This is a genomic window from Neorhizobium sp. P12A, assembly GCF_008365395.1.
Lineage (GTDB): Bacteria > Pseudomonadota > Alphaproteobacteria > Rhizobiales > Rhizobiaceae > Rhizobium.
Genome location: NZ_QOVX01000008.1, coordinates 171,469 through 228,135 on the forward strand (window position 1 = coordinate 171,469; position 56,667 = coordinate 228,135).

Genomic DNA, 56,667 nt, shown 5'->3' on the forward strand with positions numbered 1-56,667 from the left:
GCCGACGTCATATTCCAGATAGGGGAATGGCTGGCTCCCGCCGGAGCGATGGCGCGGCAGTGTCGAGATGAAATGCAGAGCTGCATGGAAATTGACGGTGCTTCCCCAGACGTGCGGGATAACAGGACGATTGTACATATCGGCCAATGTCGCGACTTGCCCGACCCCGGTAAGACCGCCGCAGATGGCGATATCAGGCTGCAGGATATCCATACAGCCCTCCGACAGGAACGGACGGAAGGCAGCGGGAGTCATCAGGGCCTCACCACCGGCGATCGCCGCTTTGATGTGATTTGCGGCCAGGCGGTAGCCCTGGATATCCGTCGGCGTCACCGGTTCCTCAATCCAGAGCGGAGCCGCTTCTTCCATCAAGGCCGCGGTCGCAATTGAACGCCGCGCCGTACAGGATTGATTGAAATCGATCATGAGGTCGGCATCCGCGCCGATCTGCCTGCGCGCGCCAAGTGCGGCGGCGACATCGTCTCCCGGATTGAAGCCGCTTCGCAGTTTCAGCGCGCGAAAACCTTCCTTCAAATAGCCATCGATCTCTCGCTCGAAATCCCGATAGGGATGACCGTTCGGCTTGAAGAACGGGCCGCTGGCATAGGCAAGCACCTTGTCGCGTCGTGCGCCGCCGAGCAGGCTCGATAGCGGTATGCCATAGGCGCGTGCCGTCAGGTCGTGCAAAGCCATGTCGACGGCAGCAATGGCCACCATGATGCCATCGCCTTCGTTCGCTTCACGCATTGTCTGCCATAGCGCCTTGATATGGGTGGGGTCGCCTCCAATCAGATGGCGGGCGAGTTGCTGTTCGACCATCGCCGCGGCAGTGCCAGGAGAAACCCACGCCTCGCCCCAACCGGAAAGCCCTCCTGCTACGATCTCCACCAGAAGTGTCTGGCGGCTCGGAAAGAAGATGAGGGCATTTCCAATCGGCTCCGATAACGGAGCCGAAAGATGGTAGAGGCGAAGTTCGGATATTCTCATGATTGTGTCCTTGCGGATAGCGGGCGGGCAATCCTGGGACGGATCATGTCCCTCATGCTGTACCCGAGAAGGAAGATGGCAGCGGCAGTGATTGCCATTACCGCTGCCAGAAACAGAAGAGCGCCCTGGAAGCCGCCGGTCGCGTCGCGAACCCAGCCGATGATCGTCGGACCAAAGAAGCCGCCCGTGCTGCCGACGGAATTGATAAGGGCGATACCGGCGGCCGCGGCAGTTCCTGTCAAAAGCGTCGAGGGGAAGATCCAGATCGTCGGCGAAGCGCCGCCGATACCGGCCGCGCCGATCGTCAGGCCAATAAGGCCGATGATCGGATTCGTCGCGAAAGCGGCCATCACGAAACCCACTGCGCTTGCGAGAAATGGTCCGGCCGTATGCCAGACGCGCTCTCCGGTTTTATCGGAATGGCGACCGACAACGATCATTGCGACAGCCATGAAGGCGGGCGGGATGGCGGAGACGAAACTGGTCTGGATGTTGGAGAGGCCGAATTGCTTGATGAACTGCGGCATCCAGATCGCGATCCCCGTCGTACCGATGACGAGGCCGACCGCAATCAAGCACATCAGCAGAACGCGCGGATCAACCAGGGCACGTCCAACGGAAAAACGCTCCACGGTTTCCTGCGCCTCGCGTTCGTTATCCAGGCGATTGGTCAGCCACTGCCGTTCCTCGTCATTCAGGAAGGAGGCCGTCTTGGGCTCCTCCGGAAGAGCAAAGAGCACCACCAGACCCATGATGAGAGCGGGCACTCCTTCGATCAGGAACATCCACTGCCAGCCGTGGAGGCCGGCCACACCATTGAGATTTTCCAGAATGAGCCCCGATATCGGCGCTCCTATGACTGAGGCGAGGGGAACCGCCACGTTGAATGAGGCAAACATTCCGCCCCTGTATGCGCGGGGAAACCACAAGGTCATGTAGAAGATCATGCCTGGAAAGAAGCCTGCTTCGGCAGCGCCCAACAGGATGCGAACGATATAGAAGCTCGCCGGGCTCCAGACGAACGCCGTCGCGGCGGAAAGAATGCTCCAGGTAATGAGGATGCGGGCAATCCAGCGACGCGCACCGACGCGCGCCAGCATCAGGTTGCTCGGCAATTCGCACAGGACGTAGCCCAGGAAAAAGATGCCGGCGCCGAACCCAAAGGCCGAAGCGGAAAAGCCAAGATCCTGGTTCATGGTCAATGCTGCGAAACCGATATTCACGCGATCGAGAAACGCCGCCAGATAGCAAAGCATAAGGATCGGCAATATTCGCTTTGCAGCCTTGGATATGATGTCTGGTCTGTCTGTCATTATTCTTTCCTCCCACAGTACGGCGGCCAGCCGCTTGTGTAGCTTCTATCGAATATTGACATTTCCAATCAAATGAGTTTTTCAAAGATAGGGATATAGGATTATTCAATATGCGGATAACGCTTGCCCAGGTCGAAGCCTTTTACTGGACGGTTCAACTTGGCTCGGCGCAAAAGGCCGCACAGCACCTTAATCTCGCGCAGCCAACGGTCTCGTTGCGCTTGAAGGATCTCGGCGAAGCGCTAGGCGTCGAATTGCTGGAGCGCTCGAGCCGGGGCCTTGTCATGACGGCGGAGGGCCGCCTGCTGCTGCCCCGCGTCAAGGCGATCATGACGGAAGTGCAAGGTATCCAGCAACAGGATCCGGCCCGCGCTGTGGTGGGCGCCATTCGTGTCGGTTTGGCAGAGGGTTTCGCGGTCAATTGTCTGGCGCCGCTGCTGGCGGGCCTCCTGGAGGATCATCCGGCACTACAGCCGGAATGGGTTGTCTCGACCAGCACGACGCTGGAATCCTCGCTTCTGGACGACAAGCTCGATGTTGCGGTCCTGCTCAATCCGACCGGGCACGAAAAACTGGCGCTGAAGCCGCTAGGCCCGCAACCGACACATTGGGTTGCTCCAGCCTCGTGGAAGATGGGCAGCTCGGTTGAACCCAAGGACCTGTGGGACAAGCCGATCATCTCGAATCCGCCGCCTTCCGCCATGTATCGCCAGATCACCCACTGGTTTGCGCTTGCCGGAATACAGCCGGAGAAGGTCAGTATCTGCAACAGCGTTGCAGTAATCCCCGAGCTGGTAGCAGCAGGCCTGGGCGCGGGCATTCTGCCGACGCGGATGGCTGATCGCTATGTCGCGGAAGGGAGCATACAGCTGCTGCCTTCCAGCCCCAGGATCGAGAACGGCAGGCTCTTCCTCGGATCGAGAGCCGGCGTGACCGAACCGAAGACGGTGGCTGTCGAGCGGACAACCAGTCGGGTACTGGAGAAGATGCGCTACCTGGAAGTCGATGAAAAGATGCCGTAAGGCAGCATGATTTCACGGTTTGTCGAGGCTCTGCTTGCCTTTCAGACCTTCGCCATTGCATCCATAGCAACAACGATGCAGCATATACTTCGCTTGGCGCGGCAGCAGGATAATAAACAGGGCAGTCTCGACGAAATAGTATTTATTGTTTGGCTTCCGGCAAAGAGGGACCGGCACCATAATGGTGACACGCGCACAACAGGTTGGCGTCATTGTCGGTCTTGCCATTGTCGCAGTGCTGACGATCTTGCGGGCGAGCGACCCGCAGTTGCTGCAACTGGCCCGTGATTTGACGTTTGACCAATATCAGCGCCTGGTCCCGAGGAAATTCGAGAATGTGCCCGTCCGCGTCATAGACATCGACGAAGCGTCTCTTCGGGAATTCGGGCAGTGGCCATGGCCGAGAAATCGGGTCGCCGCGCTGGTAGACAGGCTTTCCGATATGGGAGCCTCGGCAATTGCGTTCGATGTTCTGTTCGCGGAGCCCGATCGCCTGTCGCCACGCAATGTCGTTCGCGATGTCAGCGGCATCGATCCGTCGCTTCTCAGCCAATTGCCGGACAATGACGAGATTTTCGCGAAATCGCTGACCGGAAAACCGGTGGTGCTGGGCTTTGGTCTTTCGAACGAGGGCAATTATCTGCCCCCCGTGCTGGCCGGCTTTGCCTTCACCGGCGAAAGCCCTGTCGGGGCACCTCCCGCCATCAAGGCCGCCACGCCACTAAGGCCACAGCTGCAGGCCAATGCCACGGGCATCGGACATATCAGCCTCAATCCGGGCGCATCCTCCGCTGTGGTGCGAGCCGTCCCGCTATTTCTCAGCGACGGCAAGCAGCTCTATCCCAGCCTTGCGCTCGAGGCGCTGCGCGTAGCACAGGGCTCGTCCACCTACGTGCTGGCCGGTGCCCCGGACACGCCAAACACGATGACCCGCGCGAAGATCGGGGATTTCGTCGTCCCGGTAACGGCTTCGGGCGAGCTTTGGCTCTATGTCAGCCCAGACACATCTGAAAGATATATTTCCGCGAGCAAGGTCTTGGCTCCGGAGGGGCCTTCTGCTGATGTCAGATCGGCCATCGAAGGCAGCATCGTTTTTGTCGGCACTTCCGCCGCCGGTCTTCAGGACGTCCGCACCACGGCGCTGGGTGAAAATGTCCCGGGCGTTTCCATCCATGCGCAGATCGTCGAGCAGATCCTTTCCGGGCATTTCCTTTCCCGGCCGGATTGGGCAAATGGAATGGAGATTTTGTCTATTGCCGTGCTGGGTAGCTTGTTGGTTATCCTGACCACTTTCGTTACTCCAGCGGTCGCGCTCGCTTGCGGGCTGTTGATAACATTGCTCGCGCTTGCTGCATCATGGGCAGCGTTCCTCTATGCTGGTCTCCTCTTCGACCCCTTGGCGCCGATCGTCGCCGGCTCCATCACCCATTTCGCCGCCACGGCATTCCGCTTCCTCGTGACCGATCGAGAGCGGCGCGACGTACGGCGGGCTTTCGGCCACTATCTCTCGCCGTCTCTGCTCTATCGCGTCGAGCATACGCGAGACGCCTTGCGTCTCGGGGGCGACGATCGCGAGCTGACCGTCATGTTCGTCGATGTGCGAAACTTCACCCAGATCAGCGAAGCGATGACGCCGGCAGCCGTCGTCAATTTCCTCAACACGTTGCTCGATGCGCTGAGCCACCACGTCATCGCAAACGAGGGCACGCTCGACAAGTTCATCGGCGACTCCATCATGGCTTTCTGGAACGCTCCCGTGGATGTCGTCGATCATGCCGGCAAGGCTGTCCATGCCGCGCTTGGCATGCGGGAAACGCTCACGCGTCTCAATGACAGCGATGCGTTCGGCTTCGGCCCCGAACGAAAGGTCGGCATAGGCATCGGCATACACACGGGACTTGCCTGCGTTGGAAACATGGGGGCGCAGACACGCTTCAACTACTCGGCTGTCGGTGACGCGGTCAACATCGCCGCGCGCATCGAATCCACTTGCAAGGATATCAACTTCGATATCCTGGTGTCCGACACGACAGCGCGCTTACTGCCTGCGTCGGCACTGCTTGAGGCGGGCGCGCTCACGCTCAAGGGAAAAAGCACCCGGACCACGCTTTTTGCTGTCGTGGGTGACGCCGGCATGGCGAAATCTGCCGCATTTGTCGAGCTTCAGGCTCTTCACCGACAGCTCGTCGATGTCTTGCGAACGCGGTCGACGAGCAGTCGCAAGCTTCTCGGCGCCGCAAAACGCAAGGCGGCGATCTTGGCAACGGGCCTGCCCGGATTTTACGAGCGGATCTCGCGCCGGTCCGATCACTTTCTCTCCGACCCGGCAGTCAGGACGGATCACGCCGAGACATGATTGGATCCCTGATCGATGCCTGGCGGGGGCGAGGCGTTATCGATGGTGATCTCCACCATTATTTCGACCCCCGTCATGATCCCCTCGCCCACGTCCGTGGTTGTCCCGGCCCCAGCCGTGGTCGTGTCTACCGTCACGGTCATGATCATGATCGTGGTCGTGGTCGCGATCGTGATGCCTGCCCCGGCCGTCGTGATCCTTGTCCGGACCGCTGGGCTTACCCGGCGTGCTCGGAGGGTCGGGGGTATTCGGTGTGCTCGGCGCTTGCGGCGCTGCAGGTGCGCTGGGCGCTGCCGGCGAGCTTGGAGCCGTGGGAGTATCGGGTGCCCTCTGGGGAGCCGGTGCGGATGGCGGCGCGGCTCGGGGAGAAATCCCATTCGGCCGCTCTCTTGTCGCGGTGGCCAGACCGCATCCTCCTGAGCCGGCAAAACCCAATTGCCCGGCGAGCTGTTGGTCGCCAGACAGGAACGGCAGAGCCTGCTGATTGCCGAGCGTCCTTAAGACGTCGCGATTGACCCGGCGGGCATCGCTCACGCCGCCACTCGGTGAGGCGACGACCACATCGCATTTTTGCTTCAACTGTTTGCAACCGCCCGCGCCGCAGAACTGGACGGCACCATTCAAGAGAACGACCGCCGTCCGGCCATTACGATCGACATAGAAATCAAACGCAGTTCCGCGCACCCCGATCGTCCCCGCAGGTGTCACGATCTGGTAGGCGGAGGAGTTCGAATTTCCGCTGATCCAGCGAAACGTTCCCTTCGCGGCCTTTATGGTGAGCTTCTTTACCGAGCCGGAATCATCGAAAACGAACTTGTCGATGACCACGGAAGAGCCCCAGCCGACCGCGAGCTTGGTACCGTCACGAAAGGTGAACTGACCCAGGCCGGATTGCGAGGTGCGGATTCGCTCGTCGCGATGCACGCGATCGTCGACGGCTAGGGGACCGCCGTCACCCGAAACCTCGGTTTTGATCAAGACGGCTTGGCCAACCTCCTCGGCGGCTTTCGACTGCAACGGGGCGAGTAGGATAACGCTGAACAACACGAATGCGGCGGCCCGCAGATGCAACATCGAACCCTCCCCAAGTGATCAGGTTTTACCATGGGATAAGGGCTCACGTCCCATCATCCTTTCTGGGTAAAAAGGATGCCGTTGGAGTTCCGTGCGGGTGAGTTTTCGCCTTCGCGATGCCGTTTCAGCTGGAGATGATATCGAGGGCGATCAGGCCGACGATGGGGCGATCTGACGCTGGTCAGTCCGCCAAAGGCCAACTGTTCCGGAAGATACGGATATGAGGTATTGAGATCTTGGCTGGCGAACCGGACAGTCCAGCCCAATATCCAGAGATCCAAGGCCGTCGCCAGCGCTCATCTTAATACCGGCGACGGCCACGCCTGCGTCCCCCTGCAGGCTTGTGATAACTAGCATCCGCTAATTTTCTCGAAATTTAAAAAAGACATGAGGTTGAAAACAATCAGCCTTACGTAAGGTAAACTCCTACAACCCCATGTCCCAGCATACGTATAATATTGGGAGAGCCGACAACGCGACTGTTACAAGTAAAGCAGTACAGAATTTCAACGTTTGGCTTCTGCGATCGTGTCGCTCATCCGAATCAATTCTCACCACGCTCGCCTGCCTCGCTCTATTAACGCAGAACCTGTCTAACTAAAGCAGCGTTGCTCGGGGGAGTCGAGTCGGCGCAATTCAATCATCATTGCGGGAGTCATCAATACGTGATCCCGCCGATTGAATGAACGTTTCCTACCGATGCGGCGGTGATTGCCGGGAAATGAAAGCGGTCGCTGGGCTGCGGGAATCCTTAATACCAGCCGTCAGCCATCGACGCTTTGCGTCTGTTCATAAAGTCGCCGAGGGCCTCGTCGATCGCGATGTCGAGGGGCGGCTCTTCGTAGCTTTCGAGCGTCCGCTTCCACTGCCTGTTGGCGCGGGTTGCGATATCGGTCGAACCGCCTTCCTCGCTCCATTTCTCAAAGGGCTCATTGTCTGAAAGCGTAGAATCCCAGAATGCGGTCTGGTAGTTCCGCATCGTGTGAGCCGAGCCTAAGAAATGGCTGCCTGGCCCGACCTCTTCGAAGGCATCGAAGGCGAGCGTATTGTCATCGACGGTGACGCCGGCAAGATAGGAGTGCAGCGCGCCGCAGAGGTCTGTGTCCATCACGAATTTCTCGTAGGACATGGCGAGAAGCCCATCCAGGAAGCCGGCTGAGTGGAGGATGAAGTTCGCTCCGCAGTGAATTGCCGATAGCATCGACATCAGGCCCTCCTGCATGGCCTGACCGTCCGGGAGCTTGGAATTTGAGAAGTTGCCGGCGCAGCGCAGGGGGAGCTTCAGCCGCCGTGCGAGTTGACCGATGACCATCGAGCCGATGGCCGGCTCCGGTGTGCCGAAGGTAGGCGACCCTGAGCGAAGCGACATGGACGAGAGGAAGTTTCCGAAGATGACCGGCGCGCCCTTACGCTCGAGCTGGGTCAGGGCACAGCCCGCCAGGGTCTCGGCGTAGGATTGCGCAATGGCTCCGGCATTGGTGACCGGACCCATCGCGCCGCCGAGAATGAAGGGCACGATGACGGCGGCCTGATTAGCACGGGCATAGGCTCGCAGCGATTTCGTCATGGTGCCGTCCCAGACGAGCGGCGAGTTGACGTTGACATTGCCCAGGATAACGCAGTTCCGGTCGACAAAATCGGTACCGAAAAGAATGCGCGTCATCTCGATCGAATCTTCAGCACGATCTTCTGCCGTCACCGAACCCATGAAGGCGCGATCGGAATATTTGATGTGGCTGTAGACCATGTCGAGGTGGCGCTTGTTGACGGGCACGTCGACCGGCTCGCAGATGGTGCCGCCGGAATGGTGCAGCCACGGGCTTGCTTGGGCGAGTTTTATGAAATTCCGAAAATCCTCGATCGTGCCGTAACGGCGTCCTTTATCGAGATCCATGACGAAAGGTGAACCATAGGCCGGGGAGAAGACGACCTTGTCGCCCCCGATCTGAACGCTGTTGGCCGGATTTCTGGCGTGCTGCGTAAACTCCCAAGGCGCCGATGCAACGATCTCATGGAGCATCCCCGGCTCGAATTTGACCCGGACACCGTCGACCTTCGCTCCGGCTCGCTTCCAGTGATCGACCGCCGCGGGATCGTCGCGGAACTCGATGCCGATCTCTGCGAGGATACGATCCGCGGTCCGCTCGATCTTCTGAAGATTTTCTTCCGACAAGATGTCATAGGTCGGAATATTGCGAACAATATACGGGGCGCCGTGCGGCTTCGCGCTTCCATCCCGACGCGCGGCTCTTCCACTGCGTCCCCGTCTGACAGTCCCTTCCTCGATTGCCGCCTCGGTCATATCCGCCTCCGTAATTTGGACAGAGGCTAGGACGACCTCGACGCTTTGTGACGCTGGAAAAAACTTGGTCTTAGTATAAGCTCTATTTATGGAAACGTTTCGAAGACTGCTTCCTTCCGCATCGAGCCTGATCATCTTCGAGGCAGCGGGGCGTCACCAGAATTTCAGCCGGGCGGCCGAAGAACTCGGCATGACCCAGGCGGCCGTCTCTTATGCCGTCAGAAAACTCGAGGACCAGCTTGGCGTGCCGCTCTTCCATCGCGAGCACCGCAGTGTCGAGTTGACCGATGCTGGCGAGAGGTTCCACGTGGACGTCACCGTTGGCCTGTCGCGTATCCAGAAGTCGGCGGAAGATATTCGCATGAAAGGACGGGAATCGAATGTCACGCTTGCTGCATCGACTGCCTTCGGCTCGATGTGGATGCTGCCACGGCTCGCCCGGCTGCGTGCCGACCTCCCGGATATCGACCTACGCATCCAGACGAGCGTCCGGGACCTCGATCTGGACGATGAGCCGATCCCGCTCGGCGTGCGAGGTGGCGATCCGGCAAAATGGCCGCGATATTATTCCGTGATGCTGGCACCGGAGATCGTCTTTCCGGTCGCCAGTTCGAGCTTCGTTGAAAAACGCGGACGTCCCGAGCGTCCCGAAGATTTGCTGCAACTGCCGTTGATCCATCTGGAAGAGCCTGTGAGGGCGGCCTGCGACTGGTCCGAATGGTTCGCGAGCGCGGGGGTTCGCTACTCCGCCCAGCCCCGGCGGCTGGCAATCAATGACTACGTCCTCGTTATTCAGGCCGTCCTGGCAGGCGAAGGCGTGGCGCTCGGATGGCAGCACCTGGTCGAAGAACAGCTTCGATCGGGTGCGCTTGTCGCTGTTGGCAGCCACGTCCTCGATACAAATCTTGCCTTCCATGTGGTTTGGCCCCGATCACGTGAACTGAACGCTCAGGCACGGCGTGTGCGTGATTGGCTGGTCGAAGAGGGAAGACGCAGCCATTCGAAGGACGAGCTGCATCTCGGTTCCACGTAATTGCCCTTGGAGCCCTGAGATACCGGGTTCATCTCGCGTAGGTTTCTACCATGGAGACAATCCGCTTGGCGGCGGCGACCGCGGCGGCGCGATCCTGAGAGTAATTTAGACGCACGCTTGTCAGCGTTCGCGGACTGAATTCCGACCCTGGTGTCACGATCACGTTCGCCTGCTGACGCAACAGCGCGACGAATTCCTTTGGCGCAACGCGCAGCTCGGGCAACTTCGGGAACAGGTAGCTTCCTGCCTTGGGTATCGCGACCGGAAGGTTGGCGCTGCGGAATATCGTGACGAGGTCGTCGCGAATTGCCTGATGCAAGCGGATTCGCTCCTCCATCCATCCAGCGGGTTCCGCAAACCAGGTGTGCAAAACGGCCTGATTGTAGCCTGGGGCGCGAAGCGAAACGATGGCCTGCAGCTTCTCCATCCGCTGAATGATCTTCTCAGAGCCGAACGCGACGCCTAGCCGATATCCGCTCAGGGATTCGGTCTTCGACGGCCCCATGATCGTAATGAGATTGTCGTCGCCGGCCTTGGCCCGCAGATGCGTATAGGTGTTGCCGCTATAGAGAAGGCGGGAATAAAGCTGATCGGCGATGACCGTGGCGCCGAACCGTTTTGCGAGAGCCGCGATCTGTTCGATCTCATCTGCTGAGTAGACGGCTCCTGTGGGATTGTTCGGATTCGAGAAGATGAAGAGCCGGGCGTCTGCCTCGAAGGCAGCCTCCAGCGCGGCAAGGTCGAGTCCCTTCAGCTCGTCTTCATCGAGATAGCCGAGTTGAACGGGAACGATCTCGCCGCCAAAGAACTGGACGAGCTTTCTGTTGGCGAAATAGTCCGGCTGAACAATCGCGACCTTGTCGCCGGCAGCCACTGTGGACGCGACGGCCAGAAACAGCGCGCCTTGCGTACCGGGCGTCAGAATAACCTGCTGATCGCCTGAGATCGGCGCCCCTGTGAAAGCTGCCAGCCGCTCGGCCACCACCTCACGAATGTCGCGCGAGCCGCGATACTCCGTATATGCCTGTTTGCCACCATCCCGGACACCCTGTTCGAACGCTTCGAAGGAGTTCGGTGCGGGCAGGAAGGCATCGACATCGCCGTGGGAAAAATCCACCAACCGACCATCGAATTTCTCACCGATCATCTTCCCGGTCAGGTCTGCGGCGACCTGTCGCACCTCTTGCCCCGGCGCATTATCCGTCGCCAAGGCTGCGAACTTCCGGTCGATTGCGTCCAGCATTTGCATAGTCCTCCACAAAAGTTATTTGCCAAGCCCCCGGAACTGCTCCGCCGCAAAGCCTGAATTCAACGCACAGACAATTTTGCCGGTGATGTCGCCGTGGATGATTGGCTTGCTTGCGCAAAAGACGAGGTCGCGAAGCGAATAGTCGTTCGCCGGAGTATATGCAGCTCTACCCGCATTTCGCAAAGGGCCGCGACGTTTTCGCCAACAACTCGTTCCGGCTTGCCTTGCGGACTTATCCCTGTTTATCACCATCGGGTACTGCGGTTTTTCGGAGGGAAAAGTGTCCGGGCAGAAGATCAAGATAGCCATCAACGGGTTCGGGCGCATCGGCCGTTCGCTCCTGCGGATATTGCTGAATGACGATCGAAACTTTGAGCTGGTCCTCATCAACGACGTCGCTCCGCTCGCCAGCTGCGCCTACCTGTTTCAATACGACAGCGTGTTTGGGCCATGGCGTGAAGAAGTAACCGCTCTGGACCAGGTACTGCAGATTGGGAAACGGAATATCCGCTTCTTCAACGAGAACGATGTCAGGCGACTGGATCTTCAGGGAGTGGATGTCCTACTAGAATGCACCGGACAGCCCTACACCCGCGAATATGCCTCTCGGGGCCTGGAGGCTGGAGCCAAACGGGTGCTGATCTCCGGCCCAGCCGAGGCTGCCGATGCCACGATGATTCTTGGCGCCAACGAAGAGGTCTTCACCGGACAAACCATCATCTCAAACGGCTCCTGCACGACAAACGCCCTGGTGCCGCTCTTGAAAGTGATCGACGACGCCTATGGGATCATCGGTGGGCAGATGACGACGGTTCACTGCTATACCGGAAGTCAGCCGACCGTCGATCAACCGCGGGATGATTTTGCCCGCAGCAGAGCTGCCGCTCTTTCGATGGTTCCGACGAGCACGAGTGCACACAAGCTTTTAAGCAAGGTACTTCCACATCTTGCTGGAAAAATCGAGGCGCGTGCGATCCGTGTTCCAACGGCAAGCGTTTCTGCAATCGACTTGACCGTGGTGCTGAAGCAGGCACCCACTCGTGATGAGGCGATCGAGCGCCTGAAACAGATTGCGGCAGGTTCACCCGTCCTCGGCTGGATCGAAAAGCCACTGGTTTCGGTCGACATGCGCGCGCGGCCGGAATCGCTTGTCATTTCCGGCCCAGAGATCTCCGTATCTCCCGGAGGGCTGCTACGCGTCTTCGGCTGGTATGACAACGAATGGGGCTTTGCAAACAGGATGCTTGATGTTGCCGACCTAATTGGCCTGAAACCCTAGACCAACGGGCGCCGCAGCGCCCGTCACCCGATTGACGTTCTCCTAAATGACGACATCATGCGTAGCTTCGCGTCGTCCGATTGTCCGTTACCTCCTTGAGGATATCGGCCGCCTTTTCCGCAATCATGATCGTCGCGGCGTTCGTATTGGAAGAGATTAGTCGCGGCATTACCGAGCTGTCGCATACCCTCAGTCGGTCGATGCCGCGGACCTTCAGCTCGGGATCGACGACGGAATCGCTGCCGCCGCCCATCCGGCAGGTGCCGACGGGATGATAGGCAGAACGCGCATATTGTCTGGCGAACTCCCGGTATTCCGCCTGGCTGCGGATCGTTCCATCCGGCAAATGCAGCCGTTTCACGAAGGGCCTGAAGGCCGGCTGCGACAGGATTTCCTGGCTGATCTTGATGCCGTCGACGGCGCGCTCGAGATCGTAGGGCTCGGCAAAGGCGTTGGGATCGATATCGGGGGCGATAGCCGGATCTTTCGAGCGGAGCTTTACGTGACCGCGCGAACGCGGACGCACGTGATAGGAGTTGAGCGTGCAGCCGTTTCCGCCAGGGACGCCGCCGATACCCTCTTCCACGCCGGCGCCGGGAAGGAAATGAAACTGGATATCCGGCGTCTTCTCCTCGTTGTCGCCCCACCAGAAGCCGCCGCCCTCGACGATATTCGAAGCGACCGGTCCTTTGCCGAACAAGGCATATTCGATGCCAGCAGCAATCTGCCAGTGGCGCTTCTTGTAGCGATCGATACCGTGGGGACCGGAAAGTTCCGCAAGCACGTCGACATCCATGTGATCCTGCAGGTTCTTGCCCACCTGCGGCAGATCTCTGATAACGTCGATGTCGAGCGCGCGCAGCTCGTCCGCAGGCCCCAGCCCGGACAACATCAGCATTTTTGGGGAGCCGATTGCTCCGGCCGTCAGGATGACTTCGCGGTCGGCGCGCAGGACGACCGGGCGGCCATTTTCGACGATCTCGATGCCGACGGCACAACCGTTCTCGATGACGATACGGTTGACCATCGCGTCTGTGCGGACGGTGAGGTTCTTTCGCCCTGTAGCGGGCCTGAGATAGCCCACGGCGGTGCTGCTGCGACGGCCACCGCGTGTCGTCGTCTGGTAGAAGCCGGCACCCGCCTGAGATCCGGCGTTGAAGTCGGGATTGAAGGGAAGGCCTGCCTCCTGCGCCGCGCGCACGAACACGCGTGTCAGCGGGTGCGGGACCTGCGAACTGACGCCGAGCGGACCTTCGGTACCATGGTGAAGACCGCCGAACGTATCGTTGCCTTCGGATTTGCGGAAATAAGGCCTTACATCCTCGTAACCCCAGCCGGCGCATCCTTCGAGGTCGCGCCACCCGTCGTAATCCTCGGGGCATCCGCGGGTGAAGACCTGGGCATTGATCGAACTGCCGCCGCCGAGCACGCGCGCCTGCGGATAGACCATTTTCCGTCCTGCCAGTTCACGGCCCGCCACCGTTTCATATCCCCAGATGAGGGGGCCGGCTGTCATCTTGAAGAAGCCGACCGGCAGATGAATATACATGTTGGTGTCACGCGGGCCGGCCTCGAGCAAGGTCACGGTAACATCCGGATCCTCGCTCAGGCGCGCAGCAAGGACACACCCCGCCGAGCCGCCCCCGACGATGATGTAATCAGGCATTCTCTCCTCCGATAAATTTATGCGGGCGCCGGGATCTCATTGTCCGGGCAATAAATCGCAGTCACCATCTCAAGTCTCTTGCTCCGCGTCAAGAGAAAGGGTACGGTTATCGTCTTGAAGGGTTGTCGTACAAATGCTATGACCAACTCGCTCTTGGATCCGGATGTCGTAGGAGAAGGACGACACCCGATCTTCGTCATTCAACGGGAGGTTTTCGAATGACTGACAGGACTAATTCGCGTTTTGCTGCCATGAATCGCCGGTCGTTTCTCGCCACCGTCGCGGCAGGCGCGACCGTGGCCGCATTGCCCCGGCAACTCTTCGCGGCCGACAAGCCGACGCTCGTAACGTCGATCCGTTCGCTGTCCAATCCTTACCATGCGGTATGGAAGACCGGTGCCGAAGCCTTTGCACAGTCGATCGGGCTGGACCACGTCACGCTGGTGTCGGAGGGCAACAGCGAGAAGGGTATTGCCGACATCAAGGCGATGCTTGCCAAGACCGGCGGCAACATGGTGCTGAATTCCGACCCGAACGACACGCCGGACGCACGTCCGATCGTCGAGGCTTGCGCCAAGGCGGGAGCCTATGTCGTTACCCAGTGGAACAAGCCGGACGATCTGCACCCAAAAGACTTCAACCCTTACTATGTCTCGCATATCGAGTTCGACGGCATCTCCAGCGGCAAACAGATCTCCGAAATCCTGTTCAAGACGATGGGCGGCAAGGGCGGCATCATCGCGCTCGGCGGCCAGATCTCGAATACGGCGGCGATCGAGCGCAAGAAGGGTCTTGAAGACGCCCTGGCCGCCAACCCCAATATCAAGCTCCTCGATTTCCAGGTCGCGAACTGGAAATCGTCGGAAGCCTATGACCTCACCAGCAATCTTCTGACACGCTTCGGCGACGACGTGACAGGCGTCTGGGCCGCCAATGACGACATGGGCACCGGTGCGCTTGAAGCTCTGCGCGCGGAAAATCTCGCCGGCAAGGTCCCGGTCGTCGGTGTCGACGGCATCAAGGCCGCGGTCGATGCGGTCCGCAAGGGCGAGTTCGCCTGCACCGTTACGTCAGATCCCTTCTGGCAGGGCGGCATGGGGCTCGCGATCGGTCTGGCCGCGCTGCAGAAGAAGTTCGATCCCGCCAAGGAACCGCCGGAGCACCGCGAATTCTACGGCAAGGCAGTTCTAGTCGCGAAGGACAATGTCGAGGAGTACTACAAGAACAATATCGACTCGCATCCGAAGCTCGATTGGAGCGACCTGTGGGGCCGCGTCACGGGCGCCATCCGCGCCTGACATCATGCATCGTTTCCCCGGCGGCCGTGGCTCCTTCTGCGGCCGCCCCTATGCTGGCGGGTGTGTTGCGACGCCCGCCAGTCTCCCCGCTGACGCTTTGAGGTGCCTGTGTTGACCATCAACGCCGAAAACATCAAAACTATTCCGAAAAGTGAACAGGCAGGTGCCATGCCGAACAATGGACGCCGCCTATTCGGCGGTCTCAACCGAAAGCATTTGCGCGCCTACGCACCGGTGCTGGTTCTCATCGCGCTCTGCATCCTGATCACCATCGCCAATCCGAATTTCATCGAGCTGCGCAATCTCGTTCGCGTCGCAAATTCTGCTGCGGTTCCATTGACGCTCGCCATGGGCCTCACCTTCATCATTCTTCTGGGCAGCATCGACCTTTCGGTCGAGGGATCGCTCTCGATTGCGGCGATGGTGACGGTGCTGCTCGCGACCAATGACGCCAATGGCAATTCCTACGGCTGGCTGGCAGTGCTTGCGGCGATCGCGGCCAGTACGGCGATGGGTTTTGCGACCGGTATCATCCAGACCTTCCTTCGAATTCCGTCCTTCATGGCGACGCTCGGCGTCTGGTTCATCGGCCTCGGCATTTCGGTCTATATGCTCGGGGGATCGGCAGTGCGACTGATGGACCCGTCCATTCGTGACCTCGCGCTCGCTCGCTTTCTCGGCCTGCCGGTGGGGGTATGGGTGGCGCTTGCCGCTTTTCTCTTCGCCTGCACGATCCAGTACTATACCCGTCTCGGCCGCCACATCATGGCCATCGGCGGCGGCGAGGACGTGGCGGAGCTTTCCGGCATAAACCTGCGCCGGGTGCGCATCATGGCCTTCGGTCTGGCCGGCTTCTTCTTCGGTGTCGCCGGCGTTCTTGCCGCCGCCCAGCTCGGCCGCTCCGACGCCGTCATTGCAGACGGGCGGCTCTTTGCCGCAGTGACGGCAGTCGTCGTCGGCGGCACGGCCTTGACCGGGGGCGAGGGCGGTGTCGTCAACACGTTCATCGGAGTCCTGATCGTCACCATTCTCAGCAATGGCATGATCCTGCTCGGCATTTCGCCCTACGTGCAGCAGACGGTACAGGGCTTGATGATCATTGCTGCTGTCGCCCTGTCGCTCGACCGGCTCCGCCTCCAGATCGTGAAGTGACCGCCATGTTGTCAGCCAACGAAATCAGCAAATTTTTTGCGGGCGTCCCGGCGCTGAAGAGCGTCTCGCTGGAAGTCCGGCCGAACGAGGTCGTCGGTCTTATCGGAGAAAACGGCGCCGGAAAATCGACGCTGATGCGTATCCTTGCGGGAACCCATCAGCCGGATGGCGGAACGCTCATGCTGGATGGCCAGCCGCTGAGATTGCGCAATGCCCGTGACGGAGCGGCGCACGGCATCGGCATGGTGTTCCAGGAACAGTCGCTGCTGCTCAATCTCTCGGTTGCCGAAAACATCTACCTCGGTCAGGAAGACCAGTTCGTTCGCTTCGGCGTCGTGAATTGGGGAGCCATGCGGGCGGCGGCAAAACGGCAGCTCGCAAAGATCGGCGTCGATATCGACGTGACGGCGCGCACATCGGAATTGACGTTCGCGGCACGTCAGATGGTCGAACTGGCAAAAGCTTTGACGCTGGAAGAAACAGTGTCGCGTCCGCTGGTCATCCTGCTCGACGAGCCGACATCCGTTTTGAGCGGCAGCGATATCGACGTTCTGTTCAAGCGTGTGCGGTCGCTGAAATCTCGCGCCAGCTTTGTCTTCGTTTCGCACAGGCTGGACGAGGTGCTGCGCATCTCTGATCGCGTCTACACCATGAAGGACGGCCAGGTGGTTGCCGAACATCAGGCAGCCGACGTAACCGGACCGGCACTGCACGAGATCATGGTCGGCCGTGGTCTGCAGGCGACCTATTACAAGGAAGACAAGCAGCTTCCGCCACGCAGCGAGATTGTCGTCGAAGCGAGCCGACTGGCAATCGCCGGCGCGTTTCATGATGTCGACCTCGAAATCCGGGCAGGCGAGATCGTCGGCATCGCCGGCGTTGTCGGCTCCGGCCGCGAGGAAGTGACCCGTGCGATCGGAGGATTTCTACCGCATACCGGCGGCAGCCTGAAAATCAATGGTGAGCCGGTACACTTCCACAGGCCGGAGCAGGCCGTTCGCAAGAGCATAGGTTATATACCGCGCGAGCGGCGTGTCGAAGGCCTCGTCATGTTCCTCTCGATTGCCGAGAACATCTCGCTCGCCGATCTGTCCTCGGTCATGCGAAACGGTGCGATCGACTATCGTCGCGAGCGCCGGCTGGCCAGCGAATGGATCAAGCGGCTGCGCATCAAGGCACCGGGGCCGGACATCGCCTGCCGCAAGCTTTCCGGCGGCAATCAGCAGAAGGTGGTGCTGGCGCGGTGGATGACGGCCGGCTCGCGCATCCTCGTGCTCGACCACCCCACCCGCGGGCTCGATGTGGGAGCGAAGGAGGAAGTCTACGAGCTGGTTCGCGACCTATCCTCTCAGGGTGTAGCGATCCTCCTGATCTCAGACACGCTGGAGGAAACGATCGGGCTTTCGCATCGGGTGCTTGTCATGCGCGATGGAGCGGTGACGGCGCATTTCGATGCGGCGCCGGGAAACAAGCCGGATCAGGTCGATCTTGTCCGGGCAATGGTGTGAGGAGGGAACCATGGAACGCATCAAGGATATAAAGGCCCTTCTCGCAGCAGGTTGGATGCAGGGTGCCATACCGCCGGCGCTACTTGTCGCGCTAGTGCTGATCATCGAACTCGCAGCACCCGGCTTTCTGACCGGCGATACGCTTCTGCTTTTGCTATCCAACACCGCCGTTCTGTTCATCCTGGCAGCAGGGGTCACTTTCGTGATCCTGATCGGCGGCATCGACCTGTCGATCCAGTCGGTGGCGTCGCTGTCGAGCGTCATCCTCGCGCAACTGCTGCCGAGGTTCGGCATGCTGGCCTTCGTGTTCGCGATCCTGTCCGGCCTGGTCTTCGGCATTCTCAGCGGCTACGTCCATGTGCGGCTGAAGGTGCCTTCTTTCGTCGCGACGCTCGCAACCGGCGGTGTCGTGGCGGGCATAGCGCTCTGGGCCGCTGCCGGGCGCGCGATTACGATCGAGGAAGGCGGCCGCGAAAACACGGCGTGGATCAACGGAACATTTGCCGGTCTGCCGACGGTTATCTGGATTGCCGCCGTGATCGGCCTGCTTGCCTTCGCAGGTCTCCGCTATACCCGCTTCGGCCGCCATAGCCTGGCGATCGGCGCCGGAGAACCGGCAGCGATTGCCGCAGGGATCAATGTCGAGCGCACGAAGATCATTGCTTTCGCCGTTTCCGGCATGCTGGCCGCGATTGCAGGGGTTATTCTCGCTGCCCGCCTGTCCAGCGGGTCGCCCAATCTCGCCAATCAGCTGCTGCTGCCGGCCATCGCGGCGGTCATCGTCGGCGGTACGGCTATCACCGGAGGTCTCGGCGGCGTCGCGCGTACCGCTGTCGGTGCGCTGATCATTTCGATCGTCCGTATCGGTATGACCTTCGTCGGCATCAACATCTTTGCCGAGAATGTCGTCTTCGGCGCGGTTCTCATTCTCGCAGTCGCCATCACCATCGATCGCAGCAAGATCGCGATCATCAAATGATGGAGCGGCAGATGACCTCATCCGAACATCAAAAAGGCCGCGCCATGGGGCGCGGCCGGTCAGACGGCAAGTCTTCGTTACATCGTGTCCAGTCCGATCAACTCGATCTTGTAGCCGTCCGGGTCTTCGATGAAGGCGATATGCGTGGTGCCGTGCATCATCGGGCCTGGCGGACGCGGAATTCTTGCGCCCTGCTTCTCCAGCGCTGCGCAGACGGCGTAGATATCGTTGACGCCGAGCGCAAGGTGGCCAAAGCCGGTGCCGAGATCATAGGGCTCCTCGCGACCCCAATTGTAGGTCAGCTCGACAACCGTATCGGTTTCTTCCGGGCCATAGCCGACGAAGGCGTTGGTGAACTTTCCGCCGGGATAATCCTCTCTGCGCAGCAGCTTCATGCCGAGCAGCTCGGTGTAGAACTTGATCGACCGGTCGAGGTCGAGAACGCGGATCATAGTATGCATCATACGAAATTGGCCGGACGCTGCGGTCATGGTACGGATCCTCCTGCAAGTTATCGTTTTCACACTGGTTTTTAGAAAAATGAGAGCAGCGGAAATGGTCCCTGCACTTGATGTTCACAACCAGTGTTGTATGATAACCATGTAAGTGACCCAGTTGTCCAGATGTTTTCCCGTCTAATCGGAGCAACCATATGAATGCCCATCCGCCTCTCCAGGAAAGAGCGCTTGCAGCCCTTTCCTCTGCCATGCCGGCGGATCTGTTCCTGACGGACACGGACGCCATGGAGCGATACAGCCGTGACTGGTCCGGCGATCATTACGCTCGACCGCTGATCGTCGCGCGACCGCGGTCGACGGCCGAACTGAGCAGCCTGATGAAATGCTGTCACGAACAGCAGATCCATGTTGTCCCGCAAGGCGGACTGACGGGCCTCGTCGGAGCCGCGGTACCGAGCTACCCGGGCGGCGAACTGGTCGTCTCCCTAGAGAGAATGAACAAGGTTCGTTCCGTCAACGCCATCGATTTCGCGATAGTCGTGGAAGCCGGATGCATTCTCGAGGATGCCAAGCGCCAGGCCGAGACGGCGGACTGTATTCTCCCGATCACGTTCGGCGCTCAGGGTACCTGCCGCATCGGCGGCAACGTTTCGACCAATGCCGGTGGCTTCAACGTCTTGAGATACGGCATGACCCGCGATCTCGTACTCGGCCTGGAGGTCGTCCTCGCTGACGGACGCGTCTGGGACGGGCTTCGCACCTTGCGAAAGGACAATCGCGGCTATGACCTCAAGCAGCTGTTCATTGGCAGCGAGGGCACGCTCGGGATCGTCACCGCGGCCGCGCTGAAGATCTTCCCGATGCCTGACAAGGTTGAAACTGCCCTGGTTGGTCTTCGCTCCGTGGAGGATGCCATGCAGCTTTATGCCCGCGCTAGGCGCGAATGCAGCGATCTTCTGAGCGCATTCGAGCTTCTGTTGCGCGGCGGCATCGAGATTGCACTCAACGCCAGAGATGATCTGCGCGATCCGCTGGATCAGCCTTATCCCGTCTATGTTCTTATCGAGACATCAGCTGCGGGACGCGTCGACCTGCGTGCGTTGCTCGAGGGCTTCCTCGCCGACGCATCCGATCTTGTTCTCGACGGTGTCATCGCCAGCAGCAAGGCGCAGGCCGATCGGCTCTGGCTGCTGCGTGAAATGATGGTGGAAGCGCAGGGACGGGGAGGTCGCTATCTGAGGACGGATGTGTCGGTCTCGATATCGAGCCTGGCCTCCTTCGTTACCGACACACTCGAGGCCCTTGCGGAGAGGCATCCCGAGGCGATCGCCGTTACCTACGGCCATGTCGGGGATGGCAATATCCATATGAATATCGTGCCGCCTGAGAATATGTCGGCCAATCGTTTCGACGAACTCTTCCATGCCACGGAAGAGGTGATCTTCGATATGATCGACAAGCATGGCGGTTCGATCAGCGCCGAGCATGGTATCGGTCGTGTCAAACAGGCGGCCTTTCTCAAGCGCGCCGACCCCTTGACGCTCGAGCTGTCGCGCCGGATCAAAGACGCATTCGATCCGAGCCATCTTTTGAGCGAAGGACGGATATTGGAACGCGTGGAAGCAGGGGCAGGGGAATAGGGAATGGCGCTGAAGCTCGACAAGGTCAATCGAGGGCCGCATCTTTCGACATTGGTCGCGAGTTCGATCTCGCGCGAGATTGCACAGGGCCGGTTGAAGCCCGGCGATCAGTTGCCGACGGAACAGCAGCTGGCGACGACCTTCGGCGTCAGTCGCAACGTCGTGCGCGAGGCGATCGCAAGATTACGCTCCGAGGGACGCATCTGGTCGCAGCAGGGTCGTGGCGCCTTCGTGGCGGATCAGCCGAATGCAACGGTGCTGACCATCGACTATGAGGCGCTGCAGCAGGCCAACGCCTTCCAGTCGCTTTTCGAGCTGCGCGGTATCCTCGAAGTCGAGGGAGCCGCACTCGCCGCCAGCCGGCGAACCGACAGCGATCTATCGGCCATGAGAGAAGCGCTAACAACCATGCAGGCCGCGCCATACGGCAGCGTCATGTGGCTGAAGACCGACCTTGAGTTCCACAAGACGGTGGCTGCAGCGACAGGCAACCCCTACATGGTGCAGTTCCTCACCTTCGTCTCCGAACGCGTGCGCGAGAGCATCCTCGCCTCGGGCAATCAGCAGCGCTCGGAAGATCTCGCAGCCGTCACGCTCGGCGAACACCAGCGCATCCTCGATGCCATCGAGGCCCGGCAGGTCGATGAGGCCCGAGATGCCATGCGCCAGCATCTTCACGGCGCAGCAAGCCGTGTCGGTCTTGCGGAAGAGCAATCAGAATAATGTCTTGAGGATTTCAAATGACGGGAAGACTGAAGGGAAAGACGGCGATCGTCACCGCCGCCGGACAGGGGATGGGGCGTGCCACGGTGCTGGCATTCCTGCGGGAGGGCGCTCATGTTCTCGCAACCGATATCGATGCCGAAAAGCTCGGCACGCTGAACGACCTTGCCGGTGTCACGACCCGCAAGCTCGATGTGCTCGATCCCGCGGCGATCCGGGCTCTTAGCGAGGAAATCGACGCGCCCGATATTCTGTTCAATTGCGCCGGCTTCGTTCATCACGGCTCGATCCTCGACTGCGACGAGGATGCTTTCGACTTCTCGGTCAATCTCAACATGCGTGCCATGTACCGCATGATCCGCGCTTTCCTGCCGGGCATGATTGCGCGCGGCGACGGGTCAATCGTCAACATGGCGTCGGTTGCTTCCACCGTCATCGCCGCGCCGAACCGCTTCATCTACGGGACCACCAAGGCAGCAGTGATCGGGCTGACGAAATCGGTCGCGCTGGATTATGTCGGCAAGGGTATCCGGGCCAATGCGATCTGCCCGGGAACAGTCGAAAGTCCTTCGCTCCAGGATCGCATGCGGGCGCTTGGCGATTACGAACAGGCACGTTCGGGCTTCATTGCCCGCCAGCCGATGGGACGTTTGGGAACGGCGGAGGAAGTCGCCGAGCTCGTCGTCTATCTCGCGAGCGATGAATCCGCCTTCATGACCGGAAATGCCATCGTCATCGACGGCGGCTGGGCAAATGCCTGAAAAGACACTTAAGGATACGGGGATAATCATATGAAACTTTTGAGATTTGGACCGCGTGGCTCCGAAAAGCCGGGCATTCTCGACGCGAGCGGAAACGTGAGAGATCTGAGCGGTCGGATCGACGACATTGCCGGCGATAACCTGACGGCATCGGGACTTGTCGGCATTGCCGCGATCGATGTCGAGAGTCTGCCTGTCGTCGCCGAGCCGGGCCGCTTCGGACCCTGCGTGGCGCGCACCGGCAAGTTCATCTGCGTCGGTCTCAACTATGCCGACCATGCGGCCGAGACCGGGGCGGCGATCCCCGAAGAGCCGATCCTCTTCATGAAGGCGACCAGCGCTATCACCGGTCCTGATGACAACGTCATTATCCCGCGCAAATCAAAGAAGACCGATTGGGAAGTCGAACTCGGCGTCGTTATCGGCGACGAGGCACGCTACGTTTCTGAAGCCGACGCGATGAAGCATGTTGCGGGTTATTGCCTGATCAACGACGTGTCGGAACGCGAATTCCAGGCGGAGCGTGGCGGACAGTGGACCAAGGGCAAGTCCGCCGACAGCTTCGGCCCGATCGGCCCCTGGATGGTGACCCGCGACGAAATCGCCGATCCGCAGAACCTCAAGATGTGGCTGTCCGTCGATGGCACGATGCGCCAGAACGGCTCGACCAAGACGATGATCTTCGGCGTTGCCTTCCTCGTTCACTATATTTCGCAGTTCATGAGCCTGCAGCCGGGCGATATCATCTCGACAGGAACGCCTCCCGGCGTCGGCCTCGGAATGAAGCCGCCGCTCTTCCTGACCGCCGGCCAGACGATCCGGCTCGGGATAGAGGGCCTCGGGGAACAGACGCAACTAACTGTCAATGCGGATTGAGATGGTGGAGGAGGCGTCTAGGCGCCTCCTCACCGAAGATTCATTGTCTTTAACATGCGCAGCGCCGCGCAGGCGGCGCCGTAACCATTGTCGATATTGCAGACGAGCAAGCCCGGGGCGCAGCTCGCAAGCATCGCATTCAACGCCGTACGCCCTTGCTCGGAGGCGCCATATCCGACCGAGGTCGGCACACAGATGAGACTGCCGCCGTAGAGCCCTCCAAGAACGCTCGCCAACGCGGCATCCATCCCCGCAACGGCGATGACGATCGGATAGCGGCGGATGTCTTCGATCCGATCCATTAACCGCCACAGTCCGGCAACGCCGACATCGACGATACTCGATGCCTCAACGCCGGCATGCCGGAGCGTCCTCGCCGCCTCTCTTGCGACTGGCGCATCCGAGGTTCCGGCAGCGACAATCGCCACCTGGCCATTGACGGCAATAGGTTGGAGCGGACCGAAGAAGGCCGATTGCGAGAGCTCGCACCAGTCCAGCTGTTCCGTCAGCGCCGCGGGCAACGCAGCGAGCTTGGCCGCGTCCAGACGCGTTAGCAACAACCCGGCTTCTCTCTCACGCGCGCCTTCCAGAATGGCTGCGATCTGCTCTGGCGACTTGCCGGCGCAGAAGACCGCCTCGCTGAGGCCGATCCGCTCGGCGCGCGCAAAGTCGAAGACGACATCGTCTCTCACGGCCTTGCTCCCACGAAGGCGCTGCCATTGCGATATTGCTCGAAACTCAGCGGCTGACCCTTGTAGGCATCGGGGAGCAGATCGCGTAGGGCATCGCCGTTGGCCGCCAACGTCCCGGCGCGCGAAAGCGCGTCCGGATCAAGCTCGACGACAATGCCGCTACGGCGCACACGGCATCGCACGGTCTTGGGATCGAGCGTTTTCGTCAGAAAGCTTTCGATGCGATGCACCGCCGCAAGGACATCCTGCCTTATTGCGATCGATGTCTCGATGCGGCTCGAAAGACAGGGAGACGCGGGCAGTTCCGAGATCATGCCTAGACCAGCTAGTCGCGCACGCTCACGTACGCCCTTCTTGTCGATGCCGGCTTCCACAAAGGGATGGCGAACGGAAAAGTTCTTTGCCGCGTCGAGACCGGGCCGGTACTCGCCGAGGTCATCCAGGTTCGTACCCGATAGGATCTGTCTATCCGACAGGGCCGCGATCGCTCCGTAGAGATTGCCCTTGCAGAAGAAACAGCGGTTGACCGGGTTTTTTAGGTAATCGGCATCGCCAAATTCGCCCGCATCGATGATGCGTAGGTCCCAACTCTCGCTGGCGGCAAGCGCCCGGACCCGCTCGGTCGCCTCGGGCGGGACGGCGGGCGAGACGGCATGGACGATTGCAACGCGATCGGGACCGTTGAGACGGTTTGCGATCGTCGCAAGCGTAACGGAATCTACCCCGCCGCTGACAGCGATCGAAACTTCACCGAGGGAAGACAACACGTCTTCGAGTGCATCTCTCATCGAAGCTCTCCTCTCTTTTGCCTCAGCAATCCGTCCAGGAGCCGGCGAAGCGCGTTGCGGGGGCCTACACCTTCGATGGAGGTCAGCATATCGGCCTCCAGTTTGGCCGTGCTGCCGGAAGGTCGTTCGACGATTTTGAAGGCGTAGACCGTCCCCTCATGCTCCACCGTGGCAGCTTCCCGCCTCAACGTCATCCGCTCGGTGGTGGTCATGCGCACGCCGATGCTCGTCGTCTCGTCGAGGATCGCTGCGGCGACCTCCTCCTTTGCGTCAGTCGCCGCGAGAACCCGCAGATGCGTCATCATCCGTCCCTTCTTGCCGAAAACCGGCGCCTGCACGACGTCGTAGACATCCGCGCGGCCACGGAGCCTGTCTATCGCTTGTGCAAGGTCTTCACCAGTCTGGTCGTCGATTTCGCATTCGAGAACTGCGACCCTATCCCCGGACGATTGGGCAGCATCAGGCCGCTCGAACGCCAGCACGCGAAGACAGTTGCTGACCCCTTGCAGCCGTTTGCTGCCGAAGCCATGGCTGGAGGAGATGAGCCTGCGTCCGTGCCTCCCGACCACCTTCTGGTCGTTGCAAAGATAGGACAGGATCGCCGCTCCGGTCGGCGTCACCCGCTCGCCACCGATGCCGTCGTCGATCACCTCGAACTCCCGCAGCAGATGGACCGTTGCAGGGGCTGGAACAGGCAGCAGGCCGTGGGCCGTCCTGACACGTCCGCTCCCAAGCGGAACCGGCCCGGCAGTCCAGCGTGCCGCGCCAAGCTGCGCCACCAGCCATGCTGCGGAGACGATATCGGCGATCGAATCCCACGCCCCGACCTCGTGGAACGCAACATCGTCGGGATGTGTGCCATGCACCCTGGCTTCGGCTTCGGCCAGGCGTTGAAAGATGCCGATCGCGTGGCGGATGGTCTCGCCGTCCAGCTGGAACTCCGCAAGCGCGTTACGAATGTCTCGCCATGCCACGTGCTCATGATGATGATCCACGGCCGGTGAATGGTCGGCATGTGTATGGATATGGCCATCCGTGCCGTGCTGATGTTCGTGGCCGGAATGATGGTCATGACTGTGATCATGACCGTCATGCCCATGATCATGGGCATGGTCCTCGCCGTGTTTCGCATGCCGCACGATGAAGCGGCGACCGGTCAGCACGCCGTCGTGATGATCGATCACATCGCACTCGACCTCTCCGATCATCGGGCAGAGTGCTAAAGCCGCCCGCAGCCCGGTTTCGAGATCGGGCCTGAGATCGAGGATGGCTGCGACGAATATATCGCCGGAAATGCCGCCGAGCGGATCGAGATGGATGTCCAGCATGCTGCTCGTCCTATCAGCGGCTCGATGCTTCGACCAGCGAAACGCCGTTCGCGCTTGCGATAACGTCCGACAGCGCCGGCACGAAGGACTGGCCATGACCTGCCGCGACGGCAGTGGCAAAGCTGTTGCGGACTGCCGCGCCAACCGGATTGACCGCCTGAACCGCCTGAGCCAGTGAGGCCAGATAAGACATGTCTTTCAACGCGTTCGCCATGGCGAAGCGCTGGGCATTCTCGTTGCGGTTCAACACGAAGTCGAAGAAGGCCTGGTAGAAGCCGCAATCCATGCGGCTGCCGCGCAGCACGCTGTCGAAGACCTGCGGCGTCAGCCCGGCCTTGGCGGCGATCATCAGCGCCTCGGAGTAGATTGCCGAGTATCCCATCGAAACGAAATTGTTGAGAAGCTTCATCGTATGTCCCGTCCCTGCGGGACCGGTTTCAACAATGCGGGCGGCGAAGGCTTCAAGGATCGGTCGTGCCCGGGCAATCGCCTCAGGCGAGCCTCCCGCCATAACATCGAGCTTGCCCTCGGCCGCTTCCTTGGGCGTACGGGCCAGCGGCGCATCGACGAGCGTAATCCCCTGACGGGCAAGATCCTCCACGAGCTTGATCGTCACCGCCGGATTGGAAGTCGAACAATCGATGATGAGAAGTTGCTTGCCAGCCGCGAGAATGCCGTTAGGCCCGGACAGCAATTCCTGGACCTGTTCCGAACCGGTGACGCAGAATATGACGACATCGGATGCCTCCGCCAGTTCCCTGGGCGTGGCTGCCTCGCCTGCGCCGAGGCTCTTCAGCTGCTCTATGGCTTCGCGCTTCCTGTGCGCCATGACCGTCAGCGGCCAGCCCTTCGCCAGCAGGTTTGCCGCCATGCCGGAACCCATCGCGCCGAGACCGATAAACCCGATTTCCTCTTTCATTCTTTCCTCCCGGTTCGTTTGGTGTGTTCCCGTCATGCGGGATTTTGCTTTTTGCCTGCGTATGCGGTAGCAACGACATCATCGGCCACTCGCCAGACGGTAATTATGGACGTCAAGACAGCATGAAGGATAGGGACAACGCCGTTTTCAACACGATCCCGCAGACGCCAAATTTGCGCAGCGGGCTTGTCGACAGTCTGATCGGCCAGATCGAGTCCGGCGACCTGAAGCCCGGACAGCGGCTGCCGACGGAGCAGGCGATCATGGAAGCGACGGGCGTCAGCCGCACGATCGTACGCGAAGCGCTGGCGACCTTGCGCGCCAAGGGCCTGATTACCACTAGGCAGGGGCTCGGCGCCTTTGTTTCGAACGATCCGATGCCGCGCACCTTCTCGATCATTCCTAATGACCTGCAGTCGATCGACGAGGTGCTGCGTGTCCTCGAGCTTCGTCTCGGCATCGAGTATGAAGCGGCCGGACTTGCCGCGCTTCGGCGCACGCCGGAGGATATCGTCCGCATACAGGACCGGCTGGATGCGCTTGATCACGCGATAGAGCAGGGCGGCTACGGCGCCGAGGAAGACTTCGCGTTCCACCGGGCCATACTCGTCGCCACGCAGAATTCCTATTACGGACGCCTGTTCGATACGTTTGGAACCGCCATGGTGCCCCGTCAATGGGCGCGTCTCGACAAGATGACCGCGGCCGAGCGCGAACGTCATGCGACACGCATGCGCAAGGAACATCACGCGATCTTCCAGGCGATCCGCGAAGGCAATGAGGCGGCTGCCCGCAAGGCATTGCGCAACCACCTGTCGAAAAGCACGGCTCGCTTCGAAGAGCTGCGCGACGCCAATCTCCATCGTTGATCGTTCACGCGGCATATCGCGGAACGACATAGGGACCTTCGGGGATAATGGCGACATCGGGATCTCCGCCTGCGGTGATACTGCGGGCGATTGCGCCGGAAAGGTCGTCGATCATCCCGACACCGGTCAAACGTCGGTCATCGCCGGAAAGCCCAGTTGTATAGAGCTCGACTTTGCCGAGGCGCATGGGCTTCAGCTGCATTTCCGTTTGCCACTCATCGATCTCCGCAAGGGTCTTGGCAGTGAGCGTGGCGAGAAACCGATCCGGCCCGAGGTCGACCAACCGAGCCTGCGCCTCGCGAAATTCGGCCGATCCGAAACCCTCCGAGCATTCCGACGCGATGATCAAAGTGCCTCCCGGCTTCAGGATATCGAGCGGCGTCACCATGCCTTTGATCGTCTGGTAGTAGGTCTTGTCCAGCGGATAGCCGGCCGAAGACGTGACGACGGTCGAGAACTTGCGGTTGAGCGGAATCTGGGTGACGCCGCTGACGAAATCGACGGCCGCCTGATGGCTGGCGATGATCTCGCCGAAGGTGACGCAGACGAGATCACGGTCCTCATCGAGAACGGTGTTCACGGCATAGACCTCGCCAAGCATGCGGACGATCTCGAGCTGCTCCTCGTGCAGGGGATTGCCGATGAGATTGCACTGGACCGCCAGCGGATCTTCCATGAAGCGAGCCGAGTGGAAGGTGCGGATCGTTTCGTGATGGGCGACGCCGGGCGAGATGACCTTGCGTCCACCCGACCAGCCGGCCATAAAATGAGGTTCCACCAGCCCGGTGGCAATCCGCAGATCGGCCTCAACAAACAACCGGTCCAGTTTGACCGGAGTAAGACGGGTCTTCGTGAAGCCGAGGTCGATGTGGGCGGCGTCGTCCCGGGCGTAGTGATTTTCGACCCGGACATTGTCCAGCACCCAGGGATCGCCGACGAGTTCGGCCAGTTCGTCATCGAGGTTGGGGCGATGCAGACCGGTCGCGACAAGAACGACGATCTGATCCTTCGGAATACCCGAGGACCACATGGTCTCGATCATCGGCCGCAGGAAGAGCTTGTTGGGAACCGGTCGGGTAATATCGCAGATGAGAATGCAGGCACTCTTGCGGCCGCGAGCAAGCTCGGCCAGCGTCGGCGATGCCACCGGCGCATCGAAAGACGCAATCACGGCTGCCTGTTGATCGGGCAGTTTCGGCAGCTGTTGCTTGCGGATGATCGTTGGCCGCACACCGGCGGGCAGTTCAATGTCAATGTGGCCGCGGCCATATGAAAGAGCAATTGAGCGCATCGCTATACCTTTTCCGCCACGCCGCCGAGATAGAGCTCGCGCATCAGCGACATATCCTTGAGATCGGAAATCGGTCCTGATGTGGCAATGCGGCCATTCTGCATGAGATAGCCGCGAGTCGCCACAGACAAGGCAAGTCCCGCATTTTGCTCGACCAGAAGAACGGATGCGCCGAAGGTCTTGCCGATATCAAGGATGATCGCCTGGATCTCCTTGACGAGCAGCGGCGAAAGACCGAGCGAAGGTTCGTCGAGAAGAAGCACGCGTGGCCTGGCCATCAGACCGCGGGCGATCGCCAACATCTGTTGCTGGCCGCCACTCAGCGACCCGCCTTTCTGCTGGCGCTTGGTCGCGAGAATCGGGAAGAAATTCTCCATCGTCTTCACGTCGGTGTCGACGGCACCGGCATCGCGTCTGGCATAGGCGCCGAGCCGAAGGTTCTCCTCGACCGTCATATCCGCGAAGATACGCCGGCCCTCCGGCACCAGGACGACGCCACGCTTGGCCATGATATCGGGCGTCTTTCCCGTCAGGTCTTCGCCCGCAAAGCGGATGCTTCCCGCCCTTGGCTTGACCAGCCCGACGATGGTGCGCAAAAGCGTGGACTTGCCCGCCCCGTTGGGGCCGAGAATGGTGATGACTTCGCCTTCGTCGAGCGCGATGGAAACGTCGCGATTGACGACAGTCGCACCGTAGCCGGTCGTTACGTTCGAAACCTCAAGCAGGCTCATAGCGCACCTCCAAGATAGACTTCGAGGACTTTAGGATCGGAGAGTACGTCCTGGGTCAGCCCGTCGGCGATCTTCGAACCGAAATCCAGCACGACCAATCGCTTGCAGAGCATCTGCATCAGCTTCATATCGTGATCGATCACGCAGACGCTGATGCCGTGTTCAGGAAATTGCTTAACGAGACCGACCAGCGTTGCCGTTTCTCGATCATTGAGGCCGGCCGCGGGCTCGTCGAGCAAGATGAGCGATGGTCGCGTCGCGAGCGCCAGGGCGACACCTAGCAGGCGCAGGCTGCCGAAGGGCAGGATTCCGGCCCGTTCCTGCGCCAGAGCCGTCAGCCCGACGAAGTCAAGCAGTGCGGCCGGCGTTGTCCAGGGATAGGGACGGCTGATGCGATGCGAGTGCTCGCAGGCGATCTGGACATTCTCGTGGACCGAGAGGCCGGGAAAGGCCATGGCCTGCTGGAACGTATAGCCGATACCCGCGCCCGATACCTGATGCGCTGCCAGACTGGTGATGTCGCGTCCGCGCCAGCTGACCTTGCCTTCAGTCGGCTTGTGGACGCCGGTAATGACGTTGAAAAGCGTCGTCTTGCCGGATCCGTTAGGGCCGACGATCCCGAGGATCTCTCCTTCCTCTATCGATAGGTCGACGCCCGATAGCGCCGTCAGCCCGCCGAACTGCTTCTTCAGTCCCTTGATCTCGAGAATGGCGTTCATCGGCCCGCCTCCGACGCATGATTTCCGTCGGCGGTTCGGCTTGCCGTATCCTTCCGCATCAACATCCGGAACAACCGTTGCCACCCTTCCAGCAGGCCCGCGATCAGTCCGTTGGGGAGAAGCAGGATGACCGCGATCAGGCAGACACCGTAGAGAATGCGGGATTCGACCGGATCAAGGTTGAGCACTTCAGGCAGGAAGGAAACGAGAATGCCGCCCGCGAGCGGTCCGAGCAGCAGTCTTGCCCCCCCGATCATGACCATCAGGGCGAGGTAGATGCTCGGGAAGGAGGCGAATTGACTGGGTGAGATATGGCGTAAGAAATAGGCGAGGAGGACACCGGATACGCCCGCGAAAACCCCGCTGACGACGAAGGCGCCGATCTTGTGTCGGCCCACATTGATACCCAGCGAGGCGGCCAGCTTCTCGTTCTCCCGGATGGCGCGTAGCGTGCGCCCGTAGGGCGAGTTGATGATCATCCAGCTCGCGACGGCGCTCAGAGCAACGAAGAAAAGCACGATGTAGTAATAGGGGATGAGATCGTCGGCAGGCTGCCCGAAGACAGTGACAGGGAACTGCAGGTCTAGCCCGGTTGCCGCACCCGTATAGTCGCCACCATTGGTCAGCACGATCGTCAGCAGCTGTCCAAAGGCGAATGTCATGATGACGAAGTGATGACCCGAGACACGCAGCGACGGGATGCCGATCACTGTCGCCGCGATGGCGGCGAAAATCCCCCCGAGCGGCAATGCCAACCAGAAGCCTACATCAGCATCGCGTGCAAACAGTGCGGCGGCATAGGCTCCGACACCGACGAGTGCTGCGTGGCCCATCGACAGGATGCCGGCTTGTCCGAAGAGGACCGACAGGCCATAGAGAGCAACAATGTTGATGCCGGCGGAAATGGCGAGCGATAGCATACGATTGCTAGGCCCGATGTAGGGGGCAAGCGCAAGCACCGCCAACACCACTAGGGCCGGAACAAGCGAGCGAAGCGACGAAAGAGACGTGTTCATGATGTTACCTTTCGAGCCTCAAGCCATCTTCGGCCCGCTTGTGCCGCCGAAGAGACCGTTCGGGCGGAACAGCAGCACCAAAATCATCAACGCGAAGGAATAAGCGTCGGTCCATTCGGAGAAGCCGTAGCCCGCGCTGAAGCCCTCGACGATCCCGAGGATCAGGCCTGCAACGACCGCGCCGGTCAGATTTCCAAGGCCGCCGATCAGGGCCACGGCAAATCCCTTCATGACCATTGTTCCGCCGGTGAATGGAGTGATCGGAAAGAGGGCGATCAGGAGCGCACCGCCGAGCCCGGCAAGCGCGCTGCCGAGAACGAAGACGCCGGTGATATAGCGGCGGACCGGAATGCCCATCAAGGCGGCGGTATCGCGATCGTCGACGGCGGCGCGAAGTGCGCGGCCATAGCGGCTGCGGGTCACCATGGCGAAGGTGAGAGCGACCACGGCAATGGTCACGAGAATGACCATGACACGCACCGAGGCGATGCGGACGCCTCCGACAGCCCAGATGCCGTTGAGGGGTCGCGGAATGCTCTTCTGGTTCGGATCATAAAAGAAAATAACGATGTGCTGCAGAACCACAATCAGGCCCAGCGAAACGATGAACCCATTGGTCGGTCGTGTCAGCGTGAAGCGAAACAACCCGCGCTCCAGCACGAAACCCATCGCGGCGACGGCCACGACCGCAAGCACAAGGGCGATGAAAAAGCCAAGGCCAGCCTGAACGGCGAGCCAGGTGACGATGCTCCCCACCATCAGGAATTCGCCGTGCGCGAAATTGATGATGCCGGTCAGCCCAAAAATCAATGTGACCCCGACGGCGATCAGCGTGATGACGCTCGCGATCGACAGACCGTTGAGGATTTGCTGAATGAGAATGTCCACAGCCTTGTTCCGCTGTTGTGCGGGCGTCGCGCGCTTGGCCCGCCTGTTCCTGTAACAAAAGGTCCCGCCGGCCTTGGGGGCAACCGGCGGGACGGCGCTCTGACAGCCTATTCCGCAGGGGCTTCGGCAGGGGGCTGTTGCATCGCGCAGGAGATGTTTCCGCCGGGTGCAGCGGCGCAGACTTCGGTGGCGTGGGTCACCTGATGACTCTTGTTGAAGGCCAGATCGTCGGAGACAACGCCCTTGTGATGCAGGGTTTCGAGCGCTGCCACGGTCTTGTCAGGATCAAGCGAGCCGGCCTTCTCCCAGGCCTCGGCCAGCATGTGCACGTAGTCGTAATAGAGGAGCGAGACAGAAGAGGTCACACCCTTCGGGGCGCCGGCGGCGAAGTAGTTTTTGAAATAGGTCTTCGCATTGGCGTTCGAAGATTCGCCCCAGCAGATTGGGACGCAGCTCATGGCGACCGGGACATCAGCGCTCAAATTGCGCTCCTTCCAGATGCCGGGATCGACGCCGAACAGGAAATAGCTGGGGGCCACGCCAAGTTCCAGCGCCTGAGGCAATGCCGTCAGCGTCGAGTCGCCGTTGTACCAGAAGTGCACGACGTCAGGATTGAGGCTCTTGGCGCGTGTCAGGAACGGAGAGAAGTCCGTGGTATCAGGCGGATAGGAGATGACCTCAGGCACTTCCTGGCCTTCGGCCTTGAGAGCCTTGACGTAATAGGACGTCAGGAACTGACCGGTCGCGTCATTGCCGACGATGACGACGGACTTCTTCAACGGGTGGCCGACGAGCGGGGTCAGGAGGCTGAGAACGCCACGGGCGGTCGAGCCGGACCGCTGGAATTCCTGCGGCTCGGATTGGAACAGATAGTGGTCTTCACCACCCGAAGCGACCGATTGCGGGTTCAGGATTTTCGCAAGAGTGCTGTTGCCGGCGATCTGGATCACCTTTGCAGGCTGCGTAATCTTCGTCATTGCAAGCGTGAAGTCATGCGTCTCGGAACCGAAAATTGCCGCCACTTTCTGGTCGCGCACAAGCTCCTGCGTCGCAGCGATTGCCGTCGAGATATCAGTGCGGTCGTCGCGCTTGACCATCTCGAGCTTGTAGGTCTTGTCGCCGACTTTCACGCCGCCGGCCGCGTTGATTTCCTTTACCGCCAGACCGACGCCAGCGGGCAGCGTATGGCCGGCGGAAACGAAGGCGCCGGATTCGGCCGCGACGACACCGATCTTGATCGTGTCCTCCGCGGACGCCAGTTGTACAGACGCGCCAAGGCCGAGCGCAACAGAAATGCCTCCCATCACAAGTGATCGCACGATCTAATCCTCCCAGTGCAGATTTTGCGTACTTACCGGGTTGTCGTACAACCCTGTTTTCTGATAATTGGGTTGACGGAGAATGTCAAGCAAGTCTAACCGCAGGCCACCGGCAATGTCGGGGCAAGCAAACGAGGGAGTGAGAGATGCGTAACAGGGAGTTCGGCCGCACAGGTCGGAAAGTCAGTGAGATCGGCTTTGGAGCCTGGGCGATCGGCGCAGCCTGGGGGGAGGTTAATGACGAAGAAGCGCTGGCAGCACTGCACGCCGCACTGGATACCGGCGTGACGTTCATCGATACCGCCGATGTCTATGGCGACGGCCATTCCGAAAAACTGATCGCGAAAGTGATGCGCGAACGCGGCGGCGAGCGTCCCTTCATTGCCACCAAGGCCGGCCGTCGATTGCCACAGCAATCGGTGGAGGGCTATAGCACCGAGAACCTGAACGGCTGGATCGACCGAAGCCTCAGGAATCTCGAGACGGATTGCCTCGACCTCGTGCAGCTCCATTGCCCTCCGACGGACCTCTACTATCATCCCGAGGTCTTCGAGCGGCTCGACCGGCTGGTCGATCAAGGCAAGATCCGCAACTACGGGGTCAGCGTCGAACGGGTCGAGGAAGCCCTGAAGGCCATCGAATATCCCGGCGTCGTCAGCGTGCAGATCATCTTCAATGCGTTTCGGCAGCGCCCGATCGAGCATTTCTTTGCACAGGCGGCAGAAAAGAAGGTCGCCATCATCGCACGCGTACCGCTGGCGAGCGGATTGCTTTCCGGCAAATTCAAGAGAGATACACAGTTCGAAGCCAACGACCATCGGCTGTTCAACCGCAATGGCGAGGCTTTCGACGTCGGCGAGACCTTTTCCGGCGTGCCCTACGAAGTGGGCCTCGATGCCGTCGAGAAGGTGCGCCCGCTGGTATCGGGCGACACGACAATGGCCAAGTTCGCGCTTCGCTGGATCCTCATGTTCGACGCAGTGACGGTCGCCATCCCGGGAGCGCGCAACCCGGCTCAAGCTCGTTCGAATGCCGAGGCGGCTGCCCTTCCGGCGATTTCCGAAAGCGCCATGCGGGAGATCAAGTCGATCTACGACACGCACATCAAGCAATATGTTCATCAGCGCTGGTAGGAGAGCCGGATCATGACATCGCCTATCATCGATTCCCACCATCACTTCTGGGATCCGGCCAGCGGCGGCGACTATGGCTGGCTGAGCGGTCCATTCGAACCGATCAACCGAAAATTTGAGCCGGACGACCTGCGCCCGGCCCTTCAAAAGAACGGCGTCACCGGGACGGTCCTGGTCCAGACCTGGAACGATCTCGGCGAGACCTGGGATTTCATCAGAACGGCGCAGGCGACGGATTTCGTGGCGGGTGTCGTCGGCTGGGTCGATCTCACCGATGCGCGCCTTGTCGATACGCTCGACGAACTGAGGGGCTCGCCCGAGGGCATATGGCTCGTCGGCGTCCGCCATCTTATCCAGACCGAGAGCGATCCAAATTGGCTTCTGCGGGACGATGTCAGGCAAGGCCTCAAAGCAGTTGGCGCCGCTGGCCTCGTCTATGACCTCGTGCCGAACCTGCCGCAACTGCCGTCGTGCATCAGGACGGTCGAGGCGTTCGGCGACATGCGCTTTGTGCTCGATCACATCTCGAAACCGGAAATCCGTAGCGGTGGGTTCGACGAATGGGCCGCGCTGATCCGACAGTTTCGCGGCCAGCACCATGTCTGGTGCAAGCTTTCAGGCATGGTGACCGAAGCCAACTGGCAAACGTGGACACCAGAAGACCTGAAACCCTATGTCCATGAAGTGCTCGACATCTTCGGCACCGACCGCTGCATGTTCGGCACCGATTGGCCGGTCTGCCTCGTCGCAGCGAGCTATGACCGCGTGATGGATGCACTGCAGGAGTGCGTCAAGGATCTCTCCGAGGCCGACAGGCAGAAGATTTTTGGCCTGAATGCCATCGAAGCCTATCGCTTGCCGGAATTTTGGGGGATGGGCGCATGACCGACAATCACTCTGGACACCGCATTAATTTTCGTTCGCGCCTCGGATTTGGCGCGAGCGGCCTCGGCACCCTCTACCGTGATGTAACTGAAGCCCAGGCGGCCGAGGTGCTCGATCAGGCCTATGAAGCGGGGATGCGCTATTTCGATAGCGCGCCGCTCTATGGTCATGGCCTTAGCGAACTGCGACTCGGCCGCTTCCTGCGCACGATCGATCGCGGGACCGTCACCGTGTCAACGAAAGTGGGGCGCTATATGGTGCCTCCGTTCGGCGAGAGGGTGGAGTATGGGCTCTGGGCCTCGCCGCTGCGACTGAAACCGGTCTTCGACTATAGCTATGCCGGCACCATGCGCTCGCTGGAGCAGTCCGCAAACCGTCTCGGGATCGCCGACTTCGACCTCATCTATATTCATGATGTCGATCGCTTCACCCATGGCGACGCCTATGAGCGGCGGTTCAACGAGGCGATTGAGGGCTGTTACCGTGCCCTCGACGATCTTCGCAAAGCCGGCCACATCAAGGCGATCGGCGTTGGCGTCAACGAGAGTGACGTTGCCACGCGTTTCATCAAGGCATGCTCGCTGAATGCTGTCATGATGGCCGGCCGGTACACGCTGCTTGACCGGGGAGCGGAGGCCGACCTTCTTCCGGAGGCGGAACGACGTGGCGTCGAGATCGTGGTCGCCGGCGTGTTCAATTCCGGCATTCTTGCAGCAGGGCCGGCCAGCGCAGCAGCGACCTTCGACTATGGCGCGCCGCCGGCAGAGGTGGTGGCGAGGGCCAAGGCGATCGAACAGATCTGCAATCGACATGGCGTGCCCTTGCAGGCCGCGGCCATCCAGTTCCCGTTCCGCAATCCGTTTGTTTCCGCGGCCGTGCTCGGCATGAGCCAGCCGGAGCGCATTGCGGAAAATCTTGCCTGGTCACATCAGGTGATCCCGGAAGAACTTTGGCGGGAAGTCGACGATCTCTTTCGGCCGTCATTGCCGAAGGCTAGCTAACCGTCCACCTGCACAATCACGGTTGCGAAGGTCGCTCTGGCCTGCCGAAGACTGATGTCGGCAGGCCGACTGCCCTGTCGAGCGGCCTCACGCCGCTTTCGATGGTAGGGGCGAAGCCTCGTCAATGAGTTTCTGGCTCTTGAGATCGGTCCAGAGGCCATCGGGAATGGGCCATTGCATATACTTCAGGTTCTGCTCCAGTTCCGCCACCGACCGGGCGCCCGGGATGACGCTCACCACAAGCTTATGTGCCAGGGGAAATTGTAGCGCCGCGGCGGGGAGGGGGACGCCATAACTCTCGCAAACGGCATTCAGGCTTGCAACGCGGTCAAGGACGGCCTGTGGCGCGTTCCGCGTGTTGAAGGTGGCGCCCTGTACCGCTCCCGTTGCCAGGATGCCGGAATTATAGGGGCCACCGATGACGAGCTTCGTACCCTTGCGCTCGCAGGCGGGAAAGAGCGTCGCGAGCGGCTCCTGCTCGAGCAGCGTATAGCGTCCGGCGAGAAGAAAGTAGTCGAACTGCCCGGCCTCGACAAAGTCCGAAAGCATCTCCCACTGGTTGATGCCGACGCCGACCGCCTTGATGACGCCCTGGGATCTCAGATCCGAGAGAACCGGATAGGCTCCATCCATGGCTTCCCGTAACCGGCTGCGCGCATAGGGGTCTTCACCCTTGACGAAATGGATGGCCTCATCCGGATCGTGGATGGCCAGCATGTCGATATAGTCGGTCCCAAGCCGCTTCAGCGAGTTTTCGATCGAGCGGAGAACCGCATCGCGCGAATAGTCGAAGTCGGCCCGAAAAGGAGGGGCTTCATCCCAGAGGACCGGCTTGACCTCGCTGTCAGGGATGGGCACCAGATCATATCCGACCTTTGATGAGATGACGATCTCCCCTCGCGGCAGCGTCCTGATCGCTTCGCCAAGGCGCGTTTCAGCGAGACCAAAGCCGTAAACCGGAGCGGTGTCAAAATAGCGCAGCCCGTTTTCGAAGGCGGCGTGGACGGTCTCATGTGCGACCTTCGGGTCGGTGGCGCGATACATATTGCCGAGACCCGTGCCACCCAAACCCATCGTGGTGACGTTCAGTCGTCCTCCGGCTAAGCTTCTCTTCTCCAATATCGACATTGATTTTCCTGACTAATTTTCGATTTCACCAATTTGTGACCTGGCCGATGGCGTCTCATTTGCCGCAGGCTGCCGATTCATATTGACACAGAATTTGTCGTACAACAATGTAACCGTACGACAGCAAGCGCACGGGAGGTGTGGCTCCTGTCCTCAAAGGGAGGATGCAGTTTTGAATGACGGTCACGATAAAAATGACGATCTCATTGCCCAGCGCATGCTGAGCCGCAGACAAGCCTTCGGCTTTGCCGCCAAGGCGGGTCTCGGGGCCGCGGCGCTTGCCGGCGGAGCTGCAACGCTCATGTCCAACCCGGATTTCGCGATGGCGCAGGCTGCGGCCACCGCGAGCGCTGGGCTGCCCAAGAAGCCGTTCAAGTTTCACTTCGTTTGCCATGTGACGCTCGACCAGTTCTTCACTCCCTGCATCTACGGCATTCAGGATGCGTGCGCGGCATTCGGCGCCACCTACCAGTGGACGGGATCGCAGAAGAACGTCGTCTCCGAAATGGTCAGCGCCATGCAGACGGCAATCGCACAGAAGGCCGATGGTATTGCAGTATGCCTGGTCGATCCGAAGGCATTCGACGCAGCAACGGACATGGCGATCGCTGCCGGCATTCCCGTCGTCGCGTTCAACGCCGACGTTCCGACGGGCAGCCCGAACAAGCGGCTTTCCTATGTCGGCCAGCCGCTTTTCCAGGCCGGCTATAACGTCGCGATGAAATGGCTGAAGCTGCTGCCTGCCAAGGCGCATGTGATGCTGACGATCGGCGTTCCCGGCTCGCTCAACACGCAGCCGCGCCTCGACGGTTACATCCAGGCGATCAAGGACTTCGGCAATGGCATCACTTACGATGTCGTCAATTCCGGTCCGGATCCGCAGACCGAAATCTCGCGTGTCGAATCCTATTATCTGAGCCATCAGAACGTTGCCGGTCTCTTCGGCACCGGCGGTTCCGATACCTATGCCTGCGGTTTCGTGTCGAACAAATACGGACTTGCCAAGAAGGGCGGCGTCGTGGCCGGCTTTGATCTGTTCCCGCAGACGCTGACCTTCATCAAGAGCGGCGACGTGACTTTCACCACCGACCAGCAGGCCTATCTGCAGGGCTTCCTGCCGGTACAGCAGATGTTCCTCTACAAGGTCTCCGGAGGCCTCGTTGGTCCCGCAAACAGCGACACCAGCCAGGCCTATGTCACCAAGGACAATGTCGACAACTATCCTGGCCAGACCCGCTTCGAAGGCCGGACCGCCGACGAGCCCAAGTAATTCGGGTCCCGGAAACCGAGGTGCACAGCGGTTCCGGCTGTGCACTTCCTTGCCGGCTGCGCCGGCGCTTCAATGACGAGGTCGAATATAGATGAACGTGGAGTCCAATAGCCTGGAAAAGGCCAATCGGACCGCTGCTTCCTCAACGCCTGCGGGGCGACCCTCGGTCGGCAGCAGGCTGGCAGCGATATTGTCGCGCTACAAGGAGGCGAGCATTGCCGTCGTCGCCGTGCTGCTCGTCATATATTTTCAGATCGGAAGCAATGGCGGCTTCCTGACGACGCAGCTGATGAGCGTCGTCCTGCGTGATACCGGCCGACTGGGAATGATCTCGGTCGCCGAAGTCATGCTGATGATCACCGGCGAAATCGACCTCTCGCTCAGCAGCACGTTTTCGCTCGCGCCCTATCTTATGGTGCTGATGTCGATCACCTGGGGTCTGCCGCTATTTGCCGGCGCGATCATCGGCATACTGCTCGGCGTCGCCATCGGTTTCATAAATGGCTTCATCACCGTCAGGATGCGCGTGCCTTCGCTGATCACGACCGTCGGCCCGCCATGATCCTCAACGTGCAGGTCGACAGGCTGCGCACAAGGAAACGCAAATGACCGATGAACCCATACCCGCTCTAGCGGCAAACGCTCCCATCATTCTCGACATGCAGCATATCAGCAAGAGCTTCGGCGCGGTGACGGCGCTGGTCGATGTCAGCCTCAAGCTCCGCAAGGGGGAGGTGCTGGCGCTGGTCGGCGATAACGGCGCGGGCAAATCGACGCTGATCAAGACTATGTCCGGCTTTCATACGCCGGATCGCGGCAAGATGCTGTTCAACGGTTCGGAAATGCGGTTCAATTCCCCGCGCGATGCGCGTGCCCTCGGCATCGAGACCGTCTACCAGGATCTCGCCCTGATTGGCGATCTCAGCGTGTTTCACAACATGTTTCTCGGCCGCGAGCAGCGCCGGCGCTTCCTGGGGCTCAACCTGCTCGACAATCAGCGCATGCGGCAGCTGTCGCGAACCTATCTCGACACGCTCGGCATTTCCATTCCAAGCGTCAACAGCACTGTCGACATGCTGTCTGGAGGCCAACGGCAATGCATCGCAGTGGCGCGTTCGATCTATTCCTCACCGACCGTCCTGATCCTGGATGAACCGCTTGCGGCGCTCGGGGTGCGCGAGAGCGCCCATGTACTCGGACTGATCCAGAACCTGCGGCGCCAGCGCGAGGTGTCTGTCGTGCTGATCGTCCACAACTACAACCAGATCTTCGAAGTGTGCGACCGCATCAACTTCCTGCATTCCGGCGAGATCGTACTCGATGCGGCAACCTCGGAAACGAGCGAGGAGGAGCTGATCCGCATTGTAAAATCAGGCCTCGGCAAGCGGGCAATCGCCGCGGCCGAGCAGTCCGTGGGAATGTGAGCGACACGGAACTCACTTACCCGCGGGGATGGCATTGTTGGCCGAAGTAATATCCTCGACCAACCGCTGTCTAATGTTTCAATATCTGACCACGAAATAGCTCCGTCTGCTTAGGCTGCGGTTGGGGCCAGACTTGCCTGGACAAAGCTTCTGAGGTCGTCTGGCTTCCATCCCATCTCGGACAGGCCTTCGAGGGAAGGCGCGTGCCAGCGGGTTTCCCCGTCCACGAGTTCGACCTTTGGCAGCGCATCGATGACGGCCTGCGTAAACGCTGTGGTGGAGACGGAAGGCCCGCCAGCGGCGAGATCCGCAGTGAGCGACTTGCGCTCCTGAAGGACCAGTGAGAGCGCACCTTCCACTCGCCGTGCGACGTCGTTCTGGCCGATATGATCGAGGAGCATGATCGCGGCACGCAGCAGGGCGGTCGGATTGGCGACATTGCGGCCGGCGATATCGGGGGCGGTGCCGTGCACGGCTTCGAAGATGGCGACGTCGCAGCCGAGATTGACCGAGGCGCAGACGCCAAGGCCACCTGCAAGGCCGGCGGTCAGATCGCTGAGGATATCACCATAGAGATTGCTGGTAATGACGACGTCGAAACGACCTGGATCAGTCACGAATTTGCAGGCCGCCGCATCGACCAGCATGCGGTCGGCAATGAGATCCGGATAGAGCTTCGCTTCCTCATCGAAGATCCGGTCGAAGCTGCCATCGGTCCGCTTCAGGATGTTCGATTTCGAGATGCCGGTCACGCGCTTGCGGCCAAGTGCGCGGGCGATGGCAAAGGTCGCCTTGCAGATGCGGCGCGTATTCTTCTCAGAATTGACCTTCAGCGCCGAGAACACGTTGCGGCCGAGGTCGTATTCCACACCGAGATAAAGGTCCTCGAGGTTTTCACGAACGAGGATCAGATCGATCTCGGGGAAACGCGAGCTGGCTTCCAGCCCCCGCAGGGTCTTGGCCGGGCGCACGGCGGCGAATGTGTCGAAGGTTTCGCGAAGGCGGACATTGGCGCTGCGCTCGCCGCCGCCGAGGGGAGTTGCGAGCGGCGCCTTCAGCGCGAGCTTGCAGCGGCGGATGGTCTCGATCGTCTCTTCGGGAAGTCCCGTCGGGTCGCCCTTGAGAAAGACGCGAGAGCCGGCGAGGCAGGGTACCCATTCGATCCGCGCGCCGGCGACGGCCAGGATTTCCGTAACGGCGGCGGCGATTTCCGGCCCGATGCCATCGCCGTCGATCAATGCGACCTCGACTTTTTCCTTCGATACATTCGTCATCTTGCGAGCCTTCCTTCAGTGCTTGTTGGAATTGAAATCAAAGAGACGGGCGGGATTGTCCGCGAGTATCTGCTGGCGGTTGCCGGCATCACCGACCCAGCGATCGAGCCAATGGAACGTCTCCTGGTAGGTGTGCTGCTTCTCGAATTGCGTCCACGGCCAGTCACTGCCCCAGACGATCCGGTCATGGCCGGTCACATCGAGGATTGCAGCGGCGCAGCGATCCGCGGCATCTTCGGGAAAGCGGTAGGGGCCTGAAAATTTGAACCAGACATTGCTTGCAACGGTGGCGCTCGACAACAGAGCCTCGAAGCCGCCGCTTTCATCACCGGCCGACGTACGGCCGAAGTGATCGACAAGGATAGTGCAGGGGAGGTCGTCAAGGCCGGGCGCGATCGAAAGCCATTGCACGCCCTCGGCCTGGATCTGCAGCACAAGATCGAGTTCGCCGAGGCGATGCGCCATGACCCCATGGTCGCCCCGATGCAGATCCGGCGCGGGCTGGCCAATGCAGTTCAGACGCACCCCGACGATGCCTGCCTCTTTCAGGGCCTCCAATTCATCGATGCCGCTCGCAGGGTCGATCACTGCGATACCGGCGAAGGATTGCGGGTCTGCAACGATCGTATCCAGCAGATAATGATTGTCGGTTCCAAGGAAGCTCGGCTGCACGATCACGGCCTTGGCGATTCCTGCAGTTCGCATTTCCCGGCGGAGTTCTTCCGGAGTGGCATCATAGTCGGGCGCATAGCGGCGGGCCGCCGCCAGGGGCAGCCGCCGCTCGAAGATATGCACGTGCGTGTCCACCCAGTTCCCGGACTCCGGCATAACGTTCATTCTCGAAAAACCTCTTGATCGAGTCTTATAGTCTTGTATAAGACTAGTTCTATAAGAGTAATCAAAAGGTCATGCAAGGGTGGAAATGGACAGCGCAGAAGGATTGGGAAAAGCCAAGGCCAATGCCGCGGCGAGTTCGGCGACGCCCGCGATTTTGATCGAAAACATCACCAAGTTCTATGGCGCCTATCGCGCCCTCAACGACGTCAGCCTGAATGTACGCAAGGGCGAGGTCGTCGTCATCATCGGTCCGTCAGGATCGGGAAAATCGACGCTCTGCCGCACGATCAACCGGCTTGAAACGATCGACAGCGGCGCGATCAAGATCAACGGAAAGCCGATTCCGGAAGAGGGGCGGGACCTGGCACGGCTGCGCGCCAGCGTCGGCATGGTGTTCCAATCCTTCAACCTCTTCGCCCATCGCACGATCCTGCAGAACGTCACGCTTGGCCCCACCCGCGTGCGTCGCATGACGCAGAAGGATGCGGAGCGGAAGGCGCTCGATCTTCTGGAGCGCGTCGGCGTTCGCGAGCAGGCAAACAAAATGCCGTCACAGCTCTCCGGCGGCCAGCAGCAGCGCGTGGCGATTGCCCGCGCGCTGGCTATGGAGCCGGAAGTCATGCTCTTCGACGAGCCGACCTCGGCGCTCGATCCGGAAATGGTGAGCGGCGTGCTGGATGTCATGCGCTCTCTCGCCGATGCCGGCATGACCATGGTCGTCGTCACCCATGAAATGGGCTTTGCCCGGTCGGCGGCCGATCGGGTGGTCTTCATGGATGCCGGGCGGATCGTCGAACAGTCATCGCCCAAGGAATTCTTTGCAGCCCCGCAAAGCGAGCGCGCCCGCGACTTCCTCGCAAAAGTGCTGCATCACTAAACAAACCTTGAAAGGGAGGAATCAATGAAATTCAATCTTCGTCCCGCAGCAGTTGCGCTGCTCGGCGTGCTGTCGCTGACACCGGCTCTTGCGAACGCCGACCAGGCAACATTCCCGGCCGGCTCCACGATGGAGCGGCTGTCGAAGGCTTCGACGCTGCGCATCGGGGTCAAGTTCGATCAGCCGCTCTTCGGCCTGCGCGATCTCTCCGGAAAGCCGATCGGCTTTGATATCGACATTGCCAAGCTGATCGCCTCGAAGCTTGGCGTATCGGCGAACAAGATCACCTGGGTCGAGACCTCGTCCTCCAACCGCGAACCCTTCCTCGAGCAGAACAAGGTCGATTTCATCGTCGCGACCTATGCGATCAACGACCAGCGCAAGAAGGTTATCGACATGGCCGGCCCCTATATCGTCGGTGGCCAGGACATGATCGTGAAGAAGGGCAATCCGCTGAACATCAAAGGCCCCGATGATCTCGCCGGCCACAAGGCCTGCGTCATTAGCGGCAGCGAAGGCCAGTCTGCTCTGGCCAAGAAGTACGCTCAGACGCAGATCGTTCCCTTCGACGTGATCTCCAAATGCGTCGAGGCGCTGAAGAATGGTTCCGTCGATGCGGTTGTCACGACGAACTTTATCCTGGCCGGCCTCGTTAGCCGCGATCCGAACAATCTCCAGCTCGTCAACAACCTCTTCACCCGCGAGCCCTGGGGCGTCGGCATGCCGAAGTCGGAGAATGATTTCTGCCACTTCGTGTCGGATGTCCTGACCGAGGCGGACAAGGATGGCACCTACGGCAAGATGTATGACGCAACGCTGAAGACCTATGTCGGCGGCGACGGCAAGTTGCCCGCTCTCGATCAGTGCCCCTGATCTGACGGGTGGTCCACAGGCTTGAGCGGAAGGATGCAAGGCATATCGAAATGACAGCGTTTTTAAACAATATCGATGTTTTCTGGAACGGCATGCTGGTGACGCTTGCTCTCTCCGTGCTGTCGATCGTGATTGCCCTTCCGCTCGGCGTCCTCGTGGCCGTCATGCGCATATCGCCCGTCGGCGGCTTCCGAGTGATTTCGATGATCTATATCGAGATCATCCGGAACGTGCCGCTGACGATCGTCTTCTTCTTCTCGGCATTCGTGCTGCCGCAGTTCGGCGTGCATGTATCCTATTTCAGCTTCGCGATCATCGCGCTGGTTGCCTATTACGTGCCGCTTTTCTGTGAAGCCGTCCGCTCGGGCATCAATTCGGTTCCGATCGGCCAGGCCGAAGCGGCGCGCTCCATCGGCTTGCCCTATGTGGAATGCCTCTGGTTCGTGATCCTGCCTCAAGCGCTGCGCAGCTGCATTCCGCCGATCGTCAACGTCGCGATCGCGCTGGTGAAGAATACCGCTGTTGCGGCAGCCTTCGGCGTCGGCGAAGCGCTTGCGACCATGCAGCAGCTGGCAAACGAGGAAAGCTCCGCCGTGCTGTCGGTGCTGATCGCAACGGCCCTCATCTATCTTGCCGCGACGATCCCGCTCGGACTGCTGGCATCCTATATCGAGCGCAGGAGCGCATTTTCTCGATGAGCACGCTTCTCTACGACACCCCCGGACCGAAGGCTCGCCGCCGCTCTCAGATCCTGTCGGCGCTGTCGATCCTTGTTATCCTGCTCCTCCTCGCCTGGGCCGGCTTTTCCCTCGACAAGGCCGGAATGCTGGCACCGGATCTATGGGCGACGGTCTTCCAGCCCGATCTCCTGAACCTTCTGGCCGGCGGCCTGCTCGCCACGTTCGAAGTGTCCGCAGTCGCCATCGTCATGTCGGTCGTTTTGGGCGCACTGGTCACGGCGGGCCTGATGACGCGATCCGTATTGCTGCGCGCTGCCCTCAGGACATGGGTGGAGGTCTTCCGCGGCCTGCCGCTGTTGCTTCTGATCTTCTTCCTCTTCCTCGGGGGCCCTGTGATCGGCGTCGATATCTCGACCTTCTGGGCACTGGTGCTTGGGCTTGTCCTCTATAATTCGGCCGTCCTTGCCGAAATCTTCCGGGCCGGCATCGACACGCTGCCGAAGGGGCAGGGCGAAGCCGGCCTAGCGATCGGCCTCAGCAACGCCGAGGTCTTCTGCATCATCCTGCTGCCGCAATCCATCCGCCGCATGTTGCCGACCTTGCTGACCCAGCTGATCACTCTCCTGAAGGAGACCTCTTTCGGCTTTGTCATCGGCTATGCGGAACTTTTGCGCGATGCACGCACGGCGGTCGAATATCTGGGCGGCAGCTACTCGCTGCCGGTCTATACGCTGGTCGCCGTCGTTTACATGGTCATCAACTGCATTCTCTCGGAAATCGCAAGACGGGCGCAAGCGGTGCTGTAGATGCATCGAACAAGGTCACGAATCGATTGAAAGGATCACGGGGGTAACATGGGCATTCGCGAGAGCAATCCACAGGACGCCTTGGTGCTTGAGGGCGATGAGCACCTGCCGCTCTATCGCCGGCTTTATCTGACCGTTGCCAAGCGGATCGCAAATGGCGAATGGCGTCCGGGCGATGCCCTGCCGGCCGAACTCGATCTCGCCAAGCAATATGGCGTGGCGCCCGGCACGATCCGCAAGGCGATCGACGAACTCGTCGACGACGGCCTGATCGAGCGTCGCCATGGCTCCGGCACCTTCATCCGTCGGCCGAACTTCGACAATATGATGGTCCGCTTCTTCCTGTTCCGCGATCCCGCGGGCAACATGATCATGCCGGAAAGCCACATCGTCTCGCGGGAAATCGTTCCCGCAAGCGCCGACGTTGCTGCCAATCTGAAGATGCGGGAAGGCGATGACGTCATAAAGGTCACCCGGCATCGCCACTGGGAGGGGCAGGCACGTCTGCTCGAGGATATTTTCCTGCCGCCCGCCCGCTTCAGCGCTATCCTCAGCCACACGCCAGAAGAAATCGGTCCTTTGCTCTACCCCGCCTATGAGCGCCTCTGCGGCCAGCTCGTTTGCTTCATCGAGGAAGAGATCAGCATCACCGACGTTTCTCCGGATGATGCCGGCCTGCTGAAGCTCAGCAGCGACGACTTGGTCGTCGCGATCGAGAGGCTGGCGAAGGACGCCTCGGGCCACCCGATGGAATGGCGCATCTCGCGCGGCGAGGCGAGACGCTTCCGATACAAGATCAACGTCAGCTGACCGTCAGCGTTTCCATAGAGTTCCCCATGTCCACACAGCATCTTTCGGCGCATATCGGCTATCTCTACACCGAGCTCGGCTTGATCGACAGGATCGGCGCGGCAGCGCGCGACGGTTTTACCGCGATCGAACATCCCAATCCCCTGTCGGTCGATGCCAAGGCCATGCTTGCGCAACTGCAGGAGCATGGTCTCGTTTTCTCCCAGATGGCGGCGGCTTCAGGCGATGCTGCCCGCGGCGAAAAGGGCATCACGGCTCTGCCGGGGCGCGAGGCGGAATTTCGCGACGCGCTGCTGCGCTCACTCGATTATGCCGAGACGATCGGATGTCCGCTCGTGCATCCGATGGCCGGGGCCGTGGATGGCGCCGTCGATGGGGATCGCCAGCGTGCCGAAGAGACCTATCGCACCAACCTGGCCTTTGCCGTCGAGCAGTGCCGTGACCGGCCGGTCCGCATCCTGATTGAGGCAATCAGCGACAAGGTCGTTGCGAACTATTTCCTTTCCACCCTCGAACAGGCGATCGCATTTGGTGATCAGGTCGGTTCTGCCGACGAGACCGTTCTGCTGGTAGACACCTTCCACGCTGCCGCCAACGGCACCGATCTGGCGACCTTCATTGCTGCGCATGTCGCGCGCATCGGGCATGTGCACATTGCCGACGCCCCTGGCCGGCACGAGCCGGGAACGGGCGGCCTCGATCTCACGGGCACGCTTAAGACGCTTCTGGCGCATGGATACAAGCACGCAATCGGTTTCGAATACATTCCTTCCAAGTCAACGGGCGAGACCCTGTCATGGATGCCGTCCTGGAAGGACCTTTTAAGTGGTGCCGCCACCCGTTGACGGCGGTGGGCCGACAGGTTTGATATTTCAGGAGACAATCATGATCCAATCGATCAATCCGGCAACGGGCGAGGAAATCGCACGGTTCGATCTGCATTCGCCGCAGGATGTTGACGCGGCTCTGACCAAGGCGGTGGCCGCCCAGGCTGTATGGCGCGAAGTGCCGATCGCCGAGCGCGTGGAGTTGCTGCGCCGCATGGCGAAGGTGCTGCGCGCCAATGCCGAGCGATACGCGCTGATGATCACCAGGGAGATGGGCAAGCCGCTGCCGGAATCGGCCGGCGAGATCGAAAAATGCGCCTGGAACTGCGATTTCTACGCCGAGCAGGCGCCGAAATTTCTGGCAGACGAAGTGGTCGCCTCGACCGCGCATGAAAGCCTGATCGCCTATGATCCGCTCGGTGTCGTGCTTGCCATCATGCCCTGGAACTACCCGTTCTGGCAGTTTTTCCGTTTCGTTGCCCCGGCTCTGGCCGCCGGCAACGGCGCGATCCTGAAGCACGCGAACAACGTTCCGGAATGCGCGCTCGCCTGCGAGGAAGTGATGCGTGAGGCAGGCGCGCCTGAGGGCCTGATGCGCACGATCCTGATCGAGGCCAAGGATGTCGCCGCTATCATCGCCGATGACCGAATTGCTGCCGTCACGCTGACCGGCTCGACCGAAGTCGGCGCCATCGTCGCTTCGCAGGCCGGCAAGGCGCTGAAGAAGCAGGTGCTCGAACTCGGCGGTTCCGATCCCTTCATCGTGCTTGCCGATGCCGATATCGAAGAGGCGGCCAGGGTCGCGGTCAAGGCTCGCTTCGTCAATGTCGGCCAGAGCTGTGTCAACGCCAAGCGCTTCATCGTTGAAGAGAGCATCGCCGATCGCTTTGTTGCAGCCTACATCAAAGGCGTCGGCGAGCTGAAGGTCGGCGATCCCATGGAGTCGGACACGAATATCGGTCCGATGGCCCGCGCCAATCTGCGCGACACGCTGCATGATCAGGTGAAGCGTTCGGTTGCATCAGGCGCCACACTTGCCGTCGGCGGCGAATTCGTCAACCGTCCGGGCTTCTACTACGCGCCGACGGTGCTCGATCACGTCACGCCTGAGGCTGCCGCTTTTACTGAGGAAACCTTCGGACCGGTTGCCGCGATCATCCGCGTCAAGGATGCTGACGAGGCCATCCGGCTGGCCAACCAGACCGAGTTCGGCCTCGGCGCAGCGCTCTGGACGAAAGATGTCGCCAATGCGCGCAAGCTCGCTCGCAAGATCGAGGCAGGCGCCGTCTTCATCAACGGCATGGTCGCTTCCGACCCTCGCCTGCCGTTCGGCGGCATCAAGCGCTCCGGCTATGGCCGCGAACTCGGCTATCACGGCATCCGGGAATTCACCAACATCAAGACGATCTGGATCGGACCAGTCCGGTCTGTTGCAGCCAAGTGAGCGAGGGCAAGATGAGCGAAGAACAAACCGCAAAGCCGGCAATCCTGCGTCCTGCCGAAATCAAGCCGCATGAGCGCGGCGGCGGCGCACGCACCATCCCGATGGTGACCCGCCGGGTGGGCTCAACGAGCCTGCTCAACGGCATTACCGAATTCGAACCGGAGGCCGCAATCGGACTGCACACGCATAATTGCGAAGAGAGCGTCATGGTGCTCGAGGGCTCGGCCATCGCCGAGATCGACGGCATTGAATATCCGATGGGACCTGGCGACACGACCTGGGTTCCGGCCAATCTGCCGCACCGCTTCATCAACGCATCGTCCACGGAGCGTATGCGCATCTTCTGGACCTACGCATCGGTCGACGCCACGCGCACGCTGGTTGCGACGGGTGATACGCGCACGATCGATTCCGAACGCGCTTGAGAGGCAGACATGGTATTTGAAATCGCGGAAATCGAAGTGAGGGCCGGCCAGGGGCAGGCCTTCGAGGCAGCGGTCGCAGAGGCCGCTCCTTACTTCAAGAAGGCGAAGGGTTGCCTCAGCCTCGAGCTGCACCGAACCGTCGAACGGCCATCGGTTTATCGCCTCGTCGTCGGCTGGAAAAGCGTCGAGGATCATATGGTCCATTTCCGGGAATCTCCCGATTTCCAGGAATGGCGCCGGCTCGCAGGTCCCCATTTTGCCAAGGCACCGACGGTCGAGCATGTCGAAGTCGCGCTGAAGGCCTTCTAAGCCTGATATCGAACGGGTCTTGAACCCCTGGAACGTGATGATGCGGAGGAGGGGGCTGGCTGGACCAGTCCCCACTCATCGAAGCGTCCCCTTCGTCACCACGTCAAACGCTTCCCGCTCTCCGCATCGAACAAATGCAGCTTGCTGACATCCGGCGAGAGGCGGAGGGCGTCGCCAGGGCGTATGTCCAGGCGCTCGCGTACTGTTGCGACAAGCGTGTCGGTACCGATATTTGCGGTCAGCTGGGTCTCGGCTCCCGTCGGTTCGATAACCGTGACCTCCGTCGCAACGCCGCCCTGTCCAACAAACAGATGTTCCGGCCGGATGCCGTAGATCACATCCGCTCCGCGCGTCACGGCAATGCCCTCAGGAAGAGGCAGCTGGCCTCCGCCGTCGGCCACGAAGTTCAGCGGGCCGGAGGCACTGATCTTACCACGAATGAGATTCATCCCGGGTGAGCCGATGAAGCCGGCGACGAAAAGATTGACGGGCCGATCATAAAGCTCCAACGGCGAGCCGATCTGCTCCACCGAGCCGTCGCGCATCACAACGATCCGGTCGGCCATCGTCATGGCTTCGATCTGGTCATGCGTGACGTAAATCGTCGTCGTCCGCAGCCGCTGATGCAGCTGCTTGATCTCGGAACGCATCTGCACGCGGAGCTTGGCGTCGAGGTTGGACAAGGGTTCGTCAAACAGAAATACCTGCGGCTGCCTGACAATCGCGCGTCCCATGGCAACGCGTTGGCGCTGGCCGCCGGAAAGGTTGCGCGGATACCGGTCGAGGAGGGGCTCTAGCCCCAGGATCTGCGCCGCATCCCGAACACGTTTCCGGATCTGTTCCTTCGGAGCTTTCGCAAGCCGCAGCGAAAATCCCATGTTCGCCTCCACAGTCATATGCGGATAGAGCGCATATGATTGAAACACCATGGCAATGTCGCGTTGCTTGGGCGCGACATCGTTCACCACATGCGCGCCGATCGCGATCTGACCATCGGTGATATTTTCGAGCCCGGCGATCATCCGCAGAAGCGTGGACTTGCCGCAGCCGGATGGGCCGACGAGAATGACGAATTCGCCATCCCTGATATCAATATTGACTCCGTGCAGAACTTCGAAATGGCCGTAGCTCTTGCGGGCGTTCGTCACGCTTACCGACGCCATAATATCCCTCCGCGTAAGTGATCTGTCGATGATTTGCGGCCGCGGCAGCAGGCGGCCCGCAGCTTTAAGTCCGGATGTTCCGGGGAGCCGTCGCGGCCGAGTAGGGCTCAAGAGCCGCATCGATCATGGCAAGGCAAAGCTCACGCGGCCGCGGCAAAACCTCTTTCGACACAACGCCGGGGGAGATGCGACCGAGATATTGGCTGATGAGCGTTTCCGGAATATCTGCATCAAATCGATCAAACAGGTCGGCTACGGCCGCCGAGGCGCGGGGGTCGGGCCAATAATAGCGGATGCGGTCGCTGTAACTGAAATGGCGCTGCAACCGCTGCTCCTCAGCCGTACCATGGTAATGAGCCTTCCAATGCTCAGGACGATCAAGCATGACGCTTTCCATCGTCGCGACAAGCGGATCAGATAGCATCTTTCCGGCAAGAACGGCGGCGATTGCATCAAGGCCATACAGCGCTTCGCGCAGGGCAAAGGTCAATCCGGGACCGACCTTCAGGATGGCAAAGCCGCCATCGACGAGAGACGACAGCGCGTCCGAGGGCTGATAGTCCGTCGAATGCGCCTCGAAAAGCAGACCCGGCATGTGTTCGAGAGCACCGATCAGGGAACGTGCCCGGTCAGGCTCATAGATTGCAACATTGGCATTGCCGAATTCGACGCCCGGCTGAACGACAATGCCGATCACCCGCTCCATGGCGGCCTCGATGCCCGCGTCGCTGAAAGCGGCGCGATGGACCGCGAGCGTTCGCACTGCTGCATCGGCCCGCGTCACCTCAAGCACATCAAGGGCATGGGTCGCGCCGCCCGGCGGCGGAACTTCGGTGCCGATGATATATACCGGGGCGCGCCGACCAGCCGGGCGGGCTGCCTGCTCAGCGGCTTTGGCGAGACGCGCGGCCCGGGCAGCGGTCAGCTCGTCCTCCAAGGCGACAGGCTCGCCGGCACAGCCCATCGAAGTATCCAGGTGGATTTTCTCAAAACCCGCCTCGATATAGGCGGTTACCATGAGTTCGGCCCGCTGCATGGCCTCTTCGGCAGGCAGGCTCTTCCAGGGGTTTGGGCCGAGATGGTCCCCGCCGAGAATGATGTCGTCGACGGGAAACCCGACACGCGCCGCGACATCTTCGATGAAGCGCCGGAAATCCGCCGGCGTCATGCCCGTATAGCCACCCTCCTGATTGACCTGGTTGCAGGTTGCCTCGATGAGAACGACCGAGTTTTCCGCAGTTCCACGCCTGAGCGCGGCCTCGATGACCAGTGGATGAGCGGAGCAGACGGAAGTAATGCCGCTCGGGAGTGAATGCGTGCGGTCTCCGAAGAGTTTCCCGAGTGCGACGCTGCGATTGTTGTCCATCAACATACTCATGCCAGCGTCACGACCTTCGTCAGGTGGCGGGGAGAAACCGTATCGATATTTCTGGCTTGTGCGACGCGCTCGCCGAGGATCTGCAAAGCCGGCAGCATCGCCAGACCGGCGAGCGAAAGATCGAAATCGACGTTCAGCTCAAGATCACCAGGACCGCCGAGGCCGATAACGACAGCGCCCTTTTCCCGTAGCTCCTCCACCAGCTTTGCCTCTTCGGCCTTTTGATCGGCGCTGTAAAGCATGATGGCGGCCGTTTTCTCATCTACCAGGCTGATTGGTCCGTGGCGGTATTCGAGGGGATGGAATGCCTGCGTCATGCTCTGGCTCATCTCCATGAGTTTAAGCGCTCCCTCGACGGCGACACCATAGAGGGGACCGCTCCCGAGGAAGACGAAATGCGACCGGCCGGTCACGGCCTTTGACAAGGCTGCATCGAGATCATTGGCCAGACCGCGCGCAGAGGCAACGATCGAGTGCGGAATTTGCAGACCGATCATCTGCATGCCGAGAAGCAGCATGAGACTGGCCGATACCGACATGACAATCCCTTCGTCCGGATGCGTCGGGGAGGCGATCAGTCGGTCGCAATTCTTCGCGAGCGAGCTCTCCGGCTCTACGGTCAGCGCCGTCACGAAGGCGCCGGCTGCGCGACTTGCCTTGGCTGCGGCGACGGTTTCGGTGGTTTCACCGCTGCGGGAGAGGACGACCACATGGGTCTGCTGCCAGCGCGACCACAGAGCGGCAGGCCGGTTCAGCCATTCGGCACCCGGTGCCGCAATCGCCGAACGGCCGGCCAAATTCGACAATGCCGCGAGCGAGAGAGCAAGATTATAGGAGGTACCGCAGCCGACGAAGACCATCAGTTCTGCACTCTGAGGAGCCGGTATCGAGCCGATTGCCTTCTCCCAGTAGGGAAATTGCTCAATGATTACCTTTTCCGTCGTATTCATATTATCTCCGATTCATTTTACCGAACCAGCCAGCAGGCCGCTAACGAGGTACCGGTTGAGGAAAATCACGACCAGGGCCGGGATGATGATGGCAATCGATCCACTTGCCGTGATCAGGCCGTAGTCGATGTAGTTCTTGGTGACAAATTCAGGGATGAGCACGGTCATCGGCTTTGTCGCCTGCGGCGAGAAGATGAGCGGCACCAGATATTGCCCCCAGGCGCCGAGGAAGGTCAGGATCGCCGCTGCCGTCAGCCCCGGTCCTGCGAGCGGCAGCACGATATTGAAGAGGATGTAAAGACGGCCGGCCCCATCAAGCTGGGCTGCTTCCTCCAGCGAGATCGGTAGCGCTTCGAACACGCTTCGCAACAGCCAGAGCGACAGCGGCAAATAGGCCGAGACGTAAATCAACGCGACGCCGACATAGGTATCGACGAGGTGAAGCTTGATCATGATCTGGTAGAGAGGGATCAGGACCGCATAGGCCGGAACGGCGAGCGTTGCCACCACCACGGCAAAAAGCGTCCTTCGTCCGGGAAATTCCAGCCGTGTGAAAGCATAGGCTCCCAATGCGGAGATCGCGACGCACAGGATCGTAGCAGCGGCCGACGTCACGATACTGTTGACCACAGCGGCACGGAACTGCGCCCAAACCTCCACTCCGCCGATCTGCGCGATATTGATACCGAGAAGACGGGAGAAATGGTCGAAGGTGAACCGCTGCGGAAAGAAATGTATCGGACGGGCCGAGAAATCAGCGGAGGGGGTGACGGAACTGACGAGCGTCCAGTAGATCGGTCCCAACGACCATAGCAGCAAGACTGCGACACCGACCAAGATCAGCAAACGATATCCAAGGCTCTGTTTCATCAGTCGTACCGGGTGTTGCGATAGACGCGAAGGACATAAACGAGCGAGACGAGCAGCGAGACCAATGTGATCACCACCGAAAGCGCCATCCCGTAGGAGAAGTGGAGGTTTTGGAATGTCTCCAGATAGATCTGCACGAGGACCGGCCTCGTCGCGAGACTGGCTCCCGAGAGAACCCAGGCCTCGTCGAACAGGTTGAAGGCGTTGACGGTCGCATTGGTCATGGCGACAGCGATTGCGCTGCGCACGAGGGGCAGGGTGACCAAACAGAACATCTGCGCCCGTGTGGCTCCATCGATCCGCGCAGCCTCGTAAAGATGAGCCGGGATGCCCTGCATCGCTGCAAGGACGATGACGATGGTAAGCGGCATCATGCGCCAGACATGCACCACAGTGACTGCGATGATGGCGCTCGTGCGGTCGTTGAACCAGACGTGATTGTCGAAGGGCAGTCCCATCGCCGAGAGGATACCGTTCAGCAGGCCAGCGCCGGGCTGATAGATCCAGAGCCAGATCACCGCATTGACGACGCCCGGAAGTGCCCAGGGCAGGATGACTGCCGCAAGCAGCCATTGGCGCCCGACCTTGACCTGATTGATGAGAGCAGCGGCAAGCACGCCGAAGATCGTCTCGGCAGCCACGGCAAGGACGACATAGAGGAGCGTGTTGATCCAGGTCGTCCCGAGCTGCGCATCGGACAACATCCGCGTGTAGTTTTCCAGGCCGACAAAGGGCGTGCCGGCCTGCATCGGGTTGACCCTGTGCAGGCTGTCCCAGACGGTTCTCCCGACAGGGTAAAAGACGAGCGCCGCCATCGTAATGAAGATCGGCAGGACGAGCAGCACCCCAAGCCCGGCGTCGGCATTTGCGCCGACCCCACGCTTGGTTCCCACGCTCGGTGAGACGATAGCCGTCATTGCGACATCGCCTGCTTTGTTGCGTCGGCAATGCTTTGCATCGCCTGGTCAACGGTCATCTGACCCTTGGCAGCGCTGTTGATCGCCGTGTTCACCGCGCTGGAGAATTGCGGATACCAGGGAGGAGTGCCCTGCGGGAACAGCGCCTCGACGGTCTTTGATTGCGCCACCAGCGTGTCGCCGCTATGCAACCCGCCCGCAGCGTTTAGCTCGGAGAGAGCCGACGTACGGGTCGGCAGGAAACCGTTGACGAAGTTCTTCTTCTGGTAGTCCTTGCTGGTGAACCACTTGATGAAGGCCACCGCAGCTTCCTTGTGCTGCGACACGTTCGGCACAGCGAGTGCTTCCGGCAGGCCGAAGGTGCGAGTTTCGCCGCTTGCCGTCGGAACAAGGATCGCAGCCGCCTGACCGGCGATCTTCGACTGCTTCGGATCGTTCATCGCTCCCAGTCGGCCGGGTTCGCCCGAGATCATGATGCTGGTCACGCCCTGGGTGAACATGCCCTCGTTGATCTCGGTGTCCTTGAGGGTGGTGGAAGCCGGATCGACAAGGCCGTCCTTCAGCAACATCAATTCGAAGGCCAGGGCCTTGTAGCCAGCCGAATCCGGCTTCAAGAACAACGGATTGAAATCCTTGTCGAACAGCTCGCCGCCGAAGGCCTTGGTCAACAGATACCAGCTGGTAGAAGCTCCTTCCGTCGCCGAAAGCGGCAGGCCGATTGGGTAGGTGGATATGCCCTTTTCCTTGATCTTCTTTGCCGCCGCGACGAGCTCGTCCAGCGTCTTCGGCATCTCGGTAATGCCAGCGTCGGCGAAATGCTTCTTGTTGACGAGCATGACACGGAAATCGTTGGTGTAGGGCACACCAAGCAATTTTCCGTTCACCGTAAAGATACTGGAGACGCCGATATCCTTGACCGTATCGGTATCGATGACGTCGTTCAGCGGCATATACCAGTCGGCAGAGCTGAACTGGCCGGTCCACGACCAGTCAAACTCGGTAACGTCAGCCGGCGTCGTTCCGGCGATCAGCGCCGTCACCAGTTTCGGGCGGATGTCATCCCAGGACAATGTCTGCAGATCGACGTGAATGCCCGTTTCGGCTTCAAAGTCAGCCGCGATGGTCGGTCCCTGGGGCGAGGGCATCAGCA

Annotated in this window: 54 protein-coding genes (2 of these 54 cut by a window edge); 28 read left to right on the plus strand and 26 right to left on the minus strand. The window is 60.5% G+C overall.

Annotated features, from left to right (window positions below; all coding sequences use genetic code 11):
* Both DTW90_RS22110 and DTW90_RS22115 read right to left on the minus strand, forming a co-directional pair.
* Positions 1-987, minus strand: partial view of a mandelate racemase/muconate lactonizing enzyme family protein gene (locus DTW90_RS22110; protein ID WP_149340951.1) — the 5' portion only. 147 nt of this gene lie to the left of the window's left edge; only the first 987 of its 1,134 coding nucleotides appear in the window; it begins with the start codon at positions 985-987; its stop codon lies off the left edge, out of view.
* Positions 984-2,300 (minus strand): MFS transporter, encoded by a 1,317-nt coding sequence (locus DTW90_RS22115; protein ID WP_149340953.1) that lies wholly within the window; start codon positions 2,298-2,300, stop codon positions 984-986. The genes DTW90_RS22110 and DTW90_RS22115 overlap by 4 nt, the downstream gene beginning before the upstream one ends.
* A gap of 110 nt (positions 2,301-2,410) precedes the next feature.
* On the opposite strand from DTW90_RS22115, the gene DTW90_RS22120 reads away from it, so the two are divergent.
* Together DTW90_RS22120 and DTW90_RS22125 are read left to right on the plus strand one after the other, a co-directional pair.
* Positions 2,411-3,322 (plus strand): LysR family transcriptional regulator, encoded by a 912-nt coding sequence (locus DTW90_RS22120; RefSeq protein WP_149340955.1) that lies wholly within the window; start codon positions 2,411-2,413, stop codon positions 3,320-3,322.
* Positions 3,323-3,503: 181 nt separating this feature from the next.
* The gene (locus tag DTW90_RS22125) at positions 3,504-5,678 is read left to right on the plus strand and encodes an adenylate/guanylate cyclase domain-containing protein (protein WP_281407584.1); all 2,175 of its coding nucleotides are present in this window, start codon (positions 3,504-3,506) and stop codon (positions 5,676-5,678) included.
* 36 nt (positions 5,679-5,714) lie between these two features.
* On the opposite strand, the gene DTW90_RS22130 is transcribed toward DTW90_RS22125, so the two are convergent.
* Together DTW90_RS22130 and DTW90_RS22135 are read right to left on the minus strand one after the other, a co-directional pair.
* On the minus strand, positions 5,715-6,752 hold the full coding sequence (locus tag DTW90_RS22130) for a FecR domain-containing protein (RefSeq protein ID WP_149340957.1): 1,038 nt from the start codon (positions 6,750-6,752) through the stop codon (positions 5,715-5,717).
* A 751-nt stretch (positions 6,753-7,503) separates the two neighbouring features.
* Positions 7,504-9,054: a trimethylamine methyltransferase family protein gene (locus DTW90_RS22135; protein WP_149340959.1), complete on the minus strand. Its 1,551-nt coding sequence runs from the start codon at positions 9,052-9,054 to the stop codon at positions 7,504-7,506.
* Positions 9,055-9,142: 88 nt separating this feature from the next.
* Here DTW90_RS22135 and DTW90_RS22140 point away from each other — a divergent pair, with 88 nt between their 5' ends.
* Positions 9,143-10,087, plus strand: a complete 945-nt coding sequence (locus DTW90_RS22140; RefSeq protein ID WP_149340961.1) for a LysR substrate-binding domain-containing protein — start codon at positions 9,143-9,145, stop codon at positions 10,085-10,087.
* A gap of 28 nt (positions 10,088-10,115) precedes the next feature.
* Here DTW90_RS22140 and DTW90_RS22145 read toward each other — a convergent pair whose 3' ends face one another.
* Positions 10,116-11,330, minus strand: a complete 1,215-nt coding sequence (locus DTW90_RS22145; RefSeq protein WP_132525820.1) for a pyridoxal phosphate-dependent aminotransferase — start codon at positions 11,328-11,330, stop codon at positions 10,116-10,118.
* Positions 11,331-11,616: 286 nt separating this feature from the next.
* Between DTW90_RS22145 and DTW90_RS22150 the strand changes: the two genes are divergently transcribed.
* Complete coding sequence (locus tag DTW90_RS22150; RefSeq protein ID WP_149340962.1) at positions 11,617-12,615, plus strand: glyceraldehyde 3-phosphate dehydrogenase NAD-binding domain-containing protein; 999 nt, start codon at positions 11,617-11,619, stop codon at positions 12,613-12,615.
* Between the two features lie 55 nt (positions 12,616-12,670).
* Here DTW90_RS22150 and DTW90_RS22155 read toward each other — a convergent pair whose 3' ends face one another.
* The gene (locus tag DTW90_RS22155) at positions 12,671-14,281 is read right to left on the minus strand and encodes a GMC family oxidoreductase N-terminal domain-containing protein (RefSeq protein WP_149340964.1); all 1,611 of its coding nucleotides are present in this window, start codon (positions 14,279-14,281) and stop codon (positions 12,671-12,673) included.
* Positions 14,282-14,499: 218 nt separating this feature from the next.
* On the opposite strand from DTW90_RS22155, the gene DTW90_RS22160 reads away from it, so the two are divergent.
* The 4 genes from DTW90_RS22160 (at position 14,500) to DTW90_RS22175 (ending at position 19,218) form a co-directional block, all read left to right on the plus strand.
* Positions 14,500-15,579 carry a sugar ABC transporter substrate-binding protein gene (locus tag DTW90_RS22160; RefSeq protein WP_132525826.1) on the plus strand — a complete coding sequence of 360 codons (1,080 nt, stop codon included), beginning with the start codon at positions 14,500-14,502 and terminating at the stop codon, positions 15,577-15,579.
* Positions 15,580-15,747: 168 nt separating this feature from the next.
* On the plus strand, positions 15,748-16,731 hold the full coding sequence (locus DTW90_RS22165) for an ABC transporter permease (protein WP_149340966.1): 984 nt from the start codon (positions 15,748-15,750) through the stop codon (positions 16,729-16,731).
* Positions 16,732-16,736: 5 nt separating this feature from the next.
* Positions 16,737-18,239 carry a sugar ABC transporter ATP-binding protein gene (locus tag DTW90_RS22170; protein ID WP_149340968.1) on the plus strand — a complete coding sequence of 501 codons (1,503 nt, stop codon included), beginning with the start codon at positions 16,737-16,739 and terminating at the stop codon, positions 18,237-18,239.
* A 10-nt stretch (positions 18,240-18,249) separates the two neighbouring features.
* On the plus strand, positions 18,250-19,218 hold the full coding sequence (locus DTW90_RS22175) for an ABC transporter permease (protein ID WP_149340970.1): 969 nt from the start codon (positions 18,250-18,252) through the stop codon (positions 19,216-19,218).
* A gap of 77 nt (positions 19,219-19,295) precedes the next feature.
* Here the strand turns inward: DTW90_RS22175 and gloA are convergent, their stop codons facing one another.
* Positions 19,296-19,709, minus strand: coding sequence for a lactoylglutathione lyase (gene gloA, locus DTW90_RS22180; protein WP_149340972.1), 414 nt, complete (start codon positions 19,707-19,709; stop codon positions 19,296-19,298).
* 161 nt (positions 19,710-19,870) lie between these two features.
* On the opposite strand from gloA, the gene DTW90_RS22185 reads away from it, so the two are divergent.
* The 4 genes from DTW90_RS22185 to DTW90_RS22200 are packed head-to-tail and all read left to right on the plus strand — an operon-like array spanning position 19,871 to position 23,676.
* A complete protein-coding gene (locus DTW90_RS22185; protein ID WP_149340974.1) occupies positions 19,871-21,316 on the plus strand; it encodes an FAD-binding oxidoreductase in 1,446 nt (481 codons plus the stop codon).
* A 3-nt stretch (positions 21,317-21,319) separates the two neighbouring features.
* Entirely contained in the window at positions 21,320-22,039 is a 720-nt protein-coding gene (locus tag DTW90_RS22190) for a FadR/GntR family transcriptional regulator (protein WP_149340975.1), read from the plus strand.
* A 17-nt stretch (positions 22,040-22,056) separates the two neighbouring features.
* Positions 22,057-22,800 (plus strand): SDR family oxidoreductase, encoded by a 744-nt coding sequence (locus DTW90_RS22195; RefSeq protein WP_149340977.1) that lies wholly within the window; start codon positions 22,057-22,059, stop codon positions 22,798-22,800.
* Positions 22,801-22,830: 30 nt separating this feature from the next.
* Entirely contained in the window at positions 22,831-23,676 is an 846-nt protein-coding gene (locus DTW90_RS22200) for a fumarylacetoacetate hydrolase family protein (RefSeq protein ID WP_149340979.1), read from the plus strand.
* A 29-nt stretch (positions 23,677-23,705) separates the two neighbouring features.
* Here DTW90_RS22200 and larB read toward each other — a convergent pair whose 3' ends face one another.
* Genes larB through DTW90_RS22220 form a run of 4 tightly spaced genes read right to left on the minus strand, consistent with a single transcriptional unit; the run spans position 23,706 to position 27,466 of the window.
* On the minus strand, positions 23,706-24,368 hold the full coding sequence (gene larB / locus DTW90_RS22205) for a nickel pincer cofactor biosynthesis protein LarB (protein WP_149340981.1): 663 nt from the start codon (positions 24,366-24,368) through the stop codon (positions 23,706-23,708).
* The gene (locus tag DTW90_RS22210) at positions 24,365-25,156 is read right to left on the minus strand and encodes an adenine nucleotide alpha hydrolase (protein WP_149340983.1); all 792 of its coding nucleotides are present in this window, start codon (positions 25,154-25,156) and stop codon (positions 24,365-24,367) included. The genes larB and DTW90_RS22210 overlap by 4 nt, the downstream gene beginning before the upstream one ends.
* Positions 25,153-26,484, minus strand: a complete 1,332-nt coding sequence (locus DTW90_RS22215; RefSeq protein ID WP_149340985.1) for a LarC family nickel insertion protein — start codon at positions 26,482-26,484, stop codon at positions 25,153-25,155. Before DTW90_RS22215 ends, DTW90_RS22210 begins: the two co-directional genes overlap by 4 nt.
* A 13-nt stretch (positions 26,485-26,497) precedes the next feature.
* The gene (locus DTW90_RS22220; protein WP_281026133.1) at positions 26,498-27,466 is read right to left on the minus strand and encodes an NAD(P)-dependent oxidoreductase; all 969 of its coding nucleotides are present in this window, start codon (positions 27,464-27,466) and stop codon (positions 26,498-26,500) included.
* Between the two features lie 59 nt (positions 27,467-27,525).
* Here DTW90_RS22220 and DTW90_RS22225 point away from each other — a divergent pair, with 59 nt between their 5' ends.
* Positions 27,526-28,272 (plus strand): FadR/GntR family transcriptional regulator, encoded by a 747-nt coding sequence (locus DTW90_RS22225; protein ID WP_132525850.1) that lies wholly within the window; start codon positions 27,526-27,528, stop codon positions 28,270-28,272.
* 4 nt (positions 28,273-28,276) lie between these two features.
* On the opposite strand, the gene larA is transcribed toward DTW90_RS22225, so the two are convergent.
* From larA to DTW90_RS22255, 6 genes are all read right to left on the minus strand, one after another.
* The gene (gene larA, locus DTW90_RS22230; RefSeq protein ID WP_188080012.1) at positions 28,277-29,563 is read right to left on the minus strand and encodes a nickel-dependent lactate racemase; all 1,287 of its coding nucleotides are present in this window, start codon (positions 29,561-29,563) and stop codon (positions 28,277-28,279) included.
* A gap of 2 nt (positions 29,564-29,565) precedes the next feature.
* Entirely contained in the window at positions 29,566-30,294 is a 729-nt protein-coding gene (locus tag DTW90_RS22235) for an ABC transporter ATP-binding protein (protein ID WP_132525854.1), read from the minus strand.
* Positions 30,291-31,013, minus strand: a complete 723-nt coding sequence (locus DTW90_RS22240; protein WP_149340988.1) for an ABC transporter ATP-binding protein — start codon at positions 31,011-31,013, stop codon at positions 30,291-30,293. The genes DTW90_RS22235 and DTW90_RS22240 overlap by 4 nt, the downstream gene beginning before the upstream one ends.
* The gene (locus DTW90_RS22245; protein WP_149340990.1) at positions 31,010-32,029 is read right to left on the minus strand and encodes a branched-chain amino acid ABC transporter permease; all 1,020 of its coding nucleotides are present in this window, start codon (positions 32,027-32,029) and stop codon (positions 31,010-31,012) included. The genes DTW90_RS22240 and DTW90_RS22245 overlap by 4 nt, the downstream gene beginning before the upstream one ends.
* A gap of 18 nt (positions 32,030-32,047) precedes the next feature.
* Positions 32,048-32,917 (minus strand): branched-chain amino acid ABC transporter permease, encoded by an 870-nt coding sequence (locus DTW90_RS22250; protein WP_149340992.1) that lies wholly within the window; start codon positions 32,915-32,917, stop codon positions 32,048-32,050.
* Between the two features lie 107 nt (positions 32,918-33,024).
* Positions 33,025-34,236, minus strand: coding sequence for an ABC transporter substrate-binding protein (locus DTW90_RS22255; protein ID WP_132525862.1), 1,212 nt, complete (start codon positions 34,234-34,236; stop codon positions 33,025-33,027).
* 146 nt (positions 34,237-34,382) lie between these two features.
* Between DTW90_RS22255 and DTW90_RS22260 the strand changes: the two genes are divergently transcribed.
* The 3 genes from DTW90_RS22260 to DTW90_RS22270 are packed head-to-tail and all read left to right on the plus strand — an operon-like array spanning position 34,383 to position 37,255.
* Positions 34,383-35,369 (plus strand): aldo/keto reductase, encoded by a 987-nt coding sequence (locus DTW90_RS22260; protein WP_149340993.1) that lies wholly within the window; start codon positions 34,383-34,385, stop codon positions 35,367-35,369.
* Positions 35,370-35,381: 12 nt separating this feature from the next.
* Positions 35,382-36,254, plus strand: coding sequence for an amidohydrolase family protein (locus tag DTW90_RS22265; RefSeq protein ID WP_149340995.1), 873 nt, complete (start codon positions 35,382-35,384; stop codon positions 36,252-36,254).
* On the plus strand, positions 36,251-37,255 hold the full coding sequence (locus DTW90_RS22270) for an aldo/keto reductase (protein ID WP_149340997.1): 1,005 nt from the start codon (positions 36,251-36,253) through the stop codon (positions 37,253-37,255). The genes DTW90_RS22265 and DTW90_RS22270 overlap by 4 nt, the downstream gene beginning before the upstream one ends.
* Positions 37,256-37,342: 87 nt before the next feature.
* Here the strand turns inward: DTW90_RS22270 and DTW90_RS22275 are convergent, their stop codons facing one another.
* Positions 37,343-38,383 carry an aldo/keto reductase gene (locus DTW90_RS22275; RefSeq protein WP_149340999.1) on the minus strand — a complete coding sequence of 347 codons (1,041 nt, stop codon included), beginning with the start codon at positions 38,381-38,383 and terminating at the stop codon, positions 37,343-37,345.
* Positions 38,384-38,555: 172 nt separating this feature from the next.
* Here DTW90_RS22275 and DTW90_RS22280 point away from each other — a divergent pair, with 172 nt between their 5' ends.
* The 3 genes from DTW90_RS22280 to DTW90_RS22290 all read left to right on the plus strand — a co-directional run bounded on the left by DTW90_RS22280 (position 38,556) and on the right by DTW90_RS22290 (position 41,077).
* A complete protein-coding gene (locus DTW90_RS22280; RefSeq protein WP_149341001.1) occupies positions 38,556-39,653 on the plus strand; it encodes a sugar ABC transporter substrate-binding protein in 1,098 nt (365 codons plus the stop codon).
* A 91-nt stretch (positions 39,654-39,744) separates the two neighbouring features.
* On the plus strand, positions 39,745-40,215 hold the full coding sequence (locus tag DTW90_RS22285; protein ID WP_149341003.1) for an ABC transporter permease: 471 nt from the start codon (positions 39,745-39,747) through the stop codon (positions 40,213-40,215).
* Positions 40,216-40,258: 43 nt separating this feature from the next.
* Complete coding sequence (locus tag DTW90_RS22290) at positions 40,259-41,077, plus strand: ATP-binding cassette domain-containing protein (RefSeq protein ID WP_149341006.1); 819 nt, start codon at positions 40,259-40,261, stop codon at positions 41,075-41,077.
* 110 nt (positions 41,078-41,187) lie between these two features.
* Here the strand turns inward: DTW90_RS22290 and DTW90_RS22295 are convergent, their stop codons facing one another.
* Entirely contained in the window at positions 41,188-42,351 is a 1,164-nt protein-coding gene (locus DTW90_RS22295) for an isocitrate/isopropylmalate family dehydrogenase (RefSeq protein ID WP_149341008.1), read from the minus strand.
* A 15-nt stretch (positions 42,352-42,366) separates the two neighbouring features.
* On the minus strand, positions 42,367-43,179 hold the full coding sequence (locus DTW90_RS22300; RefSeq protein ID WP_188080013.1) for an amidohydrolase family protein: 813 nt from the start codon (positions 43,177-43,179) through the stop codon (positions 42,367-42,369).
* A 94-nt stretch (positions 43,180-43,273) separates the two neighbouring features.
* Between DTW90_RS22300 and DTW90_RS22305 the strand changes: the two genes are divergently transcribed.
* From DTW90_RS22305 to DTW90_RS22345, 9 genes are read left to right on the plus strand one after another with little or no spacing between them, the layout of a single operon-like run.
* On the plus strand, positions 43,274-44,065 hold the full coding sequence (locus tag DTW90_RS22305) for an amino acid ABC transporter ATP-binding protein (RefSeq protein WP_149341012.1): 792 nt from the start codon (positions 43,274-43,276) through the stop codon (positions 44,063-44,065).
* A gap of 24 nt (positions 44,066-44,089) precedes the next feature.
* Complete coding sequence (locus DTW90_RS22310; protein ID WP_149341014.1) at positions 44,090-44,938, plus strand: glutamate ABC transporter substrate-binding protein; 849 nt, start codon at positions 44,090-44,092, stop codon at positions 44,936-44,938.
* 50 nt (positions 44,939-44,988) lie between these two features.
* Positions 44,989-45,636 (plus strand): amino acid ABC transporter permease, encoded by a 648-nt coding sequence (locus tag DTW90_RS22315; RefSeq protein ID WP_149341015.1) that lies wholly within the window; start codon positions 44,989-44,991, stop codon positions 45,634-45,636.
* Positions 45,633-46,424: an ABC transporter permease subunit gene (locus DTW90_RS22320; RefSeq protein ID WP_149341017.1), complete on the plus strand. Its 792-nt coding sequence runs from the start codon at positions 45,633-45,635 to the stop codon at positions 46,422-46,424. The genes DTW90_RS22315 and DTW90_RS22320 overlap by 4 nt, the downstream gene beginning before the upstream one ends.
* A 48-nt stretch (positions 46,425-46,472) precedes the next feature.
* Entirely contained in the window at positions 46,473-47,234 is a 762-nt protein-coding gene (locus tag DTW90_RS22325; protein WP_149341019.1) for a GntR family transcriptional regulator, read from the plus strand.
* Between the two features lie 26 nt (positions 47,235-47,260).
* Positions 47,261-48,079, plus strand: a complete 819-nt coding sequence (locus DTW90_RS22330) for a TIM barrel protein (RefSeq protein WP_149341021.1) — start codon at positions 47,261-47,263, stop codon at positions 48,077-48,079.
* A gap of 40 nt (positions 48,080-48,119) precedes the next feature.
* Positions 48,120-49,505, plus strand: coding sequence for an NAD-dependent succinate-semialdehyde dehydrogenase (locus tag DTW90_RS22335; RefSeq protein WP_149341023.1), 1,386 nt, complete (start codon positions 48,120-48,122; stop codon positions 49,503-49,505).
* 11 nt (positions 49,506-49,516) lie between these two features.
* Positions 49,517-49,930: a cupin domain-containing protein gene (locus DTW90_RS22340; RefSeq protein WP_149341024.1), complete on the plus strand. Its 414-nt coding sequence runs from the start codon at positions 49,517-49,519 to the stop codon at positions 49,928-49,930.
* Between the two features lie 9 nt (positions 49,931-49,939).
* A complete protein-coding gene (locus DTW90_RS22345) occupies positions 49,940-50,239 on the plus strand; it encodes an antibiotic biosynthesis monooxygenase family protein (RefSeq protein WP_149341026.1) in 300 nt (99 codons plus the stop codon).
* Between the two features lie 95 nt (positions 50,240-50,334).
* Here DTW90_RS22345 and ugpC read toward each other — a convergent pair whose 3' ends face one another.
* The 6 genes from ugpC to DTW90_RS22375 form a co-directional block, all read right to left on the minus strand.
* Entirely contained in the window at positions 50,335-51,402 is a 1,068-nt protein-coding gene (ugpC, locus tag DTW90_RS22350; protein ID WP_149341028.1) for a sn-glycerol-3-phosphate ABC transporter ATP-binding protein UgpC, read from the minus strand.
* A 64-nt stretch (positions 51,403-51,466) separates the two neighbouring features.
* Complete coding sequence (locus DTW90_RS22355) at positions 51,467-52,780, minus strand: D-tagatose-bisphosphate aldolase, class II, non-catalytic subunit (protein WP_149341029.1); 1,314 nt, start codon at positions 52,778-52,780, stop codon at positions 51,467-51,469.
* Entirely contained in the window at positions 52,777-53,730 is a 954-nt protein-coding gene (locus tag DTW90_RS22360; protein WP_149341031.1) for an SIS domain-containing protein, read from the minus strand. The genes DTW90_RS22355 and DTW90_RS22360 overlap by 4 nt, the downstream gene beginning before the upstream one ends.
* Positions 53,731-53,742: 12 nt before the next feature.
* A complete protein-coding gene (locus tag DTW90_RS22365) occupies positions 53,743-54,600 on the minus strand; it encodes a carbohydrate ABC transporter permease (RefSeq protein ID WP_132525906.1) in 858 nt (285 codons plus the stop codon).
* Complete coding sequence (locus DTW90_RS22370) at positions 54,600-55,517, minus strand: sugar ABC transporter permease (protein WP_132525908.1); 918 nt, start codon at positions 55,515-55,517, stop codon at positions 54,600-54,602. The genes DTW90_RS22365 and DTW90_RS22370 overlap by 1 nt, the downstream gene beginning before the upstream one ends.
* Positions 55,514-56,667, minus strand: the 3' portion of a protein-coding gene (locus tag DTW90_RS22375) for a sugar ABC transporter substrate-binding protein (RefSeq protein ID WP_149341033.1). The gene runs 103 nt beyond the window's last position; 1,154 of the gene's 1,257 nt are visible here — the last part of the coding sequence; its start codon lies off the right edge, out of view; it ends in the stop codon at positions 55,514-55,516. The genes DTW90_RS22370 and DTW90_RS22375 overlap by 4 nt, the downstream gene beginning before the upstream one ends.

Coding starts and splice junctions, on each gene's coding strand:
- DTW90_RS22330 (WP_149341021.1), top strand. CDS start 47,261: ATGTCCACACAGCATCTTTCGGCGCATATCGGCTATCTCTACACCGAG.
- DTW90_RS22120 (WP_149340955.1), top strand. CDS start 2,411: ATGCGGATAACGCTTGCCCAGGTCGAAGCCTTTTACTGGACGGTTCAA.
- DTW90_RS22140 (WP_149340961.1), top strand. CDS start 9,143: ATGGAAACGTTTCGAAGACTGCTTCCTTCCGCATCGAGCCTGATCATC.
- DTW90_RS22155 (WP_149340964.1), bottom strand. CDS start 14,281: ATGCCTGATTACATCATCGTCGGGGGCGGCTCGGCGGGGTGTGTCCTT.
- DTW90_RS22145 (WP_132525820.1), bottom strand. CDS start 11,330: ATGCTGGACGCAATCGACCGGAAGTTCGCAGCCTTGGCGACGGATAAT.
- DTW90_RS22290 (WP_149341006.1), top strand. CDS start 40,259: ATGACCGATGAACCCATACCCGCTCTAGCGGCAAACGCTCCCATCATT.
- gloA (WP_149340972.1), bottom strand. CDS start 19,709: ATGACCGCAGCGTCCGGCCAATTTCGTATGATGCATACTATGATCCGC.
- DTW90_RS22335 (WP_149341023.1), top strand. CDS start 48,120: ATGATCCAATCGATCAATCCGGCAACGGGCGAGGAAATCGCACGGTTC.
- DTW90_RS22245 (WP_149340990.1), bottom strand. CDS start 32,029: ATGAACACGTCTCTTTCGTCGCTTCGCTCGCTTGTTCCGGCCCTAGTG.
- DTW90_RS22160 (WP_132525826.1), top strand. CDS start 14,500: ATGACTGACAGGACTAATTCGCGTTTTGCTGCCATGAATCGCCGGTCG.
- DTW90_RS22115 (WP_149340953.1), bottom strand. CDS start 2,300: ATGACAGACAGACCAGACATCATATCCAAGGCTGCAAAGCGAATATTG.
- DTW90_RS22210 (WP_149340983.1), bottom strand. CDS start 25,156: ATGAGAGATGCACTCGAAGACGTGTTGTCTTCCCTCGGTGAAGTTTCG.
- DTW90_RS22365 (WP_132525906.1), bottom strand. CDS start 54,600: ATGAAACAGAGCCTTGGATATCGTTTGCTGATCTTGGTCGGTGTCGCA.
- DTW90_RS22135 (WP_149340959.1), bottom strand. CDS start 9,054: ATGACCGAGGCGGCAATCGAGGAAGGGACTGTCAGACGGGGACGCAGT.
- DTW90_RS22125 (WP_281407584.1), top strand. CDS start 3,504: ATGGTGACACGCGCACAACAGGTTGGCGTCATTGTCGGTCTTGCCATT.
- DTW90_RS22175 (WP_149340970.1), top strand. CDS start 18,250: ATGGAACGCATCAAGGATATAAAGGCCCTTCTCGCAGCAGGTTGGATG.
- DTW90_RS22130 (WP_149340957.1), bottom strand. CDS start 6,752: ATGTTGCATCTGCGGGCCGCCGCATTCGTGTTGTTCAGCGTTATCCTA.
- DTW90_RS22300 (WP_188080013.1), bottom strand. CDS start 43,179: ATGCCGGAGTCCGGGAACTGGGTGGACACGCACGTGCATATCTTCGAG.
- DTW90_RS22340 (WP_149341024.1), top strand. CDS start 49,517: ATGAGCGAAGAACAAACCGCAAAGCCGGCAATCCTGCGTCCTGCCGAA.
- DTW90_RS22165 (WP_149340966.1), top strand. CDS start 15,748: ATGCCGAACAATGGACGCCGCCTATTCGGCGGTCTCAACCGAAAGCAT.
- DTW90_RS22355 (WP_149341029.1), bottom strand. CDS start 52,780: ATGAGTATGTTGATGGACAACAATCGCAGCGTCGCACTCGGGAAACTC.
- DTW90_RS22360 (WP_149341031.1), bottom strand. CDS start 53,730: ATGAATACGACGGAAAAGGTAATCATTGAGCAATTTCCCTACTGGGAG.
- DTW90_RS22185 (WP_149340974.1), top strand. CDS start 19,871: ATGAATGCCCATCCGCCTCTCCAGGAAAGAGCGCTTGCAGCCCTTTCC.
- DTW90_RS22195 (WP_149340977.1), top strand. CDS start 22,057: ATGACGGGAAGACTGAAGGGAAAGACGGCGATCGTCACCGCCGCCGGA.
- DTW90_RS22295 (WP_149341008.1), bottom strand. CDS start 42,351: ATGACGAATGTATCGAAGGAAAAAGTCGAGGTCGCATTGATCGACGGC.
- DTW90_RS22285 (WP_149341003.1), top strand. CDS start 39,745: ATGAACGTGGAGTCCAATAGCCTGGAAAAGGCCAATCGGACCGCTGCT.
- DTW90_RS22325 (WP_149341019.1), top strand. CDS start 46,473: ATGGGCATTCGCGAGAGCAATCCACAGGACGCCTTGGTGCTTGAGGGC.
- DTW90_RS22240 (WP_149340988.1), bottom strand. CDS start 31,013: ATGAACGCCATTCTCGAGATCAAGGGACTGAAGAAGCAGTTCGGCGGG.
- DTW90_RS22265 (WP_149340995.1), top strand. CDS start 35,382: ATGACATCGCCTATCATCGATTCCCACCATCACTTCTGGGATCCGGCC.
- DTW90_RS22370 (WP_132525908.1), bottom strand. CDS start 55,517: ATGACGGCTATCGTCTCACCGAGCGTGGGAACCAAGCGTGGGGTCGGC.
- DTW90_RS22305 (WP_149341012.1), top strand. CDS start 43,274: ATGGACAGCGCAGAAGGATTGGGAAAAGCCAAGGCCAATGCCGCGGCG.
- DTW90_RS22315 (WP_149341015.1), top strand. CDS start 44,989: ATGACAGCGTTTTTAAACAATATCGATGTTTTCTGGAACGGCATGCTG.
- ugpC (WP_149341028.1), bottom strand. CDS start 51,402: ATGGCGTCGGTAAGCGTGACGAACGCCCGCAAGAGCTACGGCCATTTC.
- DTW90_RS22270 (WP_149340997.1), top strand. CDS start 36,251: ATGACCGACAATCACTCTGGACACCGCATTAATTTTCGTTCGCGCCTC.
- DTW90_RS22275 (WP_149340999.1), bottom strand. CDS start 38,383: ATGTCGATATTGGAGAAGAGAAGCTTAGCCGGAGGACGACTGAACGTC.
- DTW90_RS22225 (WP_132525850.1), top strand. CDS start 27,526: ATGAAGGATAGGGACAACGCCGTTTTCAACACGATCCCGCAGACGCCA.
- DTW90_RS22345 (WP_149341026.1), top strand. CDS start 49,940: ATGGTATTTGAAATCGCGGAAATCGAAGTGAGGGCCGGCCAGGGGCAG.
- larA (WP_188080012.1), bottom strand. CDS start 29,563: ATGCGCTCAATTGCTCTTTCATATGGCCGCGGCCACATTGACATTGAA.
- DTW90_RS22200 (WP_149340979.1), top strand. CDS start 22,831: ATGAAACTTTTGAGATTTGGACCGCGTGGCTCCGAAAAGCCGGGCATT.
- DTW90_RS22260 (WP_149340993.1), top strand. CDS start 34,383: ATGCGTAACAGGGAGTTCGGCCGCACAGGTCGGAAAGTCAGTGAGATC.
- DTW90_RS22170 (WP_149340968.1), top strand. CDS start 16,737: ATGTTGTCAGCCAACGAAATCAGCAAATTTTTTGCGGGCGTCCCGGCG.
- DTW90_RS22310 (WP_149341014.1), top strand. CDS start 44,090: ATGAAATTCAATCTTCGTCCCGCAGCAGTTGCGCTGCTCGGCGTGCTG.
- DTW90_RS22320 (WP_149341017.1), top strand. CDS start 45,633: ATGAGCACGCTTCTCTACGACACCCCCGGACCGAAGGCTCGCCGCCGC.
- DTW90_RS22235 (WP_132525854.1), bottom strand. CDS start 30,294: ATGAGCCTGCTTGAGGTTTCGAACGTAACGACCGGCTACGGTGCGACT.
- DTW90_RS22190 (WP_149340975.1), top strand. CDS start 21,320: ATGGCGCTGAAGCTCGACAAGGTCAATCGAGGGCCGCATCTTTCGACA.
- DTW90_RS22215 (WP_149340985.1), bottom strand. CDS start 26,484: ATGCTGGACATCCATCTCGATCCGCTCGGCGGCATTTCCGGCGATATA.